Here is a 45,334-nt window from a genome sequence, read left to right on the forward strand (position 1 = left end):
ACTGACCGCCGAGCTGCTCACATTCACCACAACCAAGTCAGCAGCCGCCAGGAAACCCACCGTCACCGCCAACTCAAAGCGGGCATTCCCAGGCGAGGCAACGAAGACACGTAGGCGGGCATCTTGACATGAGGCAACAGGCTGAGCGCCATTTCTGCGCCACGTGCACCTGTGCGACTCGGGCATCCACAGGAGAGACGGATGTGCAAAAGACTCCTCGCCGAAGAAATGTCGAGCCTGATCGTCGCGGCCGGGCTCGTTGTCGCCGGTGCGACCGCCTACCGCATCACCCGGCTTTACGGAACCGTGCTACGGGCCAGTGAGAATCGCCAGATGTGTCTTAGCTTACATTTCCACTGTCTCTATTGCCTATGCGATGCGGTAATGCTAGAACGTGGTCGATGAAGGCACACGAAGCGTCCGGCGGGAGTCCGTCAGGTCGGCAGCGGAAGGGCCCCGTAGGGAGACGGCCGCTGGCTGCGCTGGTGGCGAGCCTGGTAACTGCAGGGGGGCTCGTAGCTGGCGGTGCTACTACGGCACACGCCGCAGATCCTGGGCAATTCGACACTACCTTCGCGACGAATACGGCCGGTGGCCTCGCCGACTCCGGCTACTCAGTCGCTGCGCAGGCCGACGGCAAGATCGTGGTCACCGGCGCCTTCACTAACGCTGGCGGCGCCACCGCGACCCGCATCGCACGGTTCAACTCCGATGGCACCCCCGACACGACCTTCAACACCGCCATCGCCACCAACGGCGGCTTGGACGACACGGGCCTGTCGGTGGCTGAGCAGGCCGACGGCAAGATCGTGGTCACCGGCGCCTTCACTAACGCTGGCGGCGGAACAGCGAACCGCATAGCCCGGTTCAATGCAGACGGCACCGTCGACACCGACTTCATCACGAACACCAATGGCGGCCTGGGCAACTGGGGCTGGTCCACGGCTGAGCAGTCCGACGGCAAGCTAGCAGTCGTCGGCGGCTTCACCACAGCCGGCGCTGCGGCCGCGACCCGCATAGCCCGGTTCAACTCCGATGGCACCCCCGACACCACCTTCAACACCACCATCGCCGCCAACGGCGGCCTTGACAGCACGGGCCGATCCGTGGCAGAACAGACTGACGGCAAGATCCTGGTCACCGGCAGCTTCCTCAACGCAGGCGGCGCAGCCGCGACCCGCATAGCCCGGTTCAACTCCGATGGCACCCCCGACACCACCTTCAACACCACCATCGCCGCCAACGGCGGCCTGGACGACACGGGCTGGTCGACAGCACAGCAGTCCGACGGCAAGATCCTGGTCACCGGCGACTTCCTCAACGCAGGCGGCGAGGCCGCGAACCACATAGCCCGGTTCAACTCCGATGGCACCCCCGACACGACCTTCAACACCAACACCAGCGGAGGTCTCAGCGCCTATGGCAGCTCAATCGCCGAGCTGGCCGACGGCTACGTAGTTGTCACAGGCCAATTCACCACAGCTGGCGGCGAGGCCGCGAACCACATAGCCCGGTTCAACTCCGATGGCACCCCCGACACCGCCTTCAACACCAACACCAGCGGAGGTCTCAGCGCCTATGGCAGCTCGGTGGTGGAGCAGGCCCCTGGCGTGATCGTGGTAACCGGCCAATTCATCACCGGCGGCGGCACCACCGCGAACCGCATCGCCCGGCTCTACGGCACTGGAACGGCACTGACGCCGACGTTCGGTACCCCGACGTCCACCGCAGACGGGTTCACTGTCCAAGTCAGCAACTACGACGCGGCGTACACGTGGGGCGCGACCGCCACCAGCGGTGCCGTGGCTATCAGCGGTACCGGATTGGTGACCGTTACCGGCCTCGCCCCACAGGCCAGCTCCACAGTGACGGTCACCACGAACCGCACCAGCTACACCGGAGGCACCTCAAACGTCACGGGCACCGCGTCTGCCAAGATCAAGCAGCGACCAGTCAGCCACTGCGCCATCACCCCCAAGAAGCTGAACTCGACCGGCCACAAGAAGCTGGCGAAGAAGGGTTGCATAACCAACGCCGGCCAACGGGTCGCGGTCAAGGTCACAGCGAAGAAGTACGGCGCCACAGCCGCCTACCAGGAGCCCCTCGGCCACAAGAAAGGCTACAGCCTCTACTGCAAGGCCTCCGGCAAGAAGGAGAAGCGAACAAGCTCGGCCGGCTACGGCAAAGGCTTCCGCTACTGCAAGACCCACAAGCGCAGGCTCATGATTCGCACCTACGGGCAATGGAAGAAGATCACCATTACTTGGAGGGCGCCAGCAACTACCACACACACCAAGTTCAAGCGCACCCATAAGTACCGTAGGTTCCGCCACTGACACCCCCAGGGCGCTCTGGAAGGCCACCCACTGCCTTCCCTCCTATCCGGCGCGGTCGGATAGGCTGCACCAAGGAGTCCGAACCTGAGAACACTGGAGTGCCGTGCGCTGTCGGAGTGCTCATCTACCCGTGGTGGAAGACCCCCATGCCCTAGCCAACACGGGCACGAAACTCGCGAGGCGGTTACCCAAGGCTCCTACGGTTGCCGTCGGAGTCCTGACGGTGATCGCGCTCGTGCTGGCAGCCTGTACGTCCTCGCCAGCGAGTCCCGCGCCGGACCTTCCCCCCGCTGACTCCCCGGAAGTGATCGTTCCGCCGCCGCCTCCCCCGCCGCCACCGGAGCTGCCCCGGGGCGGCAGAACGATCTTCCCCCAGTACCGACTTGTGGGCTACTCGGGAGTGAAGGGCGACCCCGCCGAAGCACTCGGTCGCCTCACCGGCGATCTTGACGCTCGCTGTCTTGAAATCGAGAAGATCGGCAAGAAGTACGCCTACGGACGCCAAGTCATGCCGGTGTTCGAGATGATCGCCGTCGTCGTGCAGGCAAGTGCCGGATCCGACGGCAAGTACCGGGTCCCACGACCGTATTCCGAAGTGCGGGAGTACCTGCGTGCCGCGAGGCGGTGCCAGGCCCTGCTTCTGCTGAACATCCAGCCGGGCCGTTCGGAGTTCCTCCCTGAGATGAAGCACTTCGAGAAGATCCTGAGGGAGCCTGATGTCGGCGTCGCCCTCGACCCCGAATGGGCGATGGATCCCGGCCAGATCCCGGGCCGCAGCCTTGGCCATTCCTCAGGCGAAGAGCTCAACGCAGCGGCCGCCTACTTGTCCGGCATCGTGAAGGAGTACGACCTTCCGGAGAAAGCGATGGTCTTCCATCAATTCAACCTGAACACGGTCTCGCACATCAAGGCGCTCAAGCCACATGAAGGCGTCGCGATCATCCGGTCAGTTGACGGGCTCGGGGGGCCGACTATGAAGACCGAGGAGTTCAACGCCTTGACGAAAGGCATGCCACGCTACTTCCACCCAGGCTTCAAGCTCTTCTACAAGGAAGACACCAACCCGCCCTGGGGCAGCCGGTTGATGACGCCCAAGGAAGTCATGGCCCTGAAGCCGAGGCCTGAGTACATCCTGTACGAGTAGCCTGGGGCGCTGGGCCGAACCGAGTGCCCGCGATTCAGGGTCGCTCGTGCGGGTGCTCACTTGAGCGGCTCTGGAATGACAGGATCTTCGGGTTCACGATCACGCCGTCGCGTATCTCGATCGCCCGCCGGATCGTCTCATTGCCCTCCCAGTCATCCGGGCCATCCATGACGCACCTCAAGTACGGCATGAGCGCCTCGCTGATCTCCCACGTCGCCGAGTTCCACAAGTACGACGGGCTGTGATCCACGCCGTAGTAGCGGATGTCGTTCCCGAAAGTCAGCACTGGGTCGTCGAACGCTGTCGGCCTGGCGAACTCGAACCCCATCCCGGCGTCGCAGGAAACGTCCACTAGCAACGTTCCCGGCTCGAACAACGACAGCTCGGTATTCCTGATGAACATCTGCGGCGCATCCGTGTCCTGGAGCACACAGTTCACGACTACCTCGAAGGACGAAAGGAACTGCGCGATTGGCTTGGGCCCATCGTCGGTTAGGACGACGATCTGGTCCGAGTTACCCGGATCCCGCTCCATCCGCTCGAGTACTACTGAGGGGATCGGGGATGCCACCGTTGTCGGGCCGCGCTGTGTCAGGGCCGTGATGTCGTGAATGCCGAGAGCCCTCAGTCCGGTCGCCGCACCTCGCGCCGAGTTTCCGAATCCGATGACCGCAGCCTGGATTTGGCGTCCGTAGTGCCCGGTTATGCCGGCCAGGGTCATGGAATGGAGCACCGAGCAGTAGCCCGCCAGTTCGTTGTTCATGTGGAAGACGTGAACAACCATTGACCCGTCTGCCCCCCAGACGTTCATTGCCTCCCAGGCGATGAGCGTAAGCCGCTTGTCGATGGCCAATTGGGTCATCAGGGGGTCCTGGACGACGTGGGGCCAACCCCAGAGAACCTGGCCGTCTCGCATCTCCGCGACGTCAGCCAACGTGGGCTTCGGCAGAAGCACAACGTCTGCCACTGCGAGGATCTCTTCCCGTGACCGAACTCCGGCGACGCCGCCCTTGAGTTGCTCGTTAGGCACCCCGAAGTGACTGCCGTAGCCAGCCTCGAAGATCATCCGGCCGCGAAGGTCGGGATCGATTCGAGAAAGGTGCCTGGGGTGAATCGGCAGCCGCTGCTCGTTCTCCTTGCCAGACGCCGCCAACACTCCGATTGTGAGCCGCTTCATGTAACTCCCTTGCCGATACTCTCTCCTACCACGATCGAGGCCCGCGTTCACGCGAGTAGGCGAAGGTGATGGCATGTTGCCGAGTGGTCAGGGTGGGAACCGGCGACCAACACTGATCAACATCGCGGGGTCGGATTCCGATAGGTCGAGGGTGGGCAAGTCAAGTCGCACCCGCGGAGTCGTCGCGGTGCGCATCGCTGCATGTCTCGTGGCTGTTGCTCTGGCCGCTGGCGCTGGCGCTGGCGAGGTGCCAGACCACGCTTCACCGGTAGTGAGACAGGCTGGAATCCAGCTCACTTCCGTCCCTTCCCCTGATAAGGGTGTCCCCACTCGCTCGTCGAAGCGGGGACCGAGGAAGATCAAGGCAACCTTCGTGCCCTTGGAGGTGTCAGCGTTTCCACGCAAGGCAGCCAAGTCATGCGCTGACAACACCCGGATCGTCAACGTCCCGTCATCGCGAGCGCGAACTATCGCCCAGGGGCTCAGTGCCGCGACGCCGGGGACAACAGTCCGGGTCCGTGCCGGGACGTACACCGAGCAGCCCGGCGAGTGGTTCGCTCTGGAGCTGGCCAAGAACAACATCTGCCTTCGGTCCCGCGGCGGACGTGTCGTGATCCGGGCCGCCAGCGGGCAACGGTACGGCCTGCTCCTGTCCGGCAGTAGCACCGTGATCCAAGGCATCAAGCTGAAGGGCTTCAGCAGCGGCATCTCCCTTGGCGCCGCGGAGGGCTCAACTCAGCGCCGGGTCACGATCCAGGGCGTGGTTGTCGTTGCAAGGGGTGCCTGGCGGGACGGCATCGTTGCGTACACGGATAACCGAGGCTCGCCTGGGGGGAGGCAACCTCCGGCCGTCGACGGCTTACTGCTGAACAACGTGAGGGTGCGAGGCACTGACATCGGAATCGCCTGCAACGCCGGACCGTGTGCCCACTGGTGGCTCGATCACGTGCGCGTGAAGGGACGCGTCTCGTCTGAAGACTCAGGAGCGGACACGTTCGCCATCGAAGAGGGCAGGCAGATCGCGATCGTCGACTCCAAGTTCGTCACGGCCTCGGCTGACGGCATCGACACCAAGGCCAACGACGTCCTCGTCTTCCGCAGCGCCGTGTACAACGCCGCCCGCAACGCGATCAAGCTCTGGCGCGGCGGCGACGTGATCAACACAGTCGTTGACGGTAGCGGGGCAGATGCCGCCCTTGTCGGCGACGCGGCCGGCCGCTACCGATACGCGCACGTGATCGTCACACGGCACGATCCAGGCGGGTCGGGCTACGTGGGCACCTGGGGCTACGACGGAAACCCCGCGCTGCGGCTGGAGATCGTCAACTCCATCCTCTCCAACAACGCCAGCGGCGGACTGTACGTTCCGAGCACGGCCGGCACGTCAGTCAACATCCGGCGGAACCTGTTCTCCGACCGCGGCGAGAAGCTCCTGGACGCGGGCGGAACCGTCTACATGATCACTTCCTCAGGGCTGTCGGACGCGTCTGCGGCCGGCTACGGATCTGGTAACCAGATCGGGTCCCCGCAGTTCGTGAAGCGGGCAGCACACAACTACGCCACGGCCGCCGGGAGTCGGGCCCGTGATGCGGCAGTTTCGATCCCGGCGCTCAAGGCCGATTTCCTCGGTAGGCCCCGCGTCCTGGGCCCCGGTCCGGATATCGGTGCGGTCGAGAGTCGTCGGTGAAGACCGTCGCGCCAACGTTTCACGTTGTCGGGGATGGTTGAGAGGTGAGGTCACCTCAACTGTGTATCTAGATCATCCTAACCCACGCCTGATATGCTCTAGATCACGCCAGTTACACGCGCCGGAGGTGTGGCATGCGAACGGTGTCTGGGGTGCCAGCCAAGCGCCTCCGCGACCACGTCGTTGGGCACGGCATCAGTGCACTATCTCTCGACGATGTCGTTGAGATGACGGGTCTATCGCGAAGCGCGGCAACGGAGGCTATGCGACGGGCTCGTACTTCCGGCCAGTTCTTCGTGCCCGCACCCGGGCTCTACATCCCGATCCCATCGGAGTTCTCGACGTGGGGCGTCGTGCCGGCGATGGACTTCATCGATCAACTGATGAAGCACATGGGACGGTTCTATTACGTAGGTCTGCTGTCCGCTGCCGAAGTTCATGGTGCCGCACACCAGCGACCGCAGGTGTTCCAGGTCTTCGTCGACAAGGCCGTTTCCGACCGCGACATCGAGCGAGTCCGCCTCAGGTTCTACGAGCGGTCTGACCTCGATGCCGCGGCCGTCCAACTGGTGAACTCCCGCACGTCGCGAGTACGGGTCTCGACGCCGGAGGCCACGGCGTTCGATCTCGTATCGCGGCCACGGGATTCGGGTGCGCTCTTCAACGTGGCGACGATCATCGGCGAACTCGTGCAGGACGAGAAGCTCGACGCCGCCAAACTCGCCGGACTTGCGCCACGGTACCCGCTCGCTGTCGTGCGACGCCTTGGCTGGCTGCTCGATCGGGATGCGGAGTTCGTTGATACGTCCGCGCTGTCCGACGCGTTGTCCGACTTCGTCAGGTCGAACTCCGTCGATGGCCGTCGAGCTGTCGACCTGCTCGCGACGGGGGGGCCGCGTCGCGGTTCAACGAATCGCAAGTGGGGCCTCGTCGAGAACGCAGACGTGGAGCCGGACCTGTGATCCCCAGAGCCGCCATCCAGGCTTGGTCGACAACGCGACCGTGGCCGACGCTCGTCGCGGTGGAGCAGGATCTGGTGCTCGCCCGGCTGATTGTCGAAATCGCGGAGCATCCGCTGCTCGGTGAGGAACTTGTGTTCCGCGGGGGCACTTGCCTTCACCAGGTCGTTCTCGACCGGCCCCGTCGATACAGCGAGGACCTCGACTTCGTGCGCTCGACCCACTCTGGCATCGGGCCACTGCTCGACGCGGTGCGCGACGTTGCCGACACGGTCGGCTTGCAGGTTGCCGGGACGAATATCGGTGCTCATCCGAAGATCAGGCTGCGCGCTCCAAGCGAGACTGACCCTGCCGCGAGCCTACGGATCAAGGTAGAGATCAACACCCACGAGACGTCGCCGGCGTTGCCGACGGTGCGCATACCCTTCTTAGTGGAAAGTGAGTGGTTCGCAGACACGGCCGACGTGTTGACCTTCGCGCCGCCCGAGTTGTTCAGCACCAAGATCCGCGCGCTCTACCAGCGCCGGAAGGGCCGTGACCTGTTCGACCTATGGCTCGCGCTCACGGAGTTGGGCCTCAGTGGCGGCGAGATCGTGTCGGCCTTCTGGCCGTATCGGCCCGACGGACTCACGGCTGCACTCGCCGAAGCGAACCTCCGCGCCAAGCTCGACGACGCACCTTTCAGAAACGACCTTGACGCGCTCGTGACCGAATGGCCCGTCGGGTACGAAATCGACTCCGCCGCCGACATGGTCATTGCCGAGGTGCTCAGCCGACTCGACGGCTGAGCCCGCGAGAACGAACAGATGCTGCACGTGGCCGACGACCCGTGGCTCCGCCGCGAGAAGCTGCGGATCAAGGTCAACTCAGTCGAGCAGTTCACCGACGCCCGGCTGATGGGGACCTGGCGATGAGGGTCCAGAAACAAGGACAACTGCCGCCAAATCTGGGCGCTCCTTGTCCCCCGCATGTTCCCCGAAACGGGACGTGGCCCTCAAAAGGGCTTCTGACTAGGAAATCTACCGGTGGGCGATACTGGGTTCGAACCAGCGACCCCTCGCGTGTGAAGCGAGTGCTCTACCACTGAGCTAATCGCCCGGACAACTACTCAGAACGCGGTTAGACTAACGCAAGTGGGTGCTGGGGGAGGGTCCCCCCGCACAGGGGAGGACAAGGGGAAGCGCCTCGGCGGTAGGGGTATCGCCTTTAGGGGAAGAGGGTCCGCCTTAGTGTCAGGGGGAGGGGAGTCAATGATGATGGGGGTAGCTCCTGCTCGGCAGGAGCCAGTACGAGCGCGTGCGTTTCCGAATCGTTACCTCGGTACGGAACATTGGGCCGAATCGCAGCGTCCCAAAGGACGTGTACGCGTGTTCCCAGCGACGAACTCCCAGGTCCACTGTGACCCGGCACACAGCCACGACATGTGTGCTAGCCCTACCACCGGGCATCCCCGAGACGTGAGAGGAGGCGGCAGATGAACCAGTCAGCGCACGCCCCTGCGGTCACGAGGGATCTCCAGATGCAGGTCGTTCTGGACAATGAAGCTCGCGTGGCATTGCCCGCCAGCGTTTCGTATAGCGCGAATGACCCATTCGCCGTCACTGCGTCGTTCCGCACCGGTGAAGGAAACGTCACCTGGGTATTCGCCAGGGACTTACTGCGGGATGGCCTGACCGAAGCGGCCGGAGAGGGCGACGTCGCGATCCGCCCAGTGCATCCGAGCCGGGGCGCCAAAGTGCTCATCACCCTGTCATCTCCTAGCGGTTCGGCGAGACTCGAAGGTCCGCGGGATGACTTGAGGCTGTTCGTCAACGACATGTACTCACTCGTTCCCGAAGACGAAGAGTGGCGCTACGTGCGGATCGATTCGGTGATCAACGAGCTGCTGGGCTCGAGCGACGACGCGCGCTGACCGCGGCGGCGAGCGCCGCGTCAGGGATCTAGGTTCGCGGCGGCGAGCGCCGCGAACGTACGCGCACACTCAACAGTCACCGGGCCTGGGGCGGCCAGTAGCCTATCCCCCACTCGAGCCACAGGATGGACGTCCCGGGTAGACGACGTGATGAACACTTCGTCGGCTTCTTCAAGGACCCCTCGCGGCAGGGACCGCTCCACCACGCCGCACGAGTTGACAACGAGTTGGCGAGTAACCCCGGCAAGGCATCCCGAGCTCAGCGGCGGAGTCACCGTCAGCCCGGACAGCACGACGAAGACGTTGCTACCCGTCCCCTCGCACAAGTCCCCTCGCAGATTCTCCAACAGTGCCTCTGAGTGTCCGCGCTCCTTGGCCCAGGCGAGGGCGACGGCGTTCTCCCCGTAGGAAGTCGTCTTCAGCCCCGCCAGGGCTGATCGCTCGTTTCTCGGCCAAGGTGCCAATGCCACGGATGTCGTAGCTGGCCATGGCTTAGCTGCCTGGGCTGTGACCGCTAGCGTGGCGGGCCCAGGCCCTCGATCACTTCCCAGCGGCCCAGGACCCGACGTGTAAGTGATCCTGATCCGGCCCTCCGGTACGAGTGACGCACGATTCACCTCACACGTCTTCAGGACCGCCGATCGCGCTACGCCCGGATCAGGTGCCACCAGGCCCAACCCAGCCGCCGATCGCACGAGCCTTTCCACATGGGCCGAGAGCGCGAACGCTTCCCCGTCGATTGTCTTGAGTGTCTCGAACACCCCGTCGCCGACAGAGAAGCCGTGGTCCGTCAACCGAATCCACGGTTCATCCTCATCGACCACATGGCCGTTGACCCAAGCCTTCATGCCCCACCCCCACTTGCCACCGAGAGAAGCAGACGCGCCTTCAGTTCGGTCTCCGCCCACTCTGCCTCAGCATCACTGCCCCACGTGATTCCCGCACCGGTTCCGAAGTGAAGTTGCCCATTCTCCATCCAGAAGCTGCGGATCCCCACGGCGAGCTCCGCCGCCATCCGATCAGCATCGATCCAGCCGAACATTCCGCAGTAGGGGCCACGCTCAACGGGCTCCAACTCTTCGATGACCGACAGCGCCGCGATCTTGGGAGCCCCCGTCACCGATCCGGGAGGGTAGGTGGCCGCGAACACATCGCTCCATGAAGCCTCCGACCTCAATCTGCCGGCGACAGTCGACACCAGGTGGACCATGCCCGGATGGCGCTCGAACTTCAGCAGACGCGGCACCGAGACAGCACCCGTCTGACACACGCGCGCCAAGTCGTTACGGACCAGATCAACGATCATCACGTTCTCGGCCCGATCCTTGTCACGCAAGTCCGACTCGTGCAACCCCGTGCCTTTGATCGGTCCTGACTCGACCAAGTCCCCGGACCTGCGAAGGAACAGCTCCGGTGATGCGCTGACCATCGCCAGCCCTGGAATTCGCACGAAACCAGCGAAGGGGGCCGGGTTCGCGGCGCAGACACGTCTCCACAACGCAGCCGGATCAGCGGCGGCGGGGTCCGGAAGATCAGCACTCATACGTCGGCATAGGTTCGCTTGGTACACATCGCCACTGGCGATGAGCTGGCGAATCTGCTCAACACGCCGTGTGAACTCCTGGCGGCCCAAGCTGCTCGACCATGCCCGCGCATCGGGGCCACGCCAGTCCCCCATCTCGTGGTCGCGCACAGGATTCTTGGTCCATGACGCGAACCGGGCGAGGGTGAACTCGCCCTCGAACGTGGCGACAACCGCCCACTTGCCGCCTGTGTCGAGGCGTCGCGGATCGTTGCTGACCTCGACGAGGCCCCTCGCTACCCAACTCCCCAACACGGCGATGGATCCCGCTGTGGCGTCGCCCTGCGCGCGACTCGCGCCCTGAGCCGACAGATCCCCGGCGTCGCCGCCGCGCACGGCGCGGGACGGTTCTCCTATGCCGACACGCGCGACTGTCACGCTTCGATCATCGCTCAACCCTCCGCCGTCTTGGTCTCCCCTCCCCCCTTGGGCTATCGTTTCGGTGTCTTGGACCGATTCGTCGACGGTGTAGCCCCAGTGGCGCCCCGTTCCGGCGGACGAGCTAGGTAAGCGCGGACGTGGCTCAGCTGGTAGAGCATCACCTTGCCAAGGTGAGGGTCGCGGGTTCGAATCCCGTCGTCCGCTCGGGCGGGGACCTGGGCCACCGTAGTCCTGGGACCTCCACGGTGGAGTGGCCGAGAGGCGAGGCAACGGACTGCAAATCCGTCTACACGGGTTCAAATCCCGTCTCCACCTCACCGAACTGGTGCCGTCGGGCGCGAGTACGGAATGGGCGATTGGCGCAGTGGCTAGCGCGCTTCCTTGACACGGAAGAGGTCGCAGGTTCGATCCCTGTATCGCCCACGAAGCTGCGTCTCAGGACGCTCCGGACGGGCGAAGCTACGCTGCCCCGTTGTTGATCTTGGTCTTGGTTGGCTTGCGGGGACTAGTCCGTCTGCCGTCCCGGTCGCCGCTGCGCGTGGCGTCCAGTGCCCGGTGCGCGGCTAGGAGCGGTAGCGCTTGGTCTTCTTGTACTTCGTGTAGCCCCCGATCGCCGGGGCCTTCCAAGTCACAGTGATCTTCTGCCAGCCGCCGAACGTGCGGACCATCAGCTTGCCGTTCTTGCAGTACCGGAATCCCTTGCCGTAGCCGGCCTTGCGCGTAGCTCTGTCCTTCTTGCCAGAGACCTCGCAGTACAGCTTCGGTTTGGTGAACTTGCCGGGGGGCGACCAATCGGCAGCTTGGACACCGCCCTTCTTCGCAACGACCTTCACCCCGACCCGCTGTCCGGCGTTCGTGAAGCAGCCGGCCTTCTCCAGCTTCCGCGTTCCCTGCGTCGGCAGCTTCTTCGGCTTCTTCACGCAGCCGCTCTCGGGCTTTTGCGTCTGCGCCTGGGCTGTGACCGCGATACCAACCGGGCCGTTAGTTCCTGTGATGAACGACTGGTCCTTGCCGGATCCGTTCAGTTCCGCCCGCCCAATCGTGTAGTCGCCTCCGTTGGTCCAGTACACGTGGTCACCACCGATCGCGACGCCCAAGGGGCCGCTCGCACCGGTGATGAATGACTGATTGACTGACGTGCCGTCGAGGCTTGCCCGCCCCAGCGCATTGGTCTGGTGGTTGGCCCAGTAGATGTGGTCGCCAGTGACGGCGACGTCGAACAGCTCGCTCGCACCGGTGATGAATGACTGATTGACTGACGTACCGTCGAGGTTTGCCCGCCCCAGCGCGTTGGTCCCGAAGTTGGCCCAGTAGACGTGATCGTCATCAATGGCGATTCCGGTCGGGAGGGCGGCACCGGTGATGAACGACTGGTTCTTACCCGATCCGTCCAGTCTCGCCCGCCCAATCGTTCCGGCTGCCAGGTTGGTCCAGTAGATGTAGTCGCCAGTGACGGCGACGCCCCACGGGTTAGAGTCGGAGGTGATGAATGACTGATCTGCTGACGTGCCGTTCAACTTGGCCCGCCCAATCGTATCGGCATCGTTGTTGGCCCAGTAGATGTAGTCGTCATCCAGGGCGATCCCGGTAGGACCGCTGGCGCCGGTGATGAATGACTGGTCTGGGGATGTGCCCTCCGCGCTTGCCCGCCCAATCGTGCTGCCTTCCGCATAGTTGGTCCAGTAGACGTACCGGCCGGTGTCCGCGCTGCCAGCACCTGGCGCGACCAGCACCAGCCCCGCTGACGCGACGGCTACTGACGCGGCCACCGCGAGCCCGGATCGCAGTCGGCGCCAACGGGAACTGGTTGCAGCGCGCGGGCGCGTGTCTGGCCTGTCTGGTCCGGTGTTGATTCTCGTCATGATCGAGATGATGGCGGATCGACCCAGCTGTGTCCTACCGAAGCGCGATATTCCCCTGGCACAACCGCCACCACCAAGCACACCAGTGCCCGAGCAATCACAGGAACACGCAATTCGGTGGCCGCTAACGCTGACCGGCGCTACCGTCGGTCCACAGGCTGCGTCGCCCCGCTGGGGAGTTCGACGCAGCCTGTCCGTCTGTCCGACTTTCGGGCGGCGCGCCAACTCAAGTCGCCAGGGGGTCCTCTCCGAGCGGAGGAACACCCCGCGGCACAAGCTTCGGTTTCTCCACTAGGAACATGCATGCCCAGTAGCAGGTGAACCCGACGAAGATCCCCGCGTAGACATCCATCAGGTAGTGCTGCCGCAGTAACACGGTGGCGGGGTATATCAGAAGCATCCAGGCCATCAGTATCCACGCGGTCTTCGGGATGACGTGACGCAAGCGCCAGAGCGCGATGATCGTGATCGTGGTCCACGTGACGTGGCCGGAGGGGTAGCCGTTGAAGGGCGCGTCCTTGCCCCACACCAGACCCACGAGCCAGCCTCCTACTCCTCCTTCAGCGACCACGTCCTGCGCCGCGTTGTCTCGCAAGACCTCGGTCTGGAAGAAGAAGTAGGCCACGTTGAGCACGAGCTGGCTGACGATCAGCGCGAGTCCCTCTGTTACGAACCTCTTGAAGGAACTGACACCGAGGTTGATGAGCGGCACGATGACAGGCGCGAGCGCGAGGAAACTCAGGTAGGGAATCGCGAGAATCGGCACGAACGGCAGCCGCTCGTCGAGCCAGCTCCGCAATACGAAAGTGTGGGTTTCACCTTGCGCCCCGACGTACGTGGCAGGCGCGGAGTCGAAGGCGGAGTCATAGGGCTGTTTCAGGACTCGCCCGGCTTCCGCGTCGAATGGCCAGAATGTCGGCCAGTGAGACGAATCCGGTCCGGCATCGAACTTCTCGTAGGTCCACATCACCAAGGCGATCCCGATGAAGACCACAACAACCCATATCCACTGTCTGCCGGTGATTCGCCACTTGGGCAACTTCGACTTGACCGGGACCGCTTGAGCTGAACTGGTCATGACACTCCCTTGCCGCTCGCTTGGAATGGAGGCTAGGGCTTCGTCGAGTCCGACGCGCGCTCACGAGATTACCCACCAAAACGAGATCAGCACGGGTGCCAGTAGCGCCCGGTTCAGCCACGCGTTCTACCGTTGGACCCATGAACGCATCGAACGCCACCGAACCCACCATCGACCCCACATCGACTCATGAGGTCCTGAACCAGCCGCCGCTGATGCCGACCCGCGACGTCTTCGCCGACGACGCGGCATTGTCGGAGGCGCTGACCAGGCACGGGGGTGGAGCGCACGCTGACCGGCTGCACGAGTTGGGTCGCCGTGCGGGCCTGCCCGAATGGCGCGCACTCGGAACTGAGGCGAACCGTGACTTGCCGCGCCTGGCCAGCCACGACCGCCATGGCAACCGCCTGGACGAGGTGCAGTACAACCCGGCCTGGCACGACATGATGCGTTCGTCGGTCGAGTGGGGGCTGCACGCGGATCCCTGGCAGAGCGACGAGAAGGGGGCGCATGTCGCCCGCGCGGCGGGTTTCATCATCTGGACCCAGGTCGAGCCCGGCCACCTGTGCCCAATCTCGATGACATACGCCTCGGTCGCGGCGCTCAGCACGGATCCAGATCTCGCTGCGCTGTGGACCCCCCGACTGGCGGCCCGCTCCTACGATTTCGGTCTTCGAGCTCCATCAACGAAGCGCGGGCTCATCGCGGGCATGGCAATGACGGAGAAGCAGGGCGGCTCGGACGTCAGGGCCAACACGACACAGGCGGTGCCCCAGTCCGACGGAAGCTACCGGCTGACCGGACATAAGTGGTTCGTCTCCGCACCGATGAGCGACGTCTTCCTCGTTCTGGCCCAAGCGCCAGGAGGCCTCACCTGCTTCCTTCTGCCGCGAGTGCTGGAGGACGGTACGCGCAACACGTTCCGCATTCAGCGTCTGAAGGACAAACTCGGCAACCGATCCAACGCCTCCAGCGAGGTCGAGTTGGCCAACACCTACGCCGAGCGCCTGGGCGACGAGGGCCGCGGTGTCCGGACCATCGTGGAGATGGTCTCCGCGACTCGCTTGGATTGCGTCTTGGGCGCCGCGGGCTTGATGCGAGGTGCGGTATCGGCCGCCACTTGGCATGTGAGCCACCGAGCCGCGTTCGGCGAGACACTCGTGGACCAGCCGTTGATGCGCAATGTCCTGGCGGATCTCGCGGTTGAGGTCGAAGCGACGATCGCGCTGGGCATGCGCTTGGCCGCAGCGGTTGACGCGGCGCAGGCGGGCGACCAGTCGGAAGCCATGCTGCGCAGGATCGCGCTCCCGGCGGCTAAGTTCTGGTCGACCAAGCGCAGCATCGCTGTGGCCGCCGAGGCACTTGAGTGCCTGGGCGGTCCCGGATATGTAGAAGACTCCGGGATGCCGCTCATCTACCGCGAAGCTCCGGTGAACTCGGTCTGGGAGGGCTCCGGCAACGTCAACTCCCTCGACCTGCTGCGGGCAATGGCCAAGGAGCCCGGATCCGTAGACGCGCTCCTGCTTGAGCTGGGCAAGGCCAGTGGGGCCGACAGCCGGTACGACGCGGCGGTCGCTGACCTGTTGACCCAGTTCTCCGACCTGAGCGATCTGGAATACCGCAGCCGCGGACTAGCAAGCAGGATCGCTGTTCTTCTGCAGGGTGCTCAGCTGCTGCAGTACGGTCCTGACGCGGTCGCCGATGCTTTTGTCGCCACACGTATAGCGGGCGACGGCGGCACGCAGTTCGGAACACTGCCGCGTGGCCTGGATGTGGACGCGATCATCGACAGGGTGCTGCTGGCCAGTACCTGACCGTTTCCACGTTGGCGCACGGCGTTCCGCGTGCCGAATCGCAAAGATGTGCGCAGAGCGTCATCCATGACAGGATCGCCCATGTGCGAATGCTCCTGCCCGATCAGGTGATGGCGCTGTCACCGGCCGGGATCGCCGAAGCCCATGAATGGCCAGCGGATCGCAGGTGGGTCCGCGCCGTGATGGTCTCAACGGCCGACGGCGTCGCGATCTCACCTGCGGGGCTATCGGGAGGGATATCGAGCCCGAGTGACCGTCTGCTGTTCGCGACTCTCCGTGGGCTAGCTGATGTGATAATCGTCGGCGCTGAAACCGCGCGCAAAGAAGGCTACGGACCCGTCGAACCCCGTCACGAAGTGGCCGAGCGGCGCAGACTCGCGGGGCAAAGCCCAGCTGCACGGCTCGCGATAGTCAGCCGATCGGGAGCTCTGGACCCGTCGTCCACCCTATTCACGGGACCGGACAGGCCCATTGTGATTACTGTTCGCGACCTCCCACCCGAACGACTCGCGGCCTTGACTCCCGTCGCCGACATCATCGCGTTCGGTGAAGGATCCGTGGATTTCGCGGCGACGCTGGACCAGCTGTCCGAACTCGGCCTGACCCGGATCTCCTGTGAGGGTGGGCCACACTTGCTGGGGGACCTAGTAGCGGCAGGCCTGGTCGATGAGCTCTGTCTGTCCATCACTCCGCTCATCTCAGGTGGAACATACGCTGACGGTCAGCCTTTGCCGCGAATCCTAGCCGGGGTCCCACTCCCGAACGCCCCTCACCCGCTTCGTCTCGCCCACGTGATGGAAGACCACGGCACCGTCTTCCTGAGCTACCTCCTCGAGTAGACATCTGGGTGCTACGTAGATGGCGGCGTAGTGCGCCGGACTTCAGTTCGGTGGTAAAGCGGCGCCCCGGTTCACACGGGTCTGGCTTGCTGTTCGATGTACTGCTTGACGATGCTCAACGGGGCTCCGCTCACGGACCCGGCGAAGTACGACACCGACCATAGTCTGTTCGCGCGACTGTAGTGGAAGCGCAAGTCGGGGAACTCTTCGCGCATGCTGCGGCTCGACACGCCCTCCAGTCGTCGCAGGTGCGAATCGGAGAACACTCGATGCCGATACTTGGTGACGATGACCAAGTGGGCGTGCGGGATGTGGGCGCTGTGGCGTCCGGTGCGGACGCGACCCAGCTCGGCTGTCGGCCCTGAAGGGTAGGTTCGAACCGTGGCCACGAAGCGGTACCAGTATCGGGTGCGAGGCAGCCTCGCGCCCGAGCAAGGTATCGCGGTGGCGAAGACGTTCGGGTGCGCTCGCGTCGTCTTCAACGACGTGATCCACGCCCGGGAGGAAGCCTTCAAGAACGGTGAGGCGTTCCCCAAGAGTGGCGACCTGTCCAAACAGTTGATCACTCAAGCGAAGCACACCCCGGAACGTGAGTGGCTGTCCGAGCCAAGTGCTGTGGTGCTGCAGCAAGCCTTGGCGGACGCTGACCGCGCGTACCGCAACTATTTCCAGTCCCTGTCGGGGAGGCGGAAGGGGCCGAAGGTCGGCAAACCCCGGTACAAGAGCAAACGTGACCGGCGGCAGTCGGTTCGATTCACGCGCAACGCCCGCTTCAAGGTGCGGCACGTGTCGGCCAAACGCGCGTTGCTCACGTTGCCGGGGATACCAGGCGAGTTGCCGTTAGCCTACTCCCGGCCCCTGCCCGGCGAGCCCTCGTCCGTCACCTTGATCCAGGAACCGGACGGCACATTGTTCGTGTCGTGCGTGGTCGACGCCCCGGCCCGGGAACCGCTGCCGCGGGTGGACCGGCACGCTGCCGGTGACTTGGGGTTGACCGACCTGGTGGCGGTCGTGGCCAGTGACGGCACCCGATACAAGGTGCCGAACCCGCGCACTCTCCGCAAGGCGGAACGAGACTTGGCGAGGAAGCAGAAAGCACTCAGTCGCAAAGAGAAAGGATCGAACAACCGGGAGAAGGCTCGCGTCGAGGTGGCTTGCGCACACCGCAAGGTGCGCAACCGCCGGCTGGACCACGCACACAAACTGGCGTTGACGCTCATCCGTGAGAACCAAACGGTGAGTATGGAAGCGCTGCGGGTGCGCGGACTGGCGAGAGCAGGAGCGAAAGGCAAGCGGGGCCGTGGCCTGCGCAAGAGCGTCCACGACGCCGGGTGGGGGCAGATACTGCGCCTGCTAGTGGTGGGGGTACCCCCGCCCGAAGGGGAGGGGGAAAGGCAGGCGAGTACGGTCGGACGGTCACGCTCGTGGACCCCGCCTATTCCAGCCAGACGTGCAGCGTCTGCGGAGTGTTGGACGGGCCGAAACCGTTGTCAGTTCGGGAGTGGGAGTGTGGCGCGTGCGGCGCGGTCTTGGATCGTGACTACAACGCCGCTGTTTGCTTGTTGGTCGCCGCAGGGCATGCGGAGACTCTAAACGCCTGTGGAGGAGATGTCAGACTGGCGCTCGCGTCAGCGATTTCCCGTGAAGCAGGAACCAGTGGGAACCCGCGAGGTAGTACCACCCCCCAAGCGGCATAATCGCGAAGGGAGAATCCCCCACACATTCATGTCGGGGAGGAGCGTCAAGTTCGTCGAGTCACGGTCAGGCCAGGGAGGTGAGGCCGGAACTATGCCGAAACGCATGGCCGCCGCTCTCGCCGTCACGGCTCTGCTCGTCACCGCACAGATAGCGGCTTCGGCTCCCAGCGCCCCGATGGCCGCAGCCAGCCACACCACCCAACAAGCCGCTGCTCCAGCGTCCGTGCGAACAGCGATACTGCCCCCACGTTGGCGCGGTAGGAACGTCACCCGCCTACCGACGAAGCGACGCGTCGTAGCCCTCACGATCGACTGCGGGAGTGGTAATGGAGCCGCTCGGTCCATGATGAGAACGCTGCGCGAAAAGAACGCTGAGGCCACGTTCTTCGTCACGGGCGCCTTCGCGCGCAACTACCCAGGCGACGTGCGGCGCATGGCCAAGGCCGGTCACACAGTCGGAAATCACAGCGACACACATCCGGACTTCCGTAACCTGTCGACCCAGCAGCAGACCAAACAGATCAAGCGCGCGGGATCACGCATCACCGCCTTGACTGGATTCACGCCTCGCCCCTGGTTCCGCTTCCCGTACGGCGGGTTCAGCCAGTCGTCAATCAAGCTCGCCAACAAACATGGTTATGCTGCGGTCGGTTGGACGGTAGACACACTCGGATGGCTTGGGACCAGTGGAGGCCAATCGGCGCAGTCCGTGATTCGGCGGGTAACGGCCGCCGCCCGCCCAGGCGAGATCGTGCTCATGCATTGCGGGGCCAATCCGACCGACGGCAGCAAGCTGGACGCGAAGGCGCTTCCCACCATCATCGACCGCTTGCGCGCCAAGGGGTACGAGTTCGTCCGGCTCGGCGACTCGCCTCCCCGCTACTGACGCAGCCGCCACGCAACCCAGCCAGAGCGGTCGACCGCCGTGATTCGCCCCTGTGCTCCAGCCCGCTACCCGCGGCCTGTGGCAGCTACTTGCAGCCGCTGCGCGACGGCCTCGGCCGCCACGCGAGCACCGCCAACGACAGCGGCGACGCCGACACCATCGAAGGCCGCGCCGCAAAGTTCGAGCCCGTGAACCCCCGCGATAACCGACCTGATCCGCTCCACGCGCCGCACATGACCGGTCGCGTACTGAGGCAGTGCATCCATCCACCGCGTGACACGGAAGTCGATCGGAGGTCGCGATATCCCAATCGCCTCCGCCAGTTCCTCATGAATATCACCGACGAGGTCAGCGTCATCTCGTTCTAGAAGGTCTTCCTCGCCCAATCTGCCGATCGACGCCCTGATCATCACCATCGAGCCTGGCCCGCCCCTCCTGGTGCGAGCGGCCCGGGCGATCCAATCCCACTTGCAGGAGGCATACGTCGCGGCCTTGACCATCCGCCCCTCCGTGGGCGAGACCAGGAACCCCGACCCTGACATTGGGCTGACAGCGTCAGCAGGGTAGGCGAGTCCGACCACTGCCATGCTCGACATGTCAATAAGGCCCAGGTCGTTGGCGGCCGGTGGACAGATGTGGGCCAACAGGGCTGAAGCCTCATGTGGCGGCAGCGCGACGATGACCTCCTCGGCCTCGACCACTTCCTGACCTTCAGCTGAGGCAACGATCAGCCGCCAGTGATCGTCAAGGCGGTGCAACGACTGAACCTGAACTCCTGTGCGGACCGTGCCGCCGAGGGACTCCACATGCGCCGCGACAGCCTGCGGGAGTCGGCCCACTCCCCCGCGAATGCCAGCGAACACGGGCCCTCTGCGCGCTCCAGCGCTGCGACCGCCGCCGCGAGCGGTGCGCTCGACAGCCTTCAGCAGTGACTTCTCGTGTCGCAGCTCACGGAACAGCGCGGGCACTGTGGCCTGCATCGAAAGCGCATCCGCGCGGCCCGCGTACACCCCTCCGAGGATCGGCTCAACCAGAGCGTCTACGACCTTGCGACCCAGACGCGACTCCACGAACGCACCCACCGACACGTCATTCTCGAATCGGGTCGCTGGCGCCGCGTACTCCAGCGGCAGCCTGAGCACGGTCCGAAGTGGTAGAACTCCTGACGACGTCAACGCACGCAGATCCGTGGGAACGCCCATGAACGTCGGGGGCATCTGGCGCAGTCGGTCCCGAGTCCACAACGAAACCCCAATGACTTCCGGATGCACAATGTCTCGGTCGAGCCCGACTGACCTGGCGAGCCCTACGGCTTCCGGCCTGCTCGACTGCATGCCCTCCGCGCCCTCGTCCAGAGGCACACCCGCCACTTCGCTGACCTGTAGCTTCCCGCCAACCTGTCCGTCTGCTTCAAACACCGTCACATGCGCCCGGCCGTCAGCGGCTCCAAGGAGGGAGTGTGCTGCGGTCAGACCAGCGATCCCTCCGCCTATCACAGCAACTCTCGGCGTTCCGGTGCGTGGCGCCGGAAGGACGCGCAGGCCTCGCCGCTTGTTATGTACCACTTCGCCGGGGGGTGCGGCGTCGCTCGCGCTCGTTGTCATGATCCAACAGTGCCACTACTCGGCGCCGAGTGCTCAGCCAGCGGCTGCGTGTCCGCCAACGGTGCTACTGGAAGGCGCCGCGTCGGCTGCTCGTGGACCCACTCCACCAGCTCTGCCAAGCGAGCGGGATCGGTTTCGGGAAGCACCCCGTGGCCGAGGTTGAGTATGTGCCCGCGAGCGCAGGCGCCTTGGGCGAGGACACGTCGGGTCGCATCCTTTAGCATCTGCCCTCCAGCAAGAGCGAGCGCCGGATCTATGTTCCCCTGGACGCTGTGCCCCAGGCCGATCCGTCGAACAGCATCGGCCATATCGACCCTGTGATCAACGCCCACGACTTCACACTCCTCGACAGCCATGTCCGATAGCAGCTCACCGGTTCCGACCCCGAAGTGAATTCGTGGAACGCCAAGATCTGCTGTGGCAGCGAGCAGTCGGCGGCTATGTGGCAGCACCCGATCCACGTAGTCGCTCCGGCATAGGGCTCCGGCCCAGGAGTCGAATACCTGAACAGCGCTCGCTCCGGCCAGAACCTGTGCCCGCAGGAACTCGCCGCACAGGTCTGCCATTCGTGACAGCAACGCATCCCACAGCCGCGGCCTGGACCACATCAGCGCCTTAGTCCTGTGGTGTCCCGAGCTCGGACCGCCCTCGATCATGTACGACGCCAACGTGAAGGGAGCGCCACAGAAACCGATCAGCGCAGTCCCATCGAGTTCGCGAACTAGCTGGGCGACGGCGTCTGTGACACGAGAGATCGCCCCGGCGTCCAGACTGCCAAGCCGCTCAAGGTCGCGCTCGTGGCGAAAGGGTTCACCCAGGACAGGCCCGACTCCCTCGCGGATATCAACATCCACACCGGCAGCTCGAAGGGGTACGACGATGTCACTGAACAGAATGGCGGCATCCACTCCGTACCGCCGCACCGGCTGCATCGTGATCTCGACCACGAGATCGGTGTTGAAGCAGGCGGAGAGCATGTCCGTTCCCCGCCGGGCTGCACGGTACTCCGGCAACGACCTGCCAGCTTGCCTCATGAACCAAACAGGTGTGCGGATCGGAGCTAGGCCACGTGCGGCAGCTATCAGGGGGCTGTCAGTGGTCGACGTGCGGATCGGATGCCCACTGGGCAGGCCTGAGTATCCGCGCATTTCGGCAACCGGCGAGGTGGACACAATGTGGCGCAGATTATCACGTTCCGCCCACCCAGGGCGAGGCGCGGCTAGCCTGACCGGTATGCGTTCCTCGACGCCAGATGATGAGCCGCCCGAGGAGTTCGTTCGCGTGGCGCGAGGCCTGCGGGCCCTGCGGTGCAGGCCCGAGTTCGAGTTGTCGGAGATTCCGGCCCCCCAACGTCTTGCTCCATTCGCGTTGGCGCTGTCAGCCGATGTCGAGGTCGACGGCGCGGACATCGCCCAGGGGCGTCTGGTCGTTCTGCACGACCCAGCTGGCCAGGAGACATGGCAGGGACGGTGGCGCGCTGTCGTCTTCGCCAAGGCAACGCTTGAGCCAGAGATGGCGGCGGACCCCGTGCTCACGGACGTCGGCTGGGCTTGGCTGGAGGAGGCTTTGGAGGAATCGGAGGCGCAGCTCACCGCGTTCGGCGGCACTGTCACACGTAACATCTCGGTACCTTACGGGGCGATGGCTGGACGCGATATCCGCGGCGACATGGAACTTCGCGCATCCTGGACTCCGACCGACGAACACATCGACAGGCACGGGCGCGCCTGGCTCAACTTGCTGGCCACTCTGGCTGGGCTTACCCCCCTGCCGGAAGGTGTCAGAACTCTGGCGCGCTAGGCGTTCTGACTCAGTAGCTCAAGGTTTCCTGGGAACCGACCGATGCCTTCTACGCATCGCTCGAGGAGGCCCGCTGTGACACCTACGGCCCTGCCCAGTTCGCGGGCGCCTACGCCACGGATGAGCGCGCTCCTGGTGTCACCTGAAGGCTCGCACCGGCGCTACTGGACAGGTCATCTGCGCGCCGTGGGAGTGGGCAGGGTTCTGGAGGCCCTAGGCCCCTCCGATGCGGTTGCCAAAGGCAAGACGGCAACCGAGCACGGAGTCTGCGTAGTAGAAACCGCCCCACAGGAGGGGGGCATCCTCCTGACGATCCGCGAGCTCAGACAGCAGGGGTGGCACCGGCTGGTCATGGTCTCGCCCCGGGGCGACGAGAACACAGTGCGCCTGGCACTGGCCGCCAAGGTGCGAAGCTTCGTCGTAGCGCGGAGCCCAGGCGCAGTCAGCGCGATCGGCGCATCGACTACAGGGCCAGAGCGTCTGGACCTGTCGGATCGCGAACGCCAGGTCATCCAGCACGTCGCTAACGGCAACGGCAACCGGGAAGTCGCTGAGCGGCTGAGTCTTTCCCCGCTTACAGTCAAGAGCCACATGTCGAGAATCGGGCGCAAGCTCGGTACCGGCGACAGGGCTCAGATCGTCGCGCTCGCGATGCGAGCTGGATTGATCCACTGATCCTGGCGATCGTGGAGTTTCTCGTTGTCGGATGATGCCCGTAGCCTTGGGCCGGATGAGCGAGCAGCGTGACGACCCCGATGCCGAGCCGACCCTTCCCTTGGCGGACTCGCCCGCTGACGGAACGCCGAGTGTCACCGACACCGATGCTGACCTGGCGGACATCGCGGCCCGCATTGGGTCAGGCACCGGTCCAGTAGCGATTGACGCCGAGCGCGCTTCTGGACACCGCTACGGCCAGCGCGCCTTCCTTCTCCAGTTTCGACGTGACGGCTCTGGGACGAGCCTGGTGGATCCAACCGGCATCACCGACTTCGCTCCGCTTCAGCGAGCTCTCGCGGAAGCCGAGTGGATCCTGCACTCCGCGACACAGGACCTGACCTGCCTGGATGAACTCGGCCTGCGACCGGATGCCCTGTTCGACACCGAGGTTGCCGCCCGATTGCTCGGATTGCCCCGGGTCGGACTGGCTGCGCTCACCGAACAGCTTCTCGGCGTTCGACTGGCCAAGGGGCACGGATCCGCTGACTGGTCCAGAAGGCCACTGCCGGAGCGCTGGGTCACCTACGCCGCGCTGGACGTTGAGTTCCTGATCCCGATGCGGGACATCCTCGCGACACAGCTCATCGAGATGGACAGGTGGACGTGGGCGGAACAAGAATTCGCGGCCCTGTGCCACTGGAAGCCGCGAATCCGGCCCGATCCCTGGCGGCGCACATCAGGCATACACGCGGTCAAGAACCCCAAGGGTTTGGCCGTGGCACGGCAGATGTGGCAGGCCCGAGACGCCGAGGCACAGCGGCGGGACATCGCGCCCGGACGCATCCTGCCGGACTCCGCACTCGTAGCTGCCGCCAAGCGACTGCCCACGTCCCGCTCGGATCTGGAGAGGATCCCGGAGTTCGTCCGCCAGCGCCGGCGATTGGACATCTGGTGGACTGCCGTGCGGGTCGCGCTCGCTGAGCCGCCCATCGAAGCTGGCATGGAGCCAACTCGCGGTTTGGCCCCCGACTCTGCTCAGCAGGAAGCCTATCCACCCCCTCGGGCGTGGCAGCGAAGGAATCCGGAAGCTGCGAAGAGACTGTCCAGGGCCCGCCACTTCATAGTGTCCTGCGGGGAGGAACTGGATCTGGCGCCCGAAGTGCTCATAGCCCCTGACTGCGTGCGGCAGCTTGCCTGGTCTCCGCCCGATCCCGCGACGCCAGGGACAGTGACTGCGAAGTTGGTTTCGGCAGGGGTGCGGCAGTGGCAAGTTGAGTTGACCGCTGCCGGACTCAGCGAGGCCATGTCGCCCAACGGGCCCGATGGCGCCTTGCGCGCACCGGTCGAGCAGCCCAAGACCGACTCTGTCCCAGGGTGACAGACCCCACACTTCCCCCCGACATCCCGAGAGTTACTCGTGGGTAATATCAGGTAACCGGGCCAACGCGGGCTAGCCCAGGACGCACCGACCCCGGCCGAACTTCCGAAGGAGCAACTGTGGCCCGAACTGTCAGAGACGTGGTCTTCGTCGATGGTGTACGTACGCCTTTCGGTCGCGCGAGCAAGAAAGGCATCTACGCCGAGACGAGGGCGGACGACCTGGTAATCCGTGCCATCAGGGGCCTGTTGGCACGCCACGAGGACCTCCCTGTGGAGCGCCTCGACGATGTCTGCGTCGCCGCGACGACGCAGATCGGGGACCAGGGACTTACCATCGGTCGCACTGCCGCCTTGTTGGCTGGACTCCCCAGGTCGGTGCCGGGGTACAGCATCGACCGGATGTGCGCGGGAGCCATGACAGCCGTCACGACGCTGTCCGCCCCAATCATGGTTGGGCTCTACGACATTGCGTTGGCAGGCGGCGTGGAGCATATGGGCCGCCACCCGATGGGGGAAGGAGTGGATCCGAACCCCCGCTTCCTCGCGGAGCGACTGGTAGACCCCGAGGCGCTGCTGATGGGCAAGACAGCGGAGAACTTGCACGACCGGTTCCCTGACATCACGCGCGCCAGGGTCGACGAGTACGCCCTGGCGTCGCAACACAAGACGGCGCAGGCCTACGAGAACGGCAGCATCCAGCAGGACCTGATCCCCGTCGCCACCAGGAGCGCCGAGCTGGGGTACGGCCTGGCCACTACTGACGAGCCCCCAAGACCGGGGACGACTCTGGAGGCCCTCGCGAAGTTGAAGACTCCCTTCCGTCCCTACGGCCGCGTGACCGCCGGTAACGCGGCGGGACTCAACGACGGCGCGACGGCCGCGCTCCTCGCGGCGGAGAGCGTCGCTGACGAACTGGGGCTTCCCAAGAAGATGCGACTCGTCTCGTTCGCATTCGCCGGCGTGGCACCAGAGGTGATGGGAATCGGTCCGGTGCCTTCGACCGAGAAGGCACTGTCGAAGGCCGGCTTGAACATCAGCGACATCGGCTTGTTCGAAATCAACGAGGCGTTCGCGGTACAGGTGCTGGCATTCCTGCAGCATTTCGGCCTAGCGGACGACGATCCACGCGTGAATCCGTTCGGCGGCGCGATTGCCGTGGGCCATCCGCTGGCTTCCAGCGGGATACGCCTGATGACATACCTGGCCCGTCACTTCGAGAACAACCCCGGCGTCAGATACGGGCTGACAACCATGTGCATCGGGCTGGGCATGGGCGGAACGGTCATCTGGGAAAACCCGAACTTCGACGGCAAGGAATCCTGACATGCCAGAAGCCAACAACAGCGGCGCACCATCACTGGAGTTCGCCGACGAGGTTGTCACCCACGCCCGTCTGCGGTTCATCGAACTTCCAGACACCGCCGGGACCGCCGCGCTCATCACGCTGGACAACGGCTTCGACCACACCAAGCCCAACACCTTCGGGCCGGGGGGTCTGCGCTCCCTGAGCGCCGCTCTGGACGAGGCGTCCGATCGCGATGACGTCGTAGCGCTCGCCATCACCGGAAAGCCCTTCATCTTCGCCGTTGGAGCGGACCTGTCAGGTGTGCCAAGCATCGCTAGCCACGATCAAGCCCTGGCCATAGGACGTTTCGGCCACGACGTGTTCCGTCGCCTCGGAGAGTTCGGCGTGCCAACGTTCGCGTTCATCAACGGAGCGGCCATGGGTGGCGGCCTCGAGCTCGCGCTTCACTGCACCTACCGCACCGTCTCCTCCGGAGCGGCCGCCATCTCGCTACCCGAGTGCTTCCTTGGACTTCTGCCCGGATGGGGCGGCACGTACCTTCTGCCGAACTTGATCGGACCGCAGAACGCGCTGCGGGTCATCGTCGACAACCCCCTGGCGCAGAACCGCATGCTCAAGCCGAAGGACCTGACGAGCATGGGTATCGCCGACGCCCTGTTCGAACCGGCTGATTTCCTTGAGCGCTCCCTGGCTTGGGCGGCCGACGTCATCAGCGGGCAGGTCAAGGTCGAACGCGCGTCGATCGACCGCGGCGAGGCCTGGGACGCAACCGTCGAAGCGGCTCGCGCCGGGCTGTCAGCTCGCCTGCACGGAGCCGCGCCAGCCCCCGTGCTCGCCGTGGACTTGATCGGCGCCGCCAAGACGGCCGACCGCGATACCGCGTTCGCCGCCGAGGACGCGGCGCTCGCCGATCTGATCATGAGCGATGAGCTGCGAGCGGGGCTGTACTCGTTCGATTTGGTGCAGAAACGGGCGAAGCGACCCGTGGGAGCACCGGACAAGTCGCTCGCCCGGCCCGTTACCAAGGTTGGGATCGTGGGGGCCGGCCTGATGGCCAGCCAACTGGCCCTGCTGTTCATACAGCGCCTGGAAGTACCCGTGGTGATGACCGACTTGGATCAGGCACGGGTGGACAAGGGCGTTAGCTATGCGCACGCCGAGCTGGACAAGCGACTGGCCAAAGGCCGGCTCACACCCGACAAGGCCAACCGGCTCAAGGCGTTGCTCACCGGGGCCGTCAGCAAAGAGGCCTTCGCCGATGCTGACTTCGTAATTGAGGCCGTTTTTGAGGACCTCCAGGTGAAGAAACAGGTGTTCGCCGAAGTAGAGGAAGTGGTTAGCGACACGTGCGTGCTCGCCACCAACACGTCCTCACTGTCGGTATCAAAGATGGCGGCGGATCTTCGCCATCCGGAGCGGGTCGTCGGATTCCACTTCTTCAATCCGGTGGCGCTGATGCCGCTGCTGGAAATCGCCAGGGCCGAGAAGACCGACGACCAGTCCCTTGCCACCGCGTTCGCTGTCGGCAAGGCCTTGAAGAAGTCATGCGTACTGGTCAGCGACGCGCCAGGCTTCGTGGTCAACAGGCTGCTGACGCGCTTCCTGGGTGAAGTCACACGAAGCGTTGACGAAGGCACTCCATTCGACGTCGCCGATCAAGCCCTCAATCCCCTCGGCTTGCCCATGACGCCGTTCGTGCTGCTCCAGCTCGTCGGCCCAGCTGTGGCATTCCACGTGTCTGAGACGATGCACTCAGCCTTTCCCGAGCGGTTCTACGTGTCTGAGAATCTGCGTCGAGTCGTGGCCGCCGGGAAGTCAGCGATTTGGACATATGACCAGGCCGGGACCCCATCGGTCGATCCAGAGGTCGCGAAGCTGTTCGAGCAAGGCGACAAGGCTCTGTCCGCAGCCGAGGTGCGCGACCGCGCACTCGAAGCGCTCGCCGAGGAAGTCCGCTCGATGCTCGACGAGGGCGTCGTCGCCGAGCCACAGGACATCGACCTTTGCATGATCCTGGGGGCCGGTTGGCCATTCCACCTGGGCGGCATCACTCCATACCTGGATCGCACCGGAGTCTCTCAGAGGGTGACTGGAACCACGTTCCTCGCGCCTGGGGTAGCCTCGCTGGCTCAGTGATCAGTAGCTGGTTCGGACAAGGATTCGGTACCCGGCGCCGGGGCCGCAGCCTTCAACAACTCCGGTCGCCCGAACAGGTACCCCTGAGCCAGATCGCAGCCCAGTTCCAGCAGGGACTCAGCCTGCTCACGGGTCTCGACGCCCTCTGCGATGGCCACCAGTCCGGTATCGTGCGCGAGCTGGATCACGGCGCTGACGATCCGGCGGGACTCTTGGTCTTCTTCCATGACCGACACGAACGCACGGTCTATCTTGAGGATGTCGGCGCTGAGGTTTCGCAGTTGGCTCAGGCTTGAGTACCCAGTCCCGAAGTCGTCGATAGCGATCCTGACCCCCGCGTCTCGCAGCGACCGCACGTTCGATAGCACTTCATCGTCAAACATCAGCAACGCCGACTCAGTCACCTCGATGGTCAGCCTCAAGGGATCAACACCGCTGCTCTGCAGTTCACCGAGCACGTGTGACGCCAGATCCAGATCTTTGAGTTCCTCGGCTTCGATATTCACCGCGACACCCGCGGCAGGCGCGGGCAGGGAACCTTTCGATGCGTCGCGCAGGACCTGACGCAGTACAAGCTTGTCAATCGTCGGCATCAGTCCAGCCGATCGCGCTAGATCTAGGAAATCCAGTGGCGGCAAGATGCGCCCGTCTGCGGTCCTCAAGCGCAGCAGCGCCTCATACTCCTGCACCTCGCCGTCCCGAAGACGGATGATCGGCTGGTAGGCGATCTCGAACCCGTCACCGGCGACCGCCCTCGCCAGCTCGATGCGAACATTCAGGGCCGCCTCGGCCTGAACTCCCATCGACTCGGCGTAGAACTGGACTCTGCCCCTCCCCCGCAGCTTGGCCCGATACAGGGCCAGATCCGCCCGCCTCATCAGCTCCGCCCCGTCGCAGCTGGGGTCTTCCGTTCTCGCGACACCGACTGAGACCGTCGGTGACAGGTTCGATCCGGCGATCTCGACCGGCTGTCCCAACGCCGTCTGGAGTCTGCCCACGAACACGCCTGGATCTTGCTGGTCGCCATGGATCTCAGAGATCACCGCGAACTCGTCCCCGCCTAGACGCGCCACCGCGTCCGCTGGGGCGCAGACACCTCGGATCCTGGTCGCGACCTCGCCGAGAAGCTGGTCACCGGCCGACAGGCCCAGGGAGTCGTTGATGACCTTGAAGTCGTCCACATCCAGGAAGACGAGCGCGATCTCATCAACATCGGTGTTGAGCCGATGAAGCGCGGCGTCCAAACGGTCTACGAACGCCTTCCGGTTCAGCAGCCCTGTCTGCCGGTCGTAGAGCGAGTGGAGGGTAAGGTCCCGCTCCGCCGCTCGCCGTGCCGTTACGTCCTCCACATGGACAACGAACTCCTCCAGATCGCCGCTTCTCAGCGCGGCCACCGTGATCAGCGCCAGCCTGGAGGCTCGATCCCTGCCTCGCAGACACACCTCGCCCTGCGGCACCCATCCGGGAACCCTCGGCTTCGAATCTGTCGCGGCCGCGATCAGTGACTGAAGAGTCGCTAACCCATCCGGCTCCATGAAGCTCGACACCTCACGGCCTACGAGGTCCGAGGCGTTCCCGCCCAGCAACCGGGCCAGGGCGATATTGGCTGCCCCTATGACAAGTCGCCCACCCGCTTCGCGCCTCATCCGCATAGTCGGAACAGGGGAGATGTCGAACATGGTCTTCACCGTCGCAGCATGAGCCGCGGCAACCGACGCGTCGCCCACTGGCTGCTCGGCGAGCTGGATCCCGCGTTGCCTCTCGACCGCGAGCAGCGTGGTCAACCCCAGACCAGATGCCACGCTCATCGCCAACTGCCACTGCAGCACCCCCGCCGGGCTCGCCCAGGACTGGCCAACGACCATCACGATCGTTACCGCGACCAAGCCCAGCGTCGATGCCGACCACGTGTCGTAGCGGGACGCGACAAGCAGCATGATCGGCAGCAGGATCCAGGAGATCAACCACGGGTCGAACTCAGTCACTCCCGCAGCCGCCACGAACACCGCGATCAGCGCGCTGGCCATCGTGACAGACGCGAATTCCTTGCGGCGCGGACCATCCGAACCCGATCGCAGCGCCACGGGCAGAATCAACATCACGCCCAACAGCACGGCGCTGGCGAATGATCCGGGCCATGACTCACCCGCGAGGTGCGGATCCCACGACATCCCCGGCCAACGGATAGACGCCAGAGCAGCGGTAGCACCTACGAGCAGCGCGACTCCGCCGGCGATCGCTGGGTCGATTGGGCGCGACAGATCGCAACGAAACCATCTCAACATCAGTCCGATGATCACGCCAGCGACTAGGTCAGCGAGCGTTCGTCCGATCGAACCGGTGCCTGTCACCGCGGCCAGTACCGCCAGCTCGCCAAGAGCACCACCGGCGAGAATCCAGGCAGAAGAACCACCCAACCGGATCACCGCGGCCGCGCCCAGAGCTGGAGTGAACAGAATCGCCGGGGTGTCCGAACCGTCCGTGAATACCAACACCACCGCGTCGCTCGCCGCCCAAACGACCGCTGAGAGCGCAACGGCGATCAACGGCCGCGCTCGAACCCAGCCCCCAAGCGAGGCGGCGGGCTGCGTCATCACAGGTTCCCGACACGCACCGGAGACCCGAATAGGTGGCCTTGCCCAAGATCACAACCCCTGGAGCGCAGGAACTCGGCCTGAACTGGGTCGGTCACGCCTTCAGCGATCACCTCCCGGCCAAGGTCATGCGCGACTGAGATCACCGCGGTGACGATCGTCTCATCGGCCGGGTCCCGTCCCAATCCGTCGACGAAAGACCCGTCCAGCTTGATGTAGTCGAGCGGAAGTTCCCTCATCGCGGTCAATGACGACATCCCGGTTCCGAACTCATCGACCGCGATTCTCACTCCCTGAGCCCGGACACGGCGCAGTGTCAGCAGTGCCGGTCCCGGCGCGTCCATCATGGACGGCTCCCCGAACTCCAGGACAAGATCCTTCGGGTCCAACTCGCGAGCCGACAAACGACCCCTGATGAACTGCGGATAGCTGGCGTCCGCGAGTTGACGCGGAGAGACATTGACGCCCAACCATGCCCCGAAGTCAGCCTCCTTGCGGCCCGACAGCCACGCCAAACCCAGTTCGAGGATGCGCGTGTCTAGCCTCACCGACAGCCCAGACCGCTCGGCCGCGTCCACGAAGCTGCTCGGGTGCAGGACGCTGCCGTCCGGCATCATGATCCGACCGAAGGCCTCATAGCCAACGATCGAGGAGTCGTTCAGCCTGACCACAGGCTGAAGGTCGATCGTGATTCGGTCTTCGTCCAGTGCCGAGCGAAGCAGTTCGACCATTCTCATTCGTCCGCGAACCTGCTCTTCGAGGTTCGCGGCGAAGAACTCGATCCGGTTCCTTCCTCGTTCCTTGGCCCGGTACATGGCCAGATCAGCGCGTCTGAGCAGATCCTCGGCGGTGCCAGAAGGGTCGGAGGTCTGCGCGATACCCACTGATCCGCTCAACGTGTGCGCGCGACCATGCAACTCGAACGGTTCCTCCATGGACACGCGGATCCGCTCGGCGACGGTGACAGATTCAGACGCGGAGTCCAGCGAGTCGCAGACGACGACGAACTCGTCGCCGCCCATGCGGGTGACGATGTCATCGCGTCGCACTGCCAGCGAGATCCGGCGCGCCACTTCCTGCAGCACTGTGTCGCCCCGGCGATGACCGTAGGTGTCATTGATGCTCTTGAAACTGTCGAGGTCAACGAAGAGGACCGCTACGGTTCCCGGTCGACGACCCAGCCTGGCGAGGACTCGGCTGAGGTGCTGCATCAGGACCGCACGATTAGGAAGACCTGTCAGCGGATCGTGGGAAGCCCTGTGAGACAACGCCTGCTCTGTTCGCCGGAACGCGGTCACGTCGTCCAGCGTCACTACCAGGCGACGGCCCAGCCGCGGATCGTCAATCACGGACGCGGCCAGCGCCACCCAGACCACGCCCCACCCCTGGCGGACAATCCTGACTTGCGGCTTCCGGGTGGGATCGAGCAGACCCCTTAACCCACGCTCCAGAACCGATATGTCCGTGGGATGCAGGAAACCGCTCAGATCCTGACCGACGATCTCCTGGCGGTCCATTCCGACGAGCTGCTCAAAGGACTCGCTGCAGTCCAGAATCGGTCCCATCCCCATCCCATCGTCGCTGGGAGTCAGCTCCAGCACGACCATGGGCGAGGGCGACCCCTGGAAGGCGAGTTCCCTCAGACGAGCGTTAGCGGCCTCGTCGGACACCCGAATGCCCGCCACCGCCGACCCGACTTCGGGCACACTGCTGCCCACCGATGCCTCCCCAGTTGCGTTCGCGGGACGATCGATACAGCCTACGCCGTGTTGTCGGCTCGGCGCCTCGCGAACTTGAGGTGAGCCTGGCTAATCAACTACTGCTCAACAGGCCCTTCGCGGAAGGTCTCAGTCTCGTTCAGCCGTTTGGCGATAGTCTCCGCGACTGCCGAAGGAGTGAACCCAAGCTCCGCCAGGATGCCGGATCGGGGGCCCTGCTCGATGAACCGGCACGGAATCCCCAGGGTCACCACAGGAACGTGGCTCAAAGCTTGCTGTACGGACGCTCCGACTCCCCCTCGTACGGAGTTGTCCTCGATTGTCACAACCAGCCGGGATCCGCGGGACATGTCCACCAGCGCCTCGGATACTGGAAGGACCCAGCGAGGGTCGACAACCGTGACCCCTACTCCCGATAGCCGCAACAGATCCGCGACCTCAATGGCCAAGTCGGCGAACGGTCCGATCGATACCAGCAGCACATCGCAGCCGTCCTCGAACAGGACGTCGATACCGACCTCCCTGCGCAGCTCAGGGATGTCATTCGGCAGAGCGCCTTTCGGGAACCTCAACGCTGTCGGCCCGTCGCTGATGGCCAGCGCCTCGGCGAGCTCAGCGGCGAGTGTGTCACCGTCGCGCGGAGCCGCGACTCTCATTCCAGGGATCCCCGCGAGCATCGATAGATCCCACATTCCGTTGTGGCTGGGTCCGTCATCGCCGGTAATCCCAGCTCTGTCCAGTACGAAGGTGACTGCGGCCCGGTGCAACCCCGCGTCCAGGAGCACCTGATCATAGGCGCGGTTCAGGAAAGTCGAGTAGACAGCGACAACCGGATGCAGGCCGCCCATCGCCATGCCCGCCGCGCTGGTGACCGCGTGCTGCTCGGCGATTCCGACATCGAAGCAGCGGCCGGGGAAGCGCTTCGCGAACGGTGCCAGACCGGTCGGCCCCTGCATCGCCGCCGTGATAGCGACTACGTCGGGCCGTCTCTGACCAGCCTTGACCATTTCCCGCGCGAATACCGTCGTCCAGGTCGGGCTGGGTGCGCACACGGGCACGCCAGTTTCGGGGTTGATGACACCGACTCCGTGGAACTTGTCGTCCTCGTCCAGCTCCGCCGGGCCGTAACCTCTCCCCTTCTCGGTGAGGCAATGCACAATCACCGGACCACCGAAGTCCCTGGCGCGGCGCAACGCTCCTTCGACCGTGCGCACATCGTGTCCGTCGAACGGTCCCAGGTACTTCAGTCCCAGATCCTCGAACAAGCCCTGAGGCGCCACGATGTCCTTCAGGCCTCTCTTGACGCCGTGCAGTGTCCCGTAGACGGGAGCCCCGATTACTGGGGTGTCGCTGAGGGTTCGCCGACCCCACTCCAAGAACCGCTCGTATCCCCGCGTGGTGCGCAACGTCGCCAGATAGCTGGCCACACCACCGATCGTTGGGTTATAAGAGCGCGCGTTGTCGTTCACGACGATGACCATCGGACGGTCGCTGGCGGCGATGTTGTTCAGTGCCTCCCACGCCATGCCTCCAGTCAGGGAACCGTCTCCCACGACCACAGCGATGTGGCGCTCGGCGAGCTCCCCAGAAAGATCCCAAGCCTTGGCGAGTCCGTCGGCGTAGCTCAGCGCGGTGGAGGCGTGTGAGTTCTCGATCCAGTCATGGGGGCTCTCCGCCCTGCTCGGGTACCCCGACAGCCCGCCAACCTGCCTTAGTTCGTGGAATCTGTCCCGGCGTCCGGTAATGATCTTGTGGACGTATGTCTGATGACCGGTGTCCCACAGGATCGCGTCGCTTGGCGAGTCGTATGCGCGATGAAGTGCCAGGGTCAGTTCCACGACGCCCAGGTTGGACCCCAGGTGGCCGCCAGTTCGCGCGACATTCTCGATAAGGAAGGCCCGGATCTCAGCCGCGAGCGCCGGCAGATCCACTTCGTCTACGAAACGCAGATCCTCGGGGGAGCGGATACGTCCCAGAAGATCCACAAGACCCCTTCCCTCGGGCTGCCCTGATTCTACGTGCGTGGCGCGATCAGAGGCGATCTCGCCACTGGCGTCCGCTCAAAGCGTCTAAGACTAGCTCGACCTGACGCGACGTTTCGGACGCTTCAGCCCCGCTCGACTCGATGGCGGCGAGTACGAGACCCAGCTCATGTGGTGGGAGTCGGTCCCCCAGTTCGCGGCGCGCGTTCGAATAGGAACCGCGCAATCCCTCCAGCGTGGCCTTCTGATGACGTGTGACTAGTGTCGCCAGAGCGAGTGGGTAGCGCCGCAAGACATCCTGCTCGCGAAGCCCGTCAGGACCCCGGTCGAGTAGCCACCCCACGACCTTCACCTCGAACTCCGGGGAAGCTGGAGGCGGCAGGTCCTGGGGCCACCCGGGCGGAACGATCCCGGTAGCCACACTCAGTCCAGAAGCGAACGCAACACGAACTGCAGGATCCCGCCGTTGCGGTAGTAGTCCGCCTCACCTGGCGTGTCGATCCTCACGCTCGCGTCGAAGACACGCGCACTGCCGTCGGACCGGAGAGCCTTAACGCGAACAGTGGAAGGGATGCGTCCCTCGTTCAGTTCGGCTACTCCTTCGATATCGAATACCTCCGTACCGTCCAGGCCCAGATCGTCCGCGCTCTCACCCGTGGGGAACTGCAGCGGCAAGACTCCCATCCCTATCAGGTTCGACCGGTGGATCCGCTCATATGACTGCGCTATCACGGCGCGAACGCCAAGTAGAGCGGTCCCCTTGGCCGCCCAGTCGCGCGATGAGCCCGACCCGTAGTCCTTTCCGGCCAGAACGATCAGTGGAACCCCGGCCTCCGCGTACGCCTGCGCGGCGTCGAATATCGACGTCTGGGGCCGCTGCGGATCCAGCAGATTCACCGTGAATCCTCCCTCGACGTTGTCCAACAACTGGTTGCGCAGCCTGATGTTGCCGAACGTTCCCCTGATCATCACCTCGTGATTGCCCCGCCGGGATCCGAACGAGTTGAAGTCCTTGGCCGCGATGCCATGGTCAAGCAGATACCGCCCCGCCGGGCTGTCGGCCTTGATCGAGCCCGCTGGCGAAATGTGGTCCGTCGTCACCGAATCCGAGAGCTTCGCCAGCACCCTGGCTCCCACTATGTCGCCCACCGGATCGGGGTCCCGCCGCATTCCTTCGAAGTACGGCGGCTTGCGCACGTACGTGCTCGCCGGATCCCACGAGAAACTCAGCCCTTCCGGAGTGGACAAGGACTGCCACCTGTCGTCCCCGGCGAACACATCCGCGTAGCGGTTCGCGAACATCTTGGCGTCGATTGCCTCCTCCACCGTCGCCTGCACCTCAGCAGCGGACGGCCACACGTCCGCCAGGAACACCGGCTTTCCATCGGAACCGGTGCCGAGAGGATCGCGGGTCAAGTCGGCGTCCATGGTTCCAGCGATCGCGTACGCGACCACCAGCGGCGGGGAGGCCAGGTAGTTCATCTTGACGTCCGGGCTGATCCGACCTTCGAAGTTGCGATTGCCGGAGAGCACGGACACCACGGATAGGTCGGCTTGGAGAACGGCTGCGCTGACTTCTTCGGGCAACGGCCCGGAGTTCCCAATGCAGGTCGTGCAGCCGTAGCCAACCAGGTTGAACCCGAGCTTGTTCAGGTACGGTGTCAGCCCGGCGGCGTCGAGGTAGTCGGTGACGACTTTGGACCCCGGCGCGAGCGTGGTCTTCACCCATGGCTTGCTGGTCAACCCCCGCTCGACTGCCTTCTTGGCCAGGAGGCCCGCCCCTAGCATCACGGAAGGGTTTGACGTGTTCGTGCATGACGTGATCGCCGCGATCACGACCGCCCCGTGCCCTATCTCGCTGTCACCAACTCCAGCGCTGGCCGAGGTGTCGGCCGTGTACGCGGGCAGCTCAGCGGTGAAAGCTGACTTGGCCCGCGCCAGATCGATCCGGTCCTGAGGCCGCTTGGGTCCGGCGATGCACGGGCGCACTTGTCCGAGGTCAAGTTCTAAGTACTCCGAGTAGGTGGCTTCAATGCCGCCAGCTCCCCACAGCCCCTGTTCCTTGGTATACGCCTCCACGAGAGCTACGTGCTGATCGGACCGTCCGGTGAGTCTGAGGTATCGCAGGGTCTCTGAGTCAATGGGGAACACGGCCGCCGTGGAGCCGTACTCGGGACTCATGTTGCCGATGGTCACGCGGTTCGCCAGAGGAACTGCCGCGACACCATCGCCGTAGAACTCCACGAACTTCCCGACGACGCCGTGGGCGCGCAGGATCTGTGTGATCGTCAAGACGAGGTCTGTGGCTGTCGTGCCGTCGGGCAGTTCACCGAATAGCCGGAAACCGACCACGCGCGGAATGAGCATCGAGACGGGCTGACCCAGCATGGCGGCCTCGGCCTCGATGCCGCCAACTCCCCACCCCAGTACCCCAAGGCCGTTGACCATGGTCGTGTGGGAATCGGTTCCAACACATGTGTCCGGAAACGCCACTCCATCGCGCGAGTCCACGACTCGGGCCAACCCTTCCACGTTGATCTGGTGCACGATGCCCGCGCTGGGAGGCACGACCCGGAACTGCGAGAACGCACCCTGGCCCCATCTGAGGAACTGGTAGCGCTCGCGGTTCCGCTCGTACTCAAGCTCGACGTTGCGATCGGCCGCGTCGGGCGTTCCGAAGAATTCGGCGATCACGGAATGATCAATCACCATTTCCGCGGGTGCGAGCGGATTGATTCTGGAGATGTCGCCACCCAGGTCTGCCATGGCGTCACGCATCGTCGCCAGATCGACCACGCACGGCACTCCAGTGAAGTCCTGCATGATGACCCGCCCAGGGGTGAACTGGATCTCCTTGCTGGGCTCGGCCGCCGGATCCCACGTCGCCAGACCTTGGATCTGTTCGGCCGTGACGTTGGTGCCGTCCTCTGTGCGCAGGAGGTTCTCCAGGAGCACCTTGTGGGTGAAGGGAAGCCTCGCGGAGTCTGGTACACGGTCCAGCCGGAACATCTGATACGTGTCTGCGCCTACGGTCAGTGAGTCCTGGGCATCGAACGTGTTCTGCGACAAGGTGCACTCCGGGTATCTTGGCGTCGAGATACCCGCGATTCTAGCCCCGGGCGAAGAGCCACTGCCATCACCCGACTTCGCGCGACCAAATGCGACACACTTGCCACCGAGCGGGCGGCATGAGTTCGCACAACCCTCGTCGTGGAGGTCGAGATGGCACTGACAGGAAACTTCGAACGCATCAAGTCGTATGACGACACAAGGATCGCGTGCGCTACCTGGGGCGAGGGAACTCCCGTGGTTCTGTCCAACGGTATCTGCTGCAGCGACACCTACTGGACCTACATGGCTCCGTTCCTGGTTGAGAATGGCTGCCAGGTGATCTTCTTCGACTACCGCGGACACAAGCGTTCCGGGCGTCCGGGCAACCCCAACGAGGTTGGAGTCCCATGCCACGCCAGGGATCTGTGGGCGGTCGCAGACCACTTCGGCGTTACGAACCCCATTCTGATCGGGCACTCGATGGGAGTTCAGACCATCTTCGAGGCCTACCGCCAGCGCCCTGAGGGGACCAGGGCACTGGTGGCGCTCGCCGGACCCTTCGAGTACCCGCTTGACCACCTCTACATGACACCGATCGGAGCTTTGCTGCTTGACGCGTTTGAGTTCTCGTGGCGCTATACACCATCCGCTGTCCGCGCGGTCTGGCGCGCCACAGGCTTCGACACTCGTGCCATCGTGAAGTTCTCCAAGCTGATGATGGCCATCAGTCGTCAAGCACCGTCCGACCTTGTCGGCGAGTACTTCACCAACGTGTCCGAACTCGACCCTCTGCTCGTCATACAGATGTTCCGTGGCATGCAGATGCACTCCGCGCGCGACATCCTGCGCACGTGTCAGGTCCCCGTGCTGCAAATATCCGGTGGCCGGGACATGCTCACGCCATTGCCGCTGCAACGGGAGATGGCTTCGCTACTTCCCGACGTCGAGTTCGAGGTGTTCGAGAAGTGCGGTCACACCCTCCCGGTCGATGAACCCGACCGCTGTGATGATCGCGTCCTGGAGTTCATCAACAAGCTCCGCGCCAACGAGCCGAAGAAACCGACTCCGCGCAAGAAGGCGCAGGCGCCAGCCTGATCCAAGACGCGAGCCGTCTCTCAGGAGCGGCGCCGACGGTCGTTCTCGGGCACTTGCTCCAGGCGCATCAACCCGGGTGCGTTGATTTCGGCTCGCGGAGGAAGATCTCTCGACGAGTCAAGCTGCCACGGAACCGTCACCAGGACGACCCCCTTGGTGAACATGAGCCTGGTGCGCAGCCGGATCGCCGACTGGTTGTGCAGCAGGTGCTCCCACCAGTGCCCCACCAGGTATTGGGGGATGTAAACGGCCACAAGGTCACGCGGACACGAACGCCGCAGATCTCGTACATAGTCAACGACAGGCCGCGTGACCTCACGATAGGGCGAATTGAGAATCCTCAGGGGAACTGGGATGTCCCGGCGCTCCCACTCGCGAGCCAATCGATCAGTGTCGTCCGAATCCACGCAGACGGTGATCGCCTCCAGTGAAGACGGGCGGCTCGCGCGCGCGTATGACAGCGCGCGCATCGTCGGCTTGTGGATTTTCGAGACCAGGACCACGGCGATCACGCCCGATGGCAATGTCACCTTGCCATCTAAGGAGCCAATAGCCAGCTCGTCACTTATCTGCTCATAGTGGCGACGGATGCTGCGCATCATCAGGTACAACAGGGGAATCGCGACGCAGACTATCCACCCGCCGCGCGCGAACTTGGTGACCAGCACGATCGCCAGTACCGAGCCGGTCACCACGGCCCCGATCGAGTTGATCACCCGGGCCCGGCGCATCGAGCCCGCATTCGCTGGGCGGACCGGCGCGTTCAGTAACCGAGTCCAGTGACGCAGCATCCCGATCTGGCTCAGCGTGAACGACACGAAGACACCGATGATGTAGAGCTGAATCAGTGAGTTCACATTCGCGTGGAATGCGGCCACCAGCACCGCTGCCATCAGGGCGAGCAGCAGTATCCCGTTGCTGAACGCCAGCCTGTCCCCACGCGTGTGAAGTTGCCTTGGCAAGTACCCATCTCGTGCGAGTACGGACCCCAGGACGGGAAACCCGTTGAAGGCCGTGTTCGCGGCTAAGGCCAGGATCAAGGCCGTCGCCGCGGAAATGAACACCACGATTATCGGTGCGTACGGGAAGACGGCTTCGGCGATCTGCACCACGACGGTCTTCTGCGCCTGACCGGAGGGCAATCCGATGAGATCCTCCGGCTTCTCCGCGACATGCACCTGTGTCTTCAGAGCCAGCCACGTGATCGCGGCGAACATCGACATCGAAATCACGCCCAATAGCAGCAACACTGTCGCGGCGTTCCGGCTCTTGGGCTTGCGGAAGGCCGGAACCCCGTTGGCTATGGCCTCGATGCCGGTCAGCGCCGTTGTTCCGGACGCGAAAGCCCTGGCCACCAGGAACACCAGGGCAACCCCCAGGAAGGACCCTTCGGCTTGAACTTCCCATCCCGCGCTCTCGGCGACCATCGGCTCATCGGTGACCGTGCGGAAGATCGCGAAGCCCACCATGGTGGCGATCGCCAACATGAACAAGTAGCTCGGCAAAGCGAACAAGGCGCCCGACTCGCGCACGCCCCGCAGATTGATGAGACTTATCGCGAAGATCGTCCCCGCTGTGACCAGAACCGCGTTGGATGCGACGAATTCCGACACAGAGCCCAGGTTGGCGATGGCCGCCGACATCGACACAGCCACCGTGAGCACGTAGTCGATGAGCAGCGCAGCCGCCACCAGCACGCCGGGCCGTTGACCAAGGTTCTTGCTAACGACCTCGTAGTCGCCGCCGCCGGAGGGGTACGCACGCACGTTCTGCCTGTAGGAGGCGATGACGACGAAGTAGACCACGATGACCGCAGCGGCGATCCAGGGTCCGAACGAGTAGAACGACGCTCCACCAAGGGCGAGAACAAGCAGGATTTCCTGGGTCGCGTACGCGTTGCTGGACAGCGCATCGGAAGCGAAGACCGGCAGTGCGATTCGCTTGCTCAGTAGGGTCTGTCCAAGAAGCTCGCTTCGCAGCGCCCGACCGACCATCAGGCGCTTGGCGAATTCACGCAGGGGCACGATGGATCATGCTATGGCCCAGGAAGCCACGGCGCTACGGTATTGGCCGGTGTAGCGTTCGAACAGTCAACATGAAGGGCTATGTCAAGTGCATGTGGTAATCATGGGCTGTGGCCGGGTCGGAGCGTCTCTGGCTGTTCGCCTGGAGACCGAAGGACACTCCGTCGCTGTCGTGGACCAAAACGCCGCTTCGTTCCGACGACTGGGTCCCCACTTCCAGGGGCAGACCGTAGTTGGAATCGGATTCGACCGGGACACTCTTAGGGAAGCTGGTATCGAACGGGCCCACGCATTCGCTGCCGTCAGCAGTGGCGACAACTCCAACATCGTGGCAGCGCGCGTTGCCCGCGAGACTTTCAGCGTCCAGAATGTCGTAGCTCGGATCTATGATCCCAAGCGGGCGGAAATCTACGAGCGGCTCGGCATCCCCACAGTCGCAACCGTGGCATGGTCGACCGGCCAGATGCTGCGCCGCATGTTCCCCCGAGGAGCGTCTGAGGAATGGCGCGACCCAAGCGGTGTGGCGATGCTGGCGCAGGTCTCGATCAATGAGGGCTGGATAGGGCACCGCATACGGTGGATCGGCGAGGCAACCGGCTCCCGGATCGCACTAATCACTCGCTTCGGGGAGGCGTTACTGCCCGAACCGGACACAGTTCTACAGGAAGGCGATGTGCTGCACCTGATAATGCGCGCCGAGGAAAGGGATGCCATCGAGGCCCTACTGCTCGCGCCGCCGCAAGAGGAGGAGTCATGAGGGTAGCGATCGCGGGCGCTGGAAACGTTGGCCGCAGCATCGCCCGCGAGCTCATCGGCAATGGCCATGAGGCTCTGATGATCGACCATGACCCAGGCGCGATCGGGCCGGCTTCCTCCGTTCGCGGGGCCGAGATCCTGCAAGCCGACGCGTGCGAGATAACGAGCCTGGACGAGGCGAACCTCTCCTCGTGCCAAGTGGTCGTTGCCGCCACGGGAGACGACAAGGTGAATCTTGTCGTGGCGCTGCTCGCCAAGACAGAGTACGGCGTCCCACGGGTCGTGGCTCGCGTGAATCACCCCAAGAACGAGTGGTTGTTCGACGCGTCCTGGGGTGTCGACGTCGCGGTATCCACACCCAGGATGCTTTCCGCCCTTGTCGAGGAGGCCGTGACTGTTGGCGATCTTGTTCGACTCTTCTCCTTCCGCCAGGGCGAGGCGAACCTCGTCGAGCTGACACTCCCGATCGACTCGGAAGTAGTCGGTACCCGCGTGGGCGACGCCGCCTGGCCCGCGGACACCGCTCTCGTCGCGATCATTCGGGGTCCGCACGTGATTACCCCCAGCCCCGACGACCCGTTGGAAGCCGGCGACGAACTCCTCTTCGTCAGCAACTCCGCCCAGGAGCGCGCGCTCCAGGAGTTGCTCGCACCCGGGCATGCGCCGCGACCTCCGGCCGAGATGGAATGACGCTGGCGCGCATCAGAGCCGACCGGGCAGCCGTACCGAAGCAACTGACGGACTCGGCCGGGCGATCCCGTGACACAACCTCCATGGCGGCCCCAGGAATGACGCTGGTCCACGCAGCCGCGACTGAAACAGGGTGCATCGGGTCCCCACTCAGAGCTATGACGCCGGTGGGAACGTGTATCCGCTCCAGAGCCTGGCGACGCGGTGCCGGCTGAACCGCGGCACGCCGGAGCTCGGCCGCGAGATCTTCACTTCCGCGTCCATTCCAGGATCGTGTCAGCTCGCGCGTCACCCAGTCCGAAGGGTCGAGCTCGCCCAGCACTGCGGCAATGCCCAGAACAGACACGGCCTCCGCTGCGGCCGCGGTCATGTCCGCTGCCCCAGATGCCGGACCAGTCCAAGCTGGCATGCACAACACGGCCCCCGCGACATCGAGACCCCTGGCCAGGCTGGTGGCGGCCGCGTGGGCACCTAGGGACACCCCCACGAGCACAACCGGGTCATCAGCGCCGCGTGCCACCTCGTCCAGCTTCGCCGCGATGTCGGAAACTCGCCCCGAGCGGTCATCCAGATACAGGCAGCGTGCGACGCCGAGATCTTCGCGCGGGAACGCACGCGACATGAAGCCCGAATCTGAACCCGCTCCGTGGATCAACACTGCCAGGCAGTCCTCCAGGCGCGCGCCATCCAACCGGTTCGTCATCCCACTCATGGTCCCACTCGTTGTGACGCCGGGCACTGAGAAGCCGTTGTAGCCTTGAACCGTGTCACTGCTGAGAACGCCTCACGCGATTCGTCGGACTCTCGCGGCGATGTCGTCGCATGCTCACGCGGAGGCAGAGGAGTTGCGCGAAGGCGCCGCGGGGGCTGGCGCTACGTACATCGAGACTTGCGTCCGGGGCGAGGTTGTGACGGTCTCAGGGATCCTGCACTCCGTAACCCTGCAGCCAAGGGCAGGAGTTCCGGCGACCGAGGCGGTCATCTATGACGGAACCGGCTACCTGACCGCCGTGTGGCTTGGGAGGCGGCGCATCGCGGGAATCAGTACTGGACGCGGCATCACTGTCCACGGGCGTATTACGTGTGACGGTGACATGCGCACGATCTTCAACCCCAAGTACGAGTTGCTGCCTCGCGGCAAGACGTGACCGACCAAGTGCCACAAGATCCGGCAATTCCGACTGGGGCCGTGACGGGAGGCGCATCGCTTGTTTCCGAGTCGATCGTCAACGGGATAGGCGGGCGCCGGGGGCTGCTTGACTCCGGCCTGCCGACCGCTGTCTTCGTCGTGGTCTACCTGGCCACTGGCTCGGAGCTCATGCCGTCGGTCTGGGCAGCCCTGGGTGCGGGCGTTGTGGTTGTGATCGTCCGGAGCGTGCGCCGGGAGCCCCTGCAGCAGATATTCGTCGGCTTCTGCGGAGTAGCGATATCGGCCTTCTTGGCCGCTAGGACGGGTCGCGCGGAGGACTTCTTCCTGCCCGGTTTGCTAGTCAACGCCGTCTACGGCGCCGCATTCGCCGGATCGGCTCTGGTGAACAGGCCGCTGCTCGGATACGCCGCCGGTGCGTTGACGCAGGATCTCACGTCCTGGCGCGATGACCCCGCATCCCTACGAGCGGCCGGAGCGGCGACGTGGCTGTGGGCGGCCATGTTCGGGCTTCGACTGGTCGTGCAGGTACCGCTGTTCCTCGCCGGGATGGTCGGAGCCTTGGGCGTGGCCAAGCTTGTCATGGGATGGCCGCTGTACTTGTTCGCGGCCTACCTCAGCTACAGGATTCTTAGAGGCGTCCTACCGGGCGGGCGCGCGACTTCCCAAACGGACGATTGACGCCCACTCGTCTCGGGGATCAATACGGCTCTTCGGATTTGAGTGGGGGTCCCCCCACCCGCGAAGCGGGAAGGGGGAGGGGCGCGGCCTGGGACTTCCGCCCGGGCTACTCCCGCCCCGGCTACTCCAGTAGTGGCGGTGGGGGTTTGTCGGTGATGGTGATGCCTGCTGGTGTTCGCCATGTCCATCCGGCCGCTGCCTCGTTGCCGCCTTGTCCTGTCTTGGGGTCTGGGTCAAGGCCCGGGTCTAGGTCCCAGCCGTGGTGCGTCTTGATGTTGTGATGCCTCCGGCACAACGGCCCTAAGTTCTGCGCTGTGGTAGCTCCCTTGGGCCACGCGACGGCGTGATCAAGATCGCAAGCCTGGGACTGGCGGCGACAGCCAGGATGGCGGCAATACGGTTCGCGGGCCCGAACCAACCGAGCCAACGCCGCACCCGGGGTATAGGTGGCAGAACCAGTGGAGATCACGGTCGACGACGCCGCATCCCTGACCCAGGCCCTCCACGTACCATCGGCGGCCAGCTCACGAGCCACGGCGGCCGGGACAGGACCCAAACCAGTCACATCACCCGGGTCCTCGGCCAGTCCCAGTAGCGTGTCCAAGCCAACGACGACGTTGACCTCAACACCAGTGGCTGCGGCGGCGCCAGTGGCGGAGCCTGTGGGATTGTCCAGGATGAGGTCGGTGAGGGTGTCGGCGCGGATCTGATCTATGCGACGCCCTGTGCCATCATCGGACATGCCCTTGGCGATCGCGGTCAGGCGCCGCCAGATCCTGCCCCCATCCTCCTGGGGCAGTAGGGCGAGTAGTTCACACATGCCATCTTGTTCATCGCGTAACTCCACGCGGCGGGTTTGGCGGGCCCTCAAGCGGGCCTCCTCCAGCAACGGCGGCGCGAGATTGTGTTTGATCCCCTTCGCGGTGCGGCGCACCTCCGCGCAAGTCCACACCCTGGAACCAGCCAGCCACCGCTTCTGGACCCGCCCAGCAACAGCGGCGGTCACCCCCAAGGCGGACTCAGCGTCCAGATTCGCCACATCCGATAGGAGCAGCCGCGCCGACAATCCCGGTAACTGTCCCCGCGACACCAAACCCAACAGATCGGGGTGAGCGGTCAACTCCCGCGCCGCGTGGATGCGATTCGCGGCGCTACCAGGGGACAAATGCAACGCCGCCGCGATCTCTTCACGAGCCGGGTCAGTAATCTCAGGCGCCGCACCCACTGGCGGCACGATGACTGTTTCGGGTCCCGCCGCGGTCACAAGGCCTTGGGCTTGTTGGGCTGACACCCACGAAGCCACAGCTTCCCAAGCGGCCAACAGCACAACCTGACACGCGCACGGCGAACCGGGAAGCC

Annotated in this window: 36 protein-coding genes and 4 tRNA genes; 23 read left to right on the plus strand and 17 right to left on the minus strand. The window is 64.4% G+C overall.

Features of this window, described 5'->3' with window-relative positions; translation table 11 throughout:
• The first annotated feature begins 485 nt into the window (after positions 1 to 485).
• On the plus strand, positions 486 to 2,336 hold the full coding sequence (locus tag Q8P38_07110) for a hypothetical protein (protein MDP4014366.1): 1,851 nt from the start codon (positions 486 to 488) through the stop codon (positions 2,334 to 2,336).
• A 133-nt stretch (positions 2,337 to 2,469) separates the two neighbouring features.
• Complete coding sequence (locus Q8P38_07115; GenBank protein MDP4014367.1) at positions 2,470 to 3,480, plus strand: hypothetical protein; 1,011 nt, start codon at positions 2,470 to 2,472, stop codon at positions 3,478 to 3,480.
• Between the two features lie 34 nt (positions 3,481 to 3,514).
• Here Q8P38_07115 and Q8P38_07120 read toward each other — a convergent pair whose 3' ends face one another.
• Positions 3,515 to 4,657 carry a N(5)-(carboxyethyl)ornithine synthase gene (locus tag Q8P38_07120; protein ID MDP4014368.1) on the minus strand — a complete coding sequence of 381 codons (1,143 nt, stop codon included), beginning with the start codon at positions 4,655 to 4,657 and terminating at the stop codon, positions 3,515 to 3,517.
• Between the two features lie 187 nt (positions 4,658 to 4,844).
• On the opposite strand from Q8P38_07120, the gene Q8P38_07125 reads away from it, so the two are divergent.
• The 3 genes from Q8P38_07125 to Q8P38_07135 all read left to right on the plus strand — a co-directional run bounded on the left by Q8P38_07125 (position 4,845) and on the right by Q8P38_07135 (position 8,091).
• Complete coding sequence (locus Q8P38_07125; GenBank protein MDP4014369.1) at positions 4,845 to 6,344, plus strand: choice-of-anchor Q domain-containing protein; 1,500 nt, start codon at positions 4,845 to 4,847, stop codon at positions 6,342 to 6,344.
• A gap of 134 nt (positions 6,345 to 6,478) precedes the next feature.
• Entirely contained in the window at positions 6,479 to 7,306 is an 828-nt protein-coding gene (locus Q8P38_07130) for a type IV toxin-antitoxin system AbiEi family antitoxin (protein MDP4014370.1), read from the plus strand.
• The gene (locus tag Q8P38_07135; GenBank protein ID MDP4014371.1) at positions 7,303 to 8,091 is read left to right on the plus strand and encodes a nucleotidyl transferase AbiEii/AbiGii toxin family protein; all 789 of its coding nucleotides are present in this window, start codon (positions 7,303 to 7,305) and stop codon (positions 8,089 to 8,091) included. Before Q8P38_07130 ends, Q8P38_07135 begins: the two co-directional genes overlap by 4 nt.
• A 238-nt stretch (positions 8,092 to 8,329) precedes the next feature.
• On the opposite strand, the gene Q8P38_07140 is transcribed toward Q8P38_07135, so the two are convergent.
• A tRNA-Val gene (locus Q8P38_07140) sits at positions 8,330 to 8,401 on the minus strand.
• Between the two features lie 376 nt (positions 8,402 to 8,777).
• Here Q8P38_07140 and Q8P38_07145 point away from each other — a divergent pair.
• On the plus strand, positions 8,778 to 9,215 hold the full coding sequence (locus tag Q8P38_07145; protein ID MDP4014372.1) for an SsgA family sporulation/cell division regulator: 438 nt from the start codon (positions 8,778 to 8,780) through the stop codon (positions 9,213 to 9,215).
• Between the two features lie 20 nt (positions 9,216 to 9,235).
• On the opposite strand, the gene Q8P38_07150 is transcribed toward Q8P38_07145, so the two are convergent.
• Both Q8P38_07150 and Q8P38_07155 read right to left on the minus strand, forming a co-directional pair.
• Positions 9,236 to 10,063: an aminotransferase class IV gene (locus Q8P38_07150; protein ID MDP4014373.1), complete on the minus strand. Its 828-nt coding sequence runs from the start codon at positions 10,061 to 10,063 to the stop codon at positions 9,236 to 9,238.
• The gene (locus tag Q8P38_07155) at positions 10,060 to 11,175 is read right to left on the minus strand and encodes an anthranilate synthase component I family protein (GenBank protein MDP4014374.1); all 1,116 of its coding nucleotides are present in this window, start codon (positions 11,173 to 11,175) and stop codon (positions 10,060 to 10,062) included. Before Q8P38_07155 ends, Q8P38_07150 begins: the two co-directional genes overlap by 4 nt.
• A gap of 134 nt (positions 11,176 to 11,309) precedes the next feature.
• Here Q8P38_07155 and Q8P38_07160 point away from each other — a divergent pair.
• The 3 genes from Q8P38_07160 (at position 11,310) to Q8P38_07170 (ending at position 11,601) form a co-directional block, all read left to right on the plus strand.
• A tRNA-Gly gene (locus tag Q8P38_07160) sits at positions 11,310 to 11,382 on the plus strand.
• A 40-nt stretch (positions 11,383 to 11,422) separates the two neighbouring features.
• Positions 11,423 to 11,493 (plus strand) — tRNA-Cys (locus tag Q8P38_07165).
• 35 nt (positions 11,494 to 11,528) lie between these two features.
• Positions 11,529 to 11,601: transfer RNA gene (locus tag Q8P38_07170), tRNA-Val, on the plus strand.
• Positions 11,602 to 11,741: 140 nt separating this feature from the next.
• Here the strand turns inward: Q8P38_07170 and Q8P38_07175 are convergent.
• Both Q8P38_07175 and Q8P38_07180 read right to left on the minus strand, forming a co-directional pair.
• Positions 11,742 to 13,040 carry a DUF5050 domain-containing protein gene (locus Q8P38_07175; GenBank protein MDP4014375.1) on the minus strand — a complete coding sequence of 433 codons (1,299 nt, stop codon included), beginning with the start codon at positions 13,038 to 13,040 and terminating at the stop codon, positions 11,742 to 11,744.
• A 226-nt stretch (positions 13,041 to 13,266) separates the two neighbouring features.
• Positions 13,267 to 14,118 (minus strand): phosphatase PAP2 family protein, encoded by an 852-nt coding sequence (locus Q8P38_07180; protein ID MDP4014376.1) that lies wholly within the window; start codon positions 14,116 to 14,118, stop codon positions 13,267 to 13,269.
• Positions 14,119 to 14,258: 140 nt separating this feature from the next.
• On the opposite strand from Q8P38_07180, the gene Q8P38_07185 reads away from it, so the two are divergent.
• Both Q8P38_07185 and Q8P38_07190 read left to right on the plus strand, forming a co-directional pair.
• On the plus strand, positions 14,259 to 15,932 hold the full coding sequence (locus Q8P38_07185; protein MDP4014377.1) for an acyl-CoA dehydrogenase family protein: 1,674 nt from the start codon (positions 14,259 to 14,261) through the stop codon (positions 15,930 to 15,932).
• Between the two features lie 89 nt (positions 15,933 to 16,021).
• On the plus strand, positions 16,022 to 16,771 hold the full coding sequence (locus Q8P38_07190) for a pyrimidine reductase family protein (GenBank protein MDP4014378.1): 750 nt from the start codon (positions 16,022 to 16,024) through the stop codon (positions 16,769 to 16,771).
• A 71-nt stretch (positions 16,772 to 16,842) separates the two neighbouring features.
• Here the strand turns inward: Q8P38_07190 and Q8P38_07195 are convergent, their stop codons facing one another.
• Positions 16,843 to 17,118 (minus strand): transposase, encoded by a 276-nt coding sequence (locus Q8P38_07195; GenBank protein ID MDP4014379.1) that lies wholly within the window; start codon positions 17,116 to 17,118, stop codon positions 16,843 to 16,845.
• Between the two features lie 34 nt (positions 17,119 to 17,152).
• Between Q8P38_07195 and Q8P38_07200 the strand changes: the two genes are divergently transcribed.
• Entirely contained in the window at positions 17,153 to 18,364 is a 1,212-nt protein-coding gene (locus Q8P38_07200; GenBank protein ID MDP4014380.1) for a transposase, read from the plus strand.
• Between the two features lie 195 nt (positions 18,365 to 18,559).
• The gene (locus Q8P38_07205) at positions 18,560 to 19,354 is read left to right on the plus strand and encodes a polysaccharide deacetylase family protein (GenBank protein MDP4014381.1); all 795 of its coding nucleotides are present in this window, start codon (positions 18,560 to 18,562) and stop codon (positions 19,352 to 19,354) included.
• A 65-nt stretch (positions 19,355 to 19,419) separates the two neighbouring features.
• Here the strand turns inward: Q8P38_07205 and hemG are convergent, their stop codons facing one another.
• Positions 19,420 to 20,958, minus strand: a complete 1,539-nt coding sequence (gene hemG / locus Q8P38_07210) for a protoporphyrinogen oxidase (GenBank protein ID MDP4014382.1) — start codon at positions 20,956 to 20,958, stop codon at positions 19,420 to 19,422.
• On the minus strand, positions 20,955 to 22,106 hold the full coding sequence (gene hemE, locus Q8P38_07215) for a uroporphyrinogen decarboxylase (protein MDP4014383.1): 1,152 nt from the start codon (positions 22,104 to 22,106) through the stop codon (positions 20,955 to 20,957). The genes hemG and hemE overlap by 4 nt, the downstream gene beginning before the upstream one ends.
• Before the next feature lie 85 nt (positions 22,107 to 22,191).
• On the opposite strand from hemE, the gene Q8P38_07220 reads away from it, so the two are divergent.
• The 5 genes from Q8P38_07220 to Q8P38_07240 all read left to right on the plus strand — a co-directional run bounded on the left by Q8P38_07220 (position 22,192) and on the right by Q8P38_07240 (position 28,237).
• Positions 22,192 to 22,758 carry a DUF3000 domain-containing protein gene (locus tag Q8P38_07220; GenBank protein MDP4014384.1) on the plus strand — a complete coding sequence of 189 codons (567 nt, stop codon included), beginning with the start codon at positions 22,192 to 22,194 and terminating at the stop codon, positions 22,756 to 22,758.
• 75 nt (positions 22,759 to 22,833) lie between these two features.
• On the plus strand, positions 22,834 to 23,433 hold the full coding sequence (locus tag Q8P38_07225) for a LuxR C-terminal-related transcriptional regulator (GenBank protein MDP4014385.1): 600 nt from the start codon (positions 22,834 to 22,836) through the stop codon (positions 23,431 to 23,433).
• A gap of 55 nt (positions 23,434 to 23,488) precedes the next feature.
• Entirely contained in the window at positions 23,489 to 24,793 is a 1,305-nt protein-coding gene (locus Q8P38_07230; protein ID MDP4014386.1) for a ribonuclease D, read from the plus strand.
• A 119-nt stretch (positions 24,794 to 24,912) separates the two neighbouring features.
• Positions 24,913 to 26,118, plus strand: a complete 1,206-nt coding sequence (locus tag Q8P38_07235; protein MDP4014387.1) for a thiolase family protein — start codon at positions 24,913 to 24,915, stop codon at positions 26,116 to 26,118.
• 1 nt (position 26,119) lies between these two features.
• A complete protein-coding gene (locus Q8P38_07240; protein ID MDP4014388.1) occupies positions 26,120 to 28,237 on the plus strand; it encodes a 3-hydroxyacyl-CoA dehydrogenase NAD-binding domain-containing protein in 2,118 nt (705 codons plus the stop codon).
• On the opposite strand, the gene Q8P38_07245 is transcribed toward Q8P38_07240, so the two are convergent.
• The 5 genes from Q8P38_07245 to acnA all read right to left on the minus strand — a co-directional run bounded on the left by Q8P38_07245 (position 28,231) and on the right by acnA (position 37,600).
• Entirely contained in the window at positions 28,231 to 30,831 is a 2,601-nt protein-coding gene (locus Q8P38_07245; GenBank protein MDP4014389.1) for an EAL domain-containing protein, read from the minus strand. The genes Q8P38_07240 and Q8P38_07245 overlap by 7 nt on opposite strands.
• Entirely contained in the window at positions 30,831 to 32,549 is a 1,719-nt protein-coding gene (locus Q8P38_07250; GenBank protein ID MDP4014390.1) for an EAL domain-containing protein, read from the minus strand. Before Q8P38_07250 ends, Q8P38_07245 begins: the two co-directional genes overlap by 1 nt.
• Before the next feature lie 98 nt (positions 32,550 to 32,647).
• Positions 32,648 to 34,534 carry a 1-deoxy-D-xylulose-5-phosphate synthase gene (gene dxs / locus Q8P38_07255; protein ID MDP4014391.1) on the minus strand — a complete coding sequence of 629 codons (1,887 nt, stop codon included), beginning with the start codon at positions 34,532 to 34,534 and terminating at the stop codon, positions 32,648 to 32,650.
• Between the two features lie 46 nt (positions 34,535 to 34,580).
• Positions 34,581 to 34,952 carry a hypothetical protein gene (locus Q8P38_07260; GenBank protein MDP4014392.1) on the minus strand — a complete coding sequence of 124 codons (372 nt, stop codon included), beginning with the start codon at positions 34,950 to 34,952 and terminating at the stop codon, positions 34,581 to 34,583.
• A 2-nt stretch (positions 34,953 to 34,954) separates the two neighbouring features.
• The gene (gene acnA / locus Q8P38_07265) at positions 34,955 to 37,600 is read right to left on the minus strand and encodes an aconitate hydratase AcnA (protein ID MDP4014393.1); all 2,646 of its coding nucleotides are present in this window, start codon (positions 37,598 to 37,600) and stop codon (positions 34,955 to 34,957) included.
• A 153-nt stretch (positions 37,601 to 37,753) separates the two neighbouring features.
• Between acnA and Q8P38_07270 the strand changes: the two genes are divergently transcribed.
• A complete protein-coding gene (locus tag Q8P38_07270; GenBank protein ID MDP4014394.1) occupies positions 37,754 to 38,677 on the plus strand; it encodes an alpha/beta hydrolase in 924 nt (307 codons plus the stop codon).
• Positions 38,678 to 38,697: 20 nt separating this feature from the next.
• On the opposite strand, the gene Q8P38_07275 is transcribed toward Q8P38_07270, so the two are convergent.
• Positions 38,698 to 40,701 (minus strand): APC family permease, encoded by a 2,004-nt coding sequence (locus tag Q8P38_07275; GenBank protein MDP4014395.1) that lies wholly within the window; start codon positions 40,699 to 40,701, stop codon positions 38,698 to 38,700.
• 88 nt (positions 40,702 to 40,789) lie between these two features.
• Between Q8P38_07275 and Q8P38_07280 the strand changes: the two genes are divergently transcribed.
• Positions 40,790 to 41,458: a TrkA family potassium uptake protein gene (locus Q8P38_07280; GenBank protein MDP4014396.1), complete on the plus strand. Its 669-nt coding sequence runs from the start codon at positions 40,790 to 40,792 to the stop codon at positions 41,456 to 41,458.
• Positions 41,455 to 42,147, plus strand: coding sequence for a TrkA family potassium uptake protein (locus Q8P38_07285; GenBank protein ID MDP4014397.1), 693 nt, complete (start codon positions 41,455 to 41,457; stop codon positions 42,145 to 42,147). Before Q8P38_07280 ends, Q8P38_07285 begins: the two co-directional genes overlap by 4 nt.
• On the opposite strand, the gene Q8P38_07290 is transcribed toward Q8P38_07285, so the two are convergent.
• On the minus strand, positions 42,065 to 42,859 hold the full coding sequence (locus tag Q8P38_07290; protein MDP4014398.1) for an alpha/beta hydrolase: 795 nt from the start codon (positions 42,857 to 42,859) through the stop codon (positions 42,065 to 42,067). The two genes, Q8P38_07285 and Q8P38_07290, sit on opposite strands and share 83 nt — an antisense overlap.
• Before the next feature lie 52 nt (positions 42,860 to 42,911).
• On the opposite strand from Q8P38_07290, the gene Q8P38_07295 reads away from it, so the two are divergent.
• On the plus strand, positions 42,912 to 43,295 hold the full coding sequence (locus Q8P38_07295) for an OB-fold nucleic acid binding domain-containing protein (GenBank protein ID MDP4014399.1): 384 nt from the start codon (positions 42,912 to 42,914) through the stop codon (positions 43,293 to 43,295).
• 41 nt (positions 43,296 to 43,336) lie between these two features.
• On the plus strand, positions 43,337 to 43,975 hold the full coding sequence (locus Q8P38_07300) for a DUF3159 domain-containing protein (protein MDP4014400.1): 639 nt from the start codon (positions 43,337 to 43,339) through the stop codon (positions 43,973 to 43,975).
• A 121-nt stretch (positions 43,976 to 44,096) separates the two neighbouring features.
• On the opposite strand, the gene Q8P38_07305 is transcribed toward Q8P38_07300, so the two are convergent.
• Positions 44,097 to 45,334: DUF222 domain-containing protein (locus tag Q8P38_07305; GenBank protein ID MDP4014401.1), on the minus strand; the 1,238-nt coding region annotated here is incomplete at its 5' end.

Source organism: Candidatus Nanopelagicales bacterium (assembly GCA_030700225.1).
Taxonomy (GTDB): domain Bacteria; phylum Actinomycetota; class Actinomycetes; order S36-B12.

Excerpts from the sequence above, each read along its gene's own strand:
- Q8P38_07120 (MDP4014368.1), bottom strand. The coding sequence starts at position 4,657 with ATGAAGCGGCTCACAATCGGAGTGTTGGCGGCGTCTGGCAAGGAGAAC.
- Q8P38_07130 (MDP4014370.1), top strand. The coding sequence starts at position 6,479 with ATGCGAACGGTGTCTGGGGTGCCAGCCAAGCGCCTCCGCGACCACGTC.
- Q8P38_07145 (MDP4014372.1), top strand. The coding sequence starts at position 8,778 with ATGAACCAGTCAGCGCACGCCCCTGCGGTCACGAGGGATCTCCAGATG.
- Q8P38_07150 (MDP4014373.1), bottom strand. The coding sequence starts at position 10,063 with ATGAAGGCTTGGGTCAACGGCCATGTGGTCGATGAGGATGAACCGTGG.
- Q8P38_07175 (MDP4014375.1), bottom strand. The coding sequence starts at position 13,040 with ATGACGAGAATCAACACCGGACCAGACAGGCCAGACACGCGCCCGCGC.
- Q8P38_07180 (MDP4014376.1), bottom strand. The coding sequence starts at position 14,118 with ATGACCAGTTCAGCTCAAGCGGTCCCGGTCAAGTCGAAGTTGCCCAAG.
- Q8P38_07185 (MDP4014377.1), top strand. The coding sequence starts at position 14,259 with ATGAACGCATCGAACGCCACCGAACCCACCATCGACCCCACATCGACT.
- Q8P38_07190 (MDP4014378.1), top strand. The coding sequence starts at position 16,022 with ATGCTCCTGCCCGATCAGGTGATGGCGCTGTCACCGGCCGGGATCGCC.
- Q8P38_07205 (MDP4014381.1), top strand. The coding sequence starts at position 18,560 with ATGCCGAAACGCATGGCCGCCGCTCTCGCCGTCACGGCTCTGCTCGTC.
- hemG (MDP4014382.1), bottom strand. The coding sequence starts at position 20,958 with ATGACAACGAGCGCGAGCGACGCCGCACCCCCCGGCGAAGTGGTACAT.
- hemE (MDP4014383.1), bottom strand. The coding sequence starts at position 22,106 with ATGCGCGGATACTCAGGCCTGCCCAGTGGGCATCCGATCCGCACGTCG.
- Q8P38_07220 (MDP4014384.1), top strand. The coding sequence starts at position 22,192 with ATGCGTTCCTCGACGCCAGATGATGAGCCGCCCGAGGAGTTCGTTCGC.
- Q8P38_07230 (MDP4014386.1), top strand. The coding sequence starts at position 23,489 with ATGAGCGAGCAGCGTGACGACCCCGATGCCGAGCCGACCCTTCCCTTG.
- Q8P38_07240 (MDP4014388.1), top strand. The coding sequence starts at position 26,120 with ATGCCAGAAGCCAACAACAGCGGCGCACCATCACTGGAGTTCGCCGAC.
- Q8P38_07245 (MDP4014389.1), bottom strand. The coding sequence starts at position 30,831 with ATGACGCAGCCCGCCGCCTCGCTTGGGGGCTGGGTTCGAGCGCGGCCG.
- Q8P38_07270 (MDP4014394.1), top strand. The coding sequence starts at position 37,754 with ATGGCACTGACAGGAAACTTCGAACGCATCAAGTCGTATGACGACACA.
- Q8P38_07285 (MDP4014397.1), top strand. The coding sequence starts at position 41,455 with ATGAGGGTAGCGATCGCGGGCGCTGGAAACGTTGGCCGCAGCATCGCC.
- Q8P38_07290 (MDP4014398.1), bottom strand. The coding sequence starts at position 42,859 with ATGAGTGGGATGACGAACCGGTTGGATGGCGCGCGCCTGGAGGACTGC.